The sequence below is a fragment of the Kitasatospora sp. NPDC086791 genome, assembly GCF_040685975.1.
Classification (GTDB): Bacteria; Actinomycetota; Actinomycetes; order Streptomycetales; family Streptomycetaceae; genus Kitasatospora.
In genome coordinates, this window is record NZ_JBFBOC010000024.1 from 1 (window position 1) to 57,065 (window position 57,065).

Annotated in this window: 45 protein-coding genes, 4 pseudogenes and 1 riboswitch (1 of these 50 running past the window's edge); of the genes and pseudogenes, 23 read left to right on the top strand and 26 right to left on the bottom strand. The window is 74.5% G+C overall.

Translation table 11 applies throughout. From position 1 onward, the window contains the following. Window positions 1-145: AMP-binding protein (locus tag AB0Q99_RS25700; protein WP_363575686.1), on the top strand; the 145-nt coding region annotated here is incomplete at its 5' end. On the opposite strand, the gene AB0Q99_RS25705 is transcribed toward AB0Q99_RS25700, so the two are convergent. The 7 genes from AB0Q99_RS25705 to AB0Q99_RS25735 all read right to left on the bottom strand — a co-directional run bounded on the left by AB0Q99_RS25705 (window position 138) and on the right by AB0Q99_RS25735 (window position 8,052). After that, on the bottom strand, window positions 138-566 hold the full coding sequence (locus tag AB0Q99_RS25705) for a hypothetical protein (RefSeq protein WP_363575569.1): 429 nt from the start codon (window positions 564-566) through the stop codon (window positions 138-140). The two genes, AB0Q99_RS25700 and AB0Q99_RS25705, sit on opposite strands and share 8 nt — an antisense overlap. 153 nt (window positions 567-719) lie before the next feature. Beyond that, complete coding sequence (locus tag AB0Q99_RS25710) at window positions 720-2,006, bottom strand: MFS transporter (protein WP_363575571.1); 1,287 nt, start codon at window positions 2,004-2,006, stop codon at window positions 720-722. Beyond that, complete coding sequence (locus AB0Q99_RS25715) at window positions 1,999-3,198, bottom strand: cytochrome P450 (protein WP_363575572.1); 1,200 nt, start codon at window positions 3,196-3,198, stop codon at window positions 1,999-2,001. The genes AB0Q99_RS25710 and AB0Q99_RS25715 overlap by 8 nt, the downstream gene beginning before the upstream one ends. A 63-nt stretch (window positions 3,199-3,261) precedes the next feature. Continuing rightward, complete coding sequence (locus tag AB0Q99_RS25720) at window positions 3,262-3,936, bottom strand: DUF5825 family protein (protein ID WP_363575574.1); 675 nt, start codon at window positions 3,934-3,936, stop codon at window positions 3,262-3,264. Continuing rightward, on the bottom strand, window positions 3,917-5,890 hold the full coding sequence (locus tag AB0Q99_RS25725) for a RiPP maturation radical SAM C-methyltransferase (RefSeq protein ID WP_363575576.1): 1,974 nt from the start codon (window positions 5,888-5,890) through the stop codon (window positions 3,917-3,919). Before AB0Q99_RS25725 ends, AB0Q99_RS25720 begins: the two co-directional genes overlap by 20 nt. Window positions 5,891-5,983: 93 nt before the next feature. Beyond that, window positions 5,984-6,145, bottom strand: a complete 162-nt coding sequence (locus AB0Q99_RS25730; protein WP_360267534.1) for a hypothetical protein — start codon at window positions 6,143-6,145, stop codon at window positions 5,984-5,986. Continuing rightward, the gene (locus AB0Q99_RS25735) at window positions 6,142-8,052 is read right to left on the bottom strand and encodes a prolyl oligopeptidase family serine peptidase (RefSeq protein ID WP_363575578.1); all 1,911 of its coding nucleotides are present in this window, start codon (window positions 8,050-8,052) and stop codon (window positions 6,142-6,144) included. The genes AB0Q99_RS25730 and AB0Q99_RS25735 overlap by 4 nt, the downstream gene beginning before the upstream one ends. 479 nt (window positions 8,053-8,531) lie before the next feature. Here AB0Q99_RS25735 and AB0Q99_RS25740 point away from each other — a divergent pair, with 479 nt between their 5' ends. After that, window positions 8,532-9,878 (top strand): DUF2254 domain-containing protein, encoded by a 1,347-nt coding sequence (locus tag AB0Q99_RS25740; protein WP_363575580.1) that lies wholly within the window; start codon window positions 8,532-8,534, stop codon window positions 9,876-9,878. 246 nt (window positions 9,879-10,124) lie between these two features. Further along, complete coding sequence (locus tag AB0Q99_RS25745; RefSeq protein ID WP_363575582.1) at window positions 10,125-10,814, top strand: GPP34 family phosphoprotein; 690 nt, start codon at window positions 10,125-10,127, stop codon at window positions 10,812-10,814. Window positions 10,815-10,961: 147 nt separating this feature from the next. Here the strand turns inward: AB0Q99_RS25745 and AB0Q99_RS25750 are convergent, their stop codons facing one another. After that, window positions 10,962-12,929, bottom strand: coding sequence for a lamin tail domain-containing protein (locus AB0Q99_RS25750; protein ID WP_363575584.1), 1,968 nt, complete (start codon window positions 12,927-12,929; stop codon window positions 10,962-10,964). Between the two features lie 328 nt (window positions 12,930-13,257). Here AB0Q99_RS25750 and AB0Q99_RS25755 point away from each other — a divergent pair. The 4 genes and pseudogenes from AB0Q99_RS25755 to AB0Q99_RS25770 form a co-directional block, all read left to right on the top strand. Beyond that, a pseudogene (locus AB0Q99_RS25755) lies at window positions 13,258-13,869 on the top strand (carbohydrate binding domain-containing protein); the annotation flags it as partial. A gap of 207 nt (window positions 13,870-14,076) precedes the next feature. Next, window positions 14,077-15,033: pseudogene (locus tag AB0Q99_RS25760) on the top strand (chitinase); the annotation flags it as partial. 224 nt (window positions 15,034-15,257) lie between these two features. Next, complete coding sequence (locus AB0Q99_RS25765) at window positions 15,258-16,583, top strand: peptide ligase PGM1-related protein (RefSeq protein ID WP_363575586.1); 1,326 nt, start codon at window positions 15,258-15,260, stop codon at window positions 16,581-16,583. A 23-nt stretch (window positions 16,584-16,606) separates the two neighbouring features. After that, complete coding sequence (locus tag AB0Q99_RS25770; RefSeq protein ID WP_363575688.1) at window positions 16,607-17,557, top strand: zinc-binding dehydrogenase; 951 nt, start codon at window positions 16,607-16,609, stop codon at window positions 17,555-17,557. Between the two features lie 89 nt (window positions 17,558-17,646). Here the strand turns inward: AB0Q99_RS25770 and AB0Q99_RS25775 are convergent, their stop codons facing one another. The 3 genes from AB0Q99_RS25775 to AB0Q99_RS25785 form a co-directional block, all read right to left on the bottom strand. Next, window positions 17,647-18,177, bottom strand: a complete 531-nt coding sequence (locus tag AB0Q99_RS25775) for a MaoC family dehydratase (protein WP_363575588.1) — start codon at window positions 18,175-18,177, stop codon at window positions 17,647-17,649. Window positions 18,178-18,258: 81 nt separating this feature from the next. Further along, entirely contained in the window at window positions 18,259-19,515 is a 1,257-nt protein-coding gene (locus AB0Q99_RS25780; RefSeq protein WP_363575590.1) for an aminotransferase class I/II-fold pyridoxal phosphate-dependent enzyme, read from the bottom strand. A gap of 2 nt (window positions 19,516-19,517) precedes the next feature. Then, window positions 19,518-20,483, bottom strand: a complete 966-nt coding sequence (locus tag AB0Q99_RS25785) for a CoA ester lyase (RefSeq protein WP_363575592.1) — start codon at window positions 20,481-20,483, stop codon at window positions 19,518-19,520. A gap of 268 nt (window positions 20,484-20,751) precedes the next feature. Here AB0Q99_RS25785 and AB0Q99_RS25790 point away from each other — a divergent pair, with 268 nt between their 5' ends. From AB0Q99_RS25790 to AB0Q99_RS25800, 3 genes are all read left to right on the top strand, one after another. Beyond that, entirely contained in the window at window positions 20,752-22,575 is a 1,824-nt protein-coding gene (locus tag AB0Q99_RS25790; protein WP_363575594.1) for a hypothetical protein, read from the top strand. Window positions 22,576-23,046: 471 nt separating this feature from the next. Continuing rightward, window positions 23,047-24,171 (top strand): inosamine-phosphate amidinotransferase 1, encoded by a 1,125-nt coding sequence (locus tag AB0Q99_RS25795; RefSeq protein WP_363575596.1) that lies wholly within the window; start codon window positions 23,047-23,049, stop codon window positions 24,169-24,171. A 99-nt stretch (window positions 24,172-24,270) separates the two neighbouring features. Next, window positions 24,271-25,221 carry a hypothetical protein gene (locus AB0Q99_RS25800; RefSeq protein ID WP_363575597.1) on the top strand — a complete coding sequence of 317 codons (951 nt, stop codon included), beginning with the start codon at window positions 24,271-24,273 and terminating at the stop codon, window positions 25,219-25,221. Between the two features lie 66 nt (window positions 25,222-25,287). On the opposite strand, the gene AB0Q99_RS25805 is transcribed toward AB0Q99_RS25800, so the two are convergent. The 5 genes and pseudogenes from AB0Q99_RS25805 to AB0Q99_RS25825 all read right to left on the bottom strand — a co-directional run bounded on the left by AB0Q99_RS25805 (window position 25,288) and on the right by AB0Q99_RS25825 (window position 30,634). After that, the gene (locus AB0Q99_RS25805) at window positions 25,288-28,071 is read right to left on the bottom strand and encodes a LuxR C-terminal-related transcriptional regulator (protein ID WP_363575598.1); all 2,784 of its coding nucleotides are present in this window, start codon (window positions 28,069-28,071) and stop codon (window positions 25,288-25,290) included. A gap of 174 nt (window positions 28,072-28,245) precedes the next feature. Further along, complete coding sequence (locus tag AB0Q99_RS25810; RefSeq protein ID WP_363575600.1) at window positions 28,246-29,136, bottom strand: YhjD/YihY/BrkB family envelope integrity protein; 891 nt, start codon at window positions 29,134-29,136, stop codon at window positions 28,246-28,248. A 46-nt stretch (window positions 29,137-29,182) separates the two neighbouring features. Further along, a pseudogene (locus AB0Q99_RS25815) lies at window positions 29,183-29,380 on the bottom strand (hypothetical protein); the annotation flags it as partial. Between the two features lie 150 nt (window positions 29,381-29,530). Beyond that, window positions 29,531-30,185, bottom strand: a pseudogene (locus tag AB0Q99_RS25820) (DUF2252 family protein). Between the two features lie 113 nt (window positions 30,186-30,298). Then, window positions 30,299-30,634: a hypothetical protein gene (locus tag AB0Q99_RS25825; protein WP_363575602.1), complete on the bottom strand. Its 336-nt coding sequence runs from the start codon at window positions 30,632-30,634 to the stop codon at window positions 30,299-30,301. Window positions 30,635-30,878: 244 nt separating this feature from the next. Between AB0Q99_RS25825 and AB0Q99_RS25830 the strand changes: the two genes are divergently transcribed. After that, the gene (locus AB0Q99_RS25830; RefSeq protein WP_363575604.1) at window positions 30,879-31,400 is read left to right on the top strand and encodes a hypothetical protein; all 522 of its coding nucleotides are present in this window, start codon (window positions 30,879-30,881) and stop codon (window positions 31,398-31,400) included. A gap of 221 nt (window positions 31,401-31,621) precedes the next feature. Here AB0Q99_RS25830 and AB0Q99_RS25835 read toward each other — a convergent pair whose 3' ends face one another. Next, entirely contained in the window at window positions 31,622-31,906 is a 285-nt protein-coding gene (locus AB0Q99_RS25835; protein ID WP_363575606.1) for an SHOCT domain-containing protein, read from the bottom strand. Window positions 31,907-31,930: 24 nt separating this feature from the next. After that, window positions 31,931-32,425 carry a DUF6325 family protein gene (locus AB0Q99_RS25840; protein ID WP_363575608.1) on the bottom strand — a complete coding sequence of 165 codons (495 nt, stop codon included), beginning with the start codon at window positions 32,423-32,425 and terminating at the stop codon, window positions 31,931-31,933. A gap of 396 nt (window positions 32,426-32,821) precedes the next feature. On the opposite strand from AB0Q99_RS25840, the gene AB0Q99_RS25845 reads away from it, so the two are divergent. The 4 genes from AB0Q99_RS25845 (at window position 32,822) to AB0Q99_RS25860 (ending at window position 36,319) form a co-directional block, all read left to right on the top strand. Further along, window positions 32,822-34,153, top strand: a complete 1,332-nt coding sequence (locus AB0Q99_RS25845) for a hypothetical protein (RefSeq protein ID WP_363575609.1) — start codon at window positions 32,822-32,824, stop codon at window positions 34,151-34,153. Between the two features lie 197 nt (window positions 34,154-34,350). Beyond that, window positions 34,351-34,722 (top strand): STAS domain-containing protein, encoded by a 372-nt coding sequence (locus AB0Q99_RS25850; protein WP_363575611.1) that lies wholly within the window; start codon window positions 34,351-34,353, stop codon window positions 34,720-34,722. 61 nt (window positions 34,723-34,783) lie between these two features. Then, entirely contained in the window at window positions 34,784-35,212 is a 429-nt protein-coding gene (locus AB0Q99_RS25855) for a hypothetical protein (RefSeq protein ID WP_363575613.1), read from the top strand. Between the two features lie 126 nt (window positions 35,213-35,338). Then, window positions 35,339-36,319 carry a nitroreductase family protein gene (locus AB0Q99_RS25860; RefSeq protein ID WP_363575614.1) on the top strand — a complete coding sequence of 327 codons (981 nt, stop codon included), beginning with the start codon at window positions 35,339-35,341 and terminating at the stop codon, window positions 36,317-36,319. 60 nt (window positions 36,320-36,379) lie between these two features. Here AB0Q99_RS25860 and AB0Q99_RS25865 read toward each other — a convergent pair whose 3' ends face one another. Beyond that, window positions 36,380-38,068, bottom strand: a complete 1,689-nt coding sequence (locus tag AB0Q99_RS25865) for a GAF domain-containing protein (protein ID WP_363575616.1) — start codon at window positions 38,066-38,068, stop codon at window positions 36,380-36,382. A gap of 225 nt (window positions 38,069-38,293) precedes the next feature. Between AB0Q99_RS25865 and AB0Q99_RS25870 the strand changes: the two genes are divergently transcribed. The 4 genes from AB0Q99_RS25870 (at window position 38,294) to AB0Q99_RS25885 (ending at window position 43,769) form a co-directional block, all read left to right on the top strand. Then, complete coding sequence (locus tag AB0Q99_RS25870; protein ID WP_363575618.1) at window positions 38,294-39,337, top strand: zinc-dependent alcohol dehydrogenase family protein; 1,044 nt, start codon at window positions 38,294-38,296, stop codon at window positions 39,335-39,337. A 57-nt stretch (window positions 39,338-39,394) separates the two neighbouring features. Then, window positions 39,395-40,153, top strand: a complete 759-nt coding sequence (locus AB0Q99_RS25875) for a DeoR/GlpR family DNA-binding transcription regulator (protein ID WP_363575620.1) — start codon at window positions 39,395-39,397, stop codon at window positions 40,151-40,153. A 329-nt stretch (window positions 40,154-40,482) separates the two neighbouring features. Then, on the top strand, window positions 40,483-43,107 hold the full coding sequence (locus tag AB0Q99_RS25880) for a TIM-barrel domain-containing protein (protein ID WP_363575622.1): 2,625 nt from the start codon (window positions 40,483-40,485) through the stop codon (window positions 43,105-43,107). A gap of 212 nt (window positions 43,108-43,319) precedes the next feature. After that, a complete protein-coding gene (locus tag AB0Q99_RS25885) occupies window positions 43,320-43,769 on the top strand; it encodes a hypothetical protein (protein ID WP_363575624.1) in 450 nt (149 codons plus the stop codon). A gap of 111 nt (window positions 43,770-43,880) precedes the next feature. On the opposite strand, the gene AB0Q99_RS25890 is transcribed toward AB0Q99_RS25885, so the two are convergent. From AB0Q99_RS25890 to AB0Q99_RS25910, 5 genes are all read right to left on the bottom strand, one after another. Then, entirely contained in the window at window positions 43,881-44,474 is a 594-nt protein-coding gene (locus tag AB0Q99_RS25890; RefSeq protein WP_363575625.1) for a hypothetical protein, read from the bottom strand. Window positions 44,475-44,983: 509 nt separating this feature from the next. Further along, entirely contained in the window at window positions 44,984-46,327 is a 1,344-nt protein-coding gene (locus AB0Q99_RS25895) for a divalent metal cation transporter (protein WP_363575627.1), read from the bottom strand. Then, window positions 46,324-47,691 (bottom strand): CBS domain-containing protein, encoded by a 1,368-nt coding sequence (locus tag AB0Q99_RS25900; RefSeq protein WP_363575629.1) that lies wholly within the window; start codon window positions 47,689-47,691, stop codon window positions 46,324-46,326. Before AB0Q99_RS25900 ends, AB0Q99_RS25895 begins: the two co-directional genes overlap by 4 nt. Window positions 47,692-48,003: 312 nt before the next feature. After that, a riboswitch (M-box (ykoK) riboswitch) is annotated at window positions 48,004-48,199 on the bottom strand. 232 nt (window positions 48,200-48,431) lie between these two features. Next, window positions 48,432-49,121, bottom strand: a complete 690-nt coding sequence (locus AB0Q99_RS25905; protein WP_363575631.1) for a phosphonatase-like hydrolase — start codon at window positions 49,119-49,121, stop codon at window positions 48,432-48,434. A gap of 4 nt (window positions 49,122-49,125) precedes the next feature. Beyond that, on the bottom strand, window positions 49,126-49,887 hold the full coding sequence (locus AB0Q99_RS25910) for a GntR family transcriptional regulator (RefSeq protein ID WP_363575633.1): 762 nt from the start codon (window positions 49,885-49,887) through the stop codon (window positions 49,126-49,128). A gap of 162 nt (window positions 49,888-50,049) precedes the next feature. Between AB0Q99_RS25910 and AB0Q99_RS25915 the strand changes: the two genes are divergently transcribed. From AB0Q99_RS25915 to AB0Q99_RS25930, 4 genes are all read left to right on the top strand, one after another. Next, a complete protein-coding gene (locus AB0Q99_RS25915; protein ID WP_363575635.1) occupies window positions 50,050-51,258 on the top strand; it encodes a TIGR03364 family FAD-dependent oxidoreductase in 1,209 nt (402 codons plus the stop codon). Between the two features lie 107 nt (window positions 51,259-51,365). After that, on the top strand, window positions 51,366-52,064 hold the full coding sequence (locus AB0Q99_RS25920; RefSeq protein WP_363575637.1) for a hypothetical protein: 699 nt from the start codon (window positions 51,366-51,368) through the stop codon (window positions 52,062-52,064). A 164-nt stretch (window positions 52,065-52,228) separates the two neighbouring features. Next, window positions 52,229-52,918, top strand: a complete 690-nt coding sequence (locus tag AB0Q99_RS25925; protein ID WP_363575639.1) for an SDR family oxidoreductase — start codon at window positions 52,229-52,231, stop codon at window positions 52,916-52,918. A 163-nt stretch (window positions 52,919-53,081) separates the two neighbouring features. Beyond that, complete coding sequence (locus AB0Q99_RS25930; protein ID WP_363575690.1) at window positions 53,082-53,729, top strand: hypothetical protein; 648 nt, start codon at window positions 53,082-53,084, stop codon at window positions 53,727-53,729. Window positions 53,730-53,910: 181 nt separating this feature from the next. Here the strand turns inward: AB0Q99_RS25930 and AB0Q99_RS25935 are convergent, their stop codons facing one another. Together AB0Q99_RS25935 and AB0Q99_RS25940 are read right to left on the bottom strand one after the other, a co-directional pair. After that, window positions 53,911-55,773 (bottom strand): ATP-binding cassette domain-containing protein, encoded by a 1,863-nt coding sequence (locus AB0Q99_RS25935; protein ID WP_363575640.1) that lies wholly within the window; start codon window positions 55,771-55,773, stop codon window positions 53,911-53,913. Between the two features lie 182 nt (window positions 55,774-55,955). Next, window positions 55,956-57,065: the 3' portion of an ABC transporter ATP-binding protein gene (locus AB0Q99_RS25940; RefSeq protein ID WP_363575641.1), read on the bottom strand. The gene runs 555 nt beyond the window's last position; 1,110 of the gene's 1,665 nt are visible here — the last part of the coding sequence; the start codon falls outside the window, past its right edge; the stop codon is at window positions 55,956-55,958.

The following is a 57,065-nucleotide window of genomic DNA, read 5'->3' on the forward strand; positions in this document are numbered from 1 at the left end:
GGACGAGGTCTCCCAGGCCGCCAACGCCCTGCTCGAACTCGGCGTCCGCAAGGGCGACCGCGTCGCCGTCTACCTCCCGATGATCGCCGAAGCCGCCCGGGTCCTGTCAGGGGCGTGGGGGAAGTGGGGCGGGGGGCTCAGGTGAGTTCCTTGGTGGTGCCCGCGCAGAGGGCCCAGATGACGAAGGCGTCGATCACGATCAGGACGGTCGCCCAGAACGGGTAGTGGGGCAGCCAGACGAAGTTGGCGATCATGCCGAGGCCGGCGACGATGACGCCGACGACCCTCGCCCAGACGGCGCCGCTGAAGAGGGCGGTGCCGGCCAGGACGAGGACCACGCCGAGGATCAGGTGGATCCAACCCCAGCCCGTGGTGCTCCACGAGAAGGTGTAGCTCCGGGTGACCACCACCAGGTCGTCGTTGAGGATGGCGGCGATTCCCTCCAGGACCGCCAGGATGCCGCCGATGAGGAGCATGATCGCGGCGAAGGTGGTCCATCCGCCGGCGAAGGCCCGCTCCACGGTCTGGGGCCGGCTGCGGCCGGGCCCGGTGACACCGTCTGCCATGGTGAGGACTCCTTCCGGAGCGACCGCGTCACCCGTGGGGTGACCTGCTCGGAGGCTCCGCTTCCAGGCTGCCACGCACCCGTCGCATCCCGCGAGGGCAGAACTCGGGGGAGCGGGGGAGGGGAACGGGGGCGGGGAGGGCCCTCGTCCGGTTCAGAGCTCGCGGATCTCGCGTCTGGTCAGCGCGTACCCGAAGGCGGCCAGTAGGCAGAGCCCGGTCGTCGCGAAGACCGCCCGGCTGCCGAAGGCGTCCACCGCCGCGCCGGCCGCGATCACGGAGAGCGGGAAGACGCCCAGGCCGCAGAAGGTGATGGCCGCCATGACCCGGGCCAGGAGCGCGGGCGGGGTGCTCTTCTGCACGCCGGTGACGACCAGGACGTTGGTCACCGTGCTGGCGCCGCCGGCCAGCCAGAGCAGCAGGACGGCGCCGATCAGGCCGGTGAACGGCACCAGGCCGATCGCCGCGCCCATCACCAGGCCGGCGAGCATCGCCGTGCGGCCCCGGGAGCGCAGCTCGGTGAGCCCGGCGGCGAACAGGCCACCGACCAGGGCGCCGCCGGTGAAGGCGGCCAGCAGCAGACCGAGTCCGACGGCGCCGGCGGCGAAGCCGTGGGTGGCCAGGGCCGGCAGGGCGACCCGGGTGGCGCCGCCCACCGTCAGGTTCGCGATCACCGTCACGGTCAGCACCGCGCGCAGCAGCGGTGATTCCCGCAGCAGGACGCGGAAGTTCCTCGGGACGGAGGCGCGTTCGGAGATCGGGCCCGGTGGTGTGACCGGGCTGCCGCGGCCGATCAGCAGCAGCGTGGCCGCCGACACCGCGAAGGTCGCCGCGTCCGTGCCCAGAGCGGCGGCCGGGCTCAGCCAGGCGACCAGCGGGCCGGCCACCGCCGGGCCGAGCAGGCCGGCGCCGAAGGTGACCGTGCTGTTCAGCGCGTTGCCCGCGTGCAGCTCCTCGGCGGGCAGCAGGGTCGGGGTGATCGCCCAGGCGGCCGGCAGGAACACCCCTGCTCCGAGGCCGACCAGCAGGGCCAGCCCGCCGATCAGCCGGAAGTCCGCCACCCCGGCGGCGGCGACCGCGCACAGCCCGGCGGTGGCGAGCAGCCGGCCGAGGTCGGCGGTCAGCATCACCCGTCGGGCGCCGTACCGGTCGGCGAGCATCCCGCCGAGCGGGGTGGCGGCCAGCCGTCCCGCGCCGTAGGCGGCGACCACCAGGCTCAACTGGCGGGCGCCGCCGGCCAGGGAGTAGACCAGCAGCGGCAGGGCGACCACCTGGAACGCGTTGCCGAACTCCGAGGTGCCCTGGCCGATCACCAGCAGTCGGAAGCCGCGTGTGCGCAGGGGGGCGACGCCGATCCGGGGGCGGAAGCGCAGGAGGCCTGTCGCGGCGCCCGTTCTCGTGCTGTCCGTTCCCGCGGCGCCTACTCCGGCGTCGCTAGCCATGGAGCGAGACCGGCAGCGATTCCAGGCCGCGCAGCATGATCGTGTTGCGCCACGGCAGGGTCTCCTCGGCGGCGGCCAGCTCGATCCGGGCGAAGCGCTCCAGCAGGCCGGTCAGTGCGACCTCGCTCTCCAGCTTGCCGAGGAAGGAGCCGAGGCAGCGGTGCAGGCCCTGCCCGAAGGCCAGGTGGCCGGGATCGCCCCGGTCCAGGATCAGCCGGTCGGGTTCGGGGAAGCGGGCCGGGTCCCGGTTGGCCGCGCCGAGCGAGAGCAGCACCAGCTCGTCCGCCGGGATCTCGACGTCGTCGACCATCACGTCGGCGTTGGTGAACCGCAGGGTGGCCATGCTGACCGGGGACTCGTAGCGCAGGAACTCGTCGACCGCGACCGGCATCGCCGCCGGGTTGGCGCGCAGCCGGGCGAGCTGGTCGGGGTGGTGGAGCAGCGCCAGGGTGGCGGTGCCGAGCAGGTTGACGGTGGTCTCGTGGCCGCCGATCAGCAGCAGGAAGACCATCGAGAACACCTCCTGCTCGGTGAGTTCACCGGCGTCACGGGCCCGCACCAGGTCGGTGAGGATGTCGGCGCTCGGCGACGCGCGCCGGGCCGTCATCAACTCCCTCAGGTAGTCGTTCAGTTCGGCCGTCGCCTGATCGAACGTCAGGTCGCCGCCCTGGGTCAGGATCGCGGTCGACCAGGTGCGGAAGGCCTGCATGTCCTCCGGCGGGAAGCCCAGCAGCTCGCAGATGATCATGATCGGCAGCGGGAAGGCGAAGTCCGTCACCAGGTCGGCGGTCTCCCGCTCGCGCAGCCCGTCCAGCAGGTCGCCGGCGATCCGTTCGACCAGCGGCCGCATCAGGTCGACCCGCCGGCGGGTGAAGACGCCCTGGATCAGCCTGCGCAGCCGGGTGTGGTCCGGCGGGTCGCTGTTGAGCATGTGGACCACCTCCGAGCCGAGCGTCAGGCCGGAGCCCCGCCCGCTCGCGATGGCCTGGCTGCGGCGGACGTCCTGCCCGAAGCGCGGGTCCATCAGCGCGGCCCGGACGTCCTGGTAGCGGGTCACCAGGTAGACCGGCAGGCCCTCGCCGAACTCCACGACGGAGACCGCGCCGGCCTCGCGGATCCGGGCGAGCGTGGGGTAGGGGTCGCGGATGAAGGCGGACATCCGCGCGGCGGCGTCGTCGACCGCGGTGGTCATGGCTCTCTCCTCGGGATCGAAACTCTCGCGGCTGGGCAATTGCGCAGTCACACAGCTGCGCGGCTACACCGTCAGCGACGGGAAGGGCCAGCGGCGCACCCGCGCGGGCAGGAACCAGGCGCGGCCGGCCTGTTCGGCGATCAGACCGGCTGCGGCGAGGTCCCGGTGGACGGCGTCCGGCAGCCGGTCGAGCTCGACGCCCTCGGCCAGCGCGTCCAGCTGTGCCAGGTGGCCCGGATCGTCGATGGTGAACAGCTCCAGCGTCCCGAACCGGCGGTCGCGCACCTCGACGAAGCCGGGGCCGCGCCGGACGACGCACTTGCACGGGAAGTACGTGGCGCGCCAGTCGGCGAGGACCTCCGGTGGGGCGCCCGTCAACTGCTCGGGCGGGTACAGGTGGTGGAACCGGCGCCGGGCCGCGCAGCCGTCCGGGCAGACCGCCCGCCAGAGTACGGCCAGCCCCTGTCCGGTCGCCTCGCGCAGCAGCATCAGCGCCCGCGCGGAGGCCGCCGGCGCGTCCGCGCAGAGTCGCACCGGCTCGGTCAGCCGCAGGCAGCGGACCCCGGCACGGTGCAGCTCGGTGACCTCCGCGTGCGCCGGGCCGGTCAGGACCCGGCGGCCGAGCGCGAAGCCCGGCAACTCCCGTGCGGCGGGCTCGTAGTCGAGCCAGAGCTCGACCTCCGGGCCGGCCGCGGGCCAGGCGTCGGCAGCGGTTCGTTCAGCCGATCGGGACGGCATCGGGCACCTCCCCGGTGCGGGGGCGGACGGCGGCGGGCACGTCTTCGACGCGAGGAAGAGCAGTGGCGGCGGGGCCGTGCCGGTGCTGCATCCGCATCAGCACCTGGTTGTCGGACTCGACGGCGACCTGCAGGAAGCTCTCCCCGTCGTGGAACAGCAGGCCCAGCGCGGTGAAACGCGCCAGCACCGGCTCGACCGCCGCCGCGCCGCCGGGTGCCTTGGCGGCCAGCGCGGCGGTCGAGCGGGGCTGGGCCAGCAGCCGGAAGACGGCGAGTTCCACCGGGTCGGTCAGCTCGACCACCCGCCAGTCGTACCCAGGGCGGGTGTTGACCAGCACGATCCGTCCGCCCGCGTCCCGGTAGCTGAGCCGGCTGTCGGGGAACCGCGCGAGCCAGGTGTCCACCGCCGCGCTCAGCCGCTCCGCGAGGTCACCGCCGATGCCGAGCGGCGGCGCGGTGAACACGTAGGCCAGTTCGGCCAGTTCGCCCTCCGGGAGGCGGTAGGTCGCGTGGTACTGGAAGGCCGGCCGGGTGATCGCGAACCCCAGCTCGGGGCGGTCGAAGTACGGGCTGAACCGCTCGATCGCGATCCGCCCCGCGCCGGTCGGCGGGTCCAGGTGGTGCAGCACGGGCAGTTGGCGGATCACCGACTCGTAGTCGGCCGGCTGCTCGCCCGGGAAGCCGTAGAGGTAGTTCCAGGTCACCGACACCCCGGCGCTCTGCGCGTCCCGCAGCGCGCGGACGTTCTGGCAGCCGGTCACCCCCTTGTCCATGATCCGCAGGACCCGGGTGCTCAGGCTCTCGATGCCGGGCTGCACCTGGGCCGCGCCCGAGTCGCCGAGGAGCTGGAACTGGTGGCGGCGCAGGTTGGCCTTGATCTCGAAGTGCAGCCGCAGATCGACCGGGAGTTCGGCCAGTGACTTCAGGACGGTGTCGAAGTAGCCCATGTCCAGGATGTTGTCGACCACGTAGACGTCCAGCAGCTGGTGGCGCTCGGCGAGGGCGAGCACCTCGGCGAGGAAGTCGGCCGGCGGCTTGGAGCGGAACTCCATCGAGGAGCCGTTGAGCCCGCAGAAGGTGCAGTGGTGCTTCTCGCCCCACCAGCAGCCCCGGGAGCCTTCGACGACCAGCTTGGGGTCGACCCAGCCGGCGGCGACGGAGGCGTCGAGCCGCTCGAAGAAGCCGTCGTAGCGGGGCGCCAGGATCGCCGCGGGCGGCAGCGGGCGCGTGGTCATCGCGTTGGCGATCGAGGTCCCGGAGGCGTCGCGCCAGCACAGCCCGGGGACGGCGGAGAGGTCGCCGCCCGCCAGGAGCGCCGGGAAGACGGCCTCGCCCTCGCCGCGCACCACGTAGTCCAGGAAGGGGAAGTTGCGGTGCAGCGCGGCGCCCTGCGGGCCGTCGCAGTTCGCGCCGCCGAACACCGTGCGGACCTGCGGGCAGCGTTGCTTGAGCAGCCTCGCGGCGGCGAGGCTCGCGGTGTTCTGCTGGAAGGTGGTGGTGAAGCCCACCAAGTCCGGTGGGTCGGCGGCGAGTTCTTCGACCAGCCGGGCGATGAACGCGGGGGCGATCGCACGGGTGGCCCGGGTCAGCGCGATCTCCTGCTCGCTCGCGCCGTTGGCGGCCAGGTACGCGAAGTAGTCGGCGAACTCGTCGGCGGTGGCGGTGCTGGTGCCGGCGTTGGTGTCGGTCTCGGGGGCGGCCGGGGCGTCGTCACCGTAGAGCGCGCCGGCGAACGCCCAGTCGCCCGCGCCCTGGAAGTAGGACTTCTCGGAGAAGTACTGGTAGTCGTCCACGCCGAAACCCGCGTGCTCGGCCGCCCAGTCCACGAAATCCAGGTTGGCGTAGCGCACGCCGACCCGGTGGCCGGCGCGGGCGGCGGCGGTGTGCAGGATCCCGAGCGCCAGCGACGGCACGTCGATCGCGCCCCAGGGCATGTGCAGCAGGACGATACGCATGGTGGCCACTTCTGTCGGTCGCCGGCGGTCGGTCGCCGGCGGTCGGTGAGGTGTCGCCCCGGGGCACCGTGGGAGCCCCGGAGCGACGGTGGGTCACTTGCCCTTGGCTTCCGGCTTCGGCTTCGGCTGCCCCTTGAGGGCAGGCGCGACCGGTGCGGCCTTGGTGATGTCGAGCGCGAAGTTCTGGACCACGACGGCGCCCCGGTCACGCTCCGGGGTGCTGATCGGGTCGTTCTGAATGCTGCGTCGCTTCATGGCTGTTCACCTCCTTCCGTCGGTTCGGCGGGTGCCTCGGGGCGGCCGCCCCGAGGTGACCGGGGGAGCGGTGCCGGCCAGGCGTGTTCGGCGAACCGGACCATCGCGGCCAGCACCGATCGGTGGTCGGCGGTCCGGCGGCTGTAGTGGCCGCCGTCCACCCAGAGCAGTTCGTGCGGCACCGCCAGCCGGCGCAGGTCCGCGGCGTAGCGGGCGACCTGGTCGGGCGGGCACCGCTCGTCGGTCCGCGAGGCGACCAGCAGGACGGGCGAGCGGACCTGGTGCACGTACGATCGCGGATCGGCCGCGCGGTAGCGCTCGGGCACCTCGTCCGGGCTCCCGCCGAAGAGCTGCCGGTCGAGCTCGCGCAGGGCGGGGGTGGTGGCGCGGTAGGCGGCGGGGTAGTCCGCGATCGGCTGGGCGGCCAGGCCGAGCGACCACAGCTCCGGCTGCGCGCCCAGCGCCAGCAGGGTCAGGTAGCCGCCCCACGAGAAGCCGCACAGGCCGGTGCGCTCGGCGAGCGCCGTACCGTCGGCGACCAGCTCCGCGCGGACGGCGGCCAGGTCCTCGATCTGCGCCAGCCCGACCCGGTGGCCGTACTCGTGCTGCCAGCGGGCGCCGTAGCCGGTGGAGCCGCGGTAGTTGGTGCGGACCACCGCGTAGCCGCGGTCCACCAGGGCGTTCACCCGCGGGTCGTAGGAGTCCCGGTCGTGGGTGGCCGGGCCGCCGTGGACCAGGAAGAGCGTCGGCCACGGGCCCCGGCCGGCCGGCGTGCTGACGAAGCTGTGGATCCGCCCGTACGGCCGGGAGGTCCAGCGCCGGCTGCGCGAGGTGTCGCCCGGGGCCCGATCGAGCCGGTGCGCGGTCTCCGCGCCGGGGCGCAGGACCAGCGGGCGGGGCGGTGTCGACTCCCGGCTCCAGACGCAGTGCAGGGCGCCGTCCGGGGCGCAGGACAGGTCGTGGATCGTGCCGCCGGGTGTGCGGATCTCCCGGACGGACGGCGCCTGTGCTGCCGGTGCGCGGCCCACCGGCCCTCGGCTCACGGGTCCGTGCTGCGTCGTGCTCCGTCCCTTCGCCGGGTCGAGGTCGGCGAGGAGCAGCCGGCTCCGCCCGGCCCGCTCGTGCTGGATCAGTACCCCGTGCGGCCCCTGGTGCTGGTACCAGCCGGCCGATATCTGGGAGTCGAACGACAGCCCGGGGTACCTGCGCAGCCCCGCGCCCGCCCGCCAGGTCGCGACGGTGTACCGCTCGTCCTTCTCGACCACCAGCAGCAGCTCCGGTTCGGGCACCGCGAGCGGGTTGAACTCGATCGGCCAGAGCCGCAGCCGGCGGCCCCCGGCGAGCTGCAGCGGGCCGGCTGTCCGGCCGTCCGTCCGGCGGTCCGTCGGCCACAGGAGTACGGCGTCGTCCCCGTCGGGCCGCCCGCCGAGGGCGAGCAGTCGACCGTCCGGCGACAGGTCGGCCAGGCTCAGGTACCCCGGCGCCGAACCGATCAGCCGCGCCGCGCCCGCGGGCGGTCCGACGTAGCAGTGCGAGGCGCCGTCGACGCCGACGGCCAGCGCCGCGAGGGCGCCCGTCCGGTCGAAGGCGATGCCGTACGCCCGCCCGCGCGGGACGCCGTGCAGCGCCTCGCCGCCCTCGCCGCCCGCTCCGCCCGCTCCGCCGGTGAACGGCGAGCGCCGCCACCGCCCTTCCCCCGCGCTGTCGGCGTCGAACCACCAGATGGCCTCGCCGTCCGGCTCGATCTCGCTCAGGTGGACGCCCCCCGGCCGGTCGGTGACCACCCGGCGCCGATCCGTCCTCAGATCCCAGGCGACCGCCTGCCAACGCTCCTCGACGAGCCGCGTCTCGACCGCGCGGTCGGCTGCCAGGGCGGCGAAGCCGGGGGACTGGAACGCCTGCGTCACGGACCCGGCCCTTCCGGCTCGATGGTGGGAACAGGCTGCGCTGAACGTCCCGAGGCCAGTGCATCGGTGTGAAGGTCCAGTGAACTGACGTGAAGAAAGGGTCACTTGTGGAGGATCGCGGCCACTCTAGGGGGCGGCCGCGAGGGCGAACAGACCTTTCGCGCAGTTGGCCGAAAGATGGCCGACCGGGTGACGGATGGCTCGCGCTCCGGTGGACCGGAGGGCGTCGGAGAACCCCCGGAGAACGGCCGCACCGGGCGCGACACCACCTCCATGACCTGGAACCGGCTCCACCCGGCCCGCATACTCAAGGACGCCGGCGGTGGCTTCGACGTGGTGAACCGAGAACCCCGAACCCTGAACACCGCTGATACCGGTGATCCCGGTCCCGGCTTCCGTACAGGAGGTTCCTCGTTGTCACCTCGTCGGCCGTCCACCGGGCCCACTGATCGACGCCGGCCGGCGGAAGGCACGCCGACGTGATCCGCGGGGTCCATCTGGAGGCGCAGTGGCGCCGCGAGGCGCTGCGGACGAACCTGTGGGTCGTGCCGATCCTGGAGGTCGTGGTCGCCGTGCTGCTGTTCGCGGTGACCTGGTCCCTCGACCGGGCCGCCTACCGGGGGGACCTCACCCTGCCGTCCTGGGTGATCAGCGGCACCGCCGACGCCGCCCGGCAGACGCTCGCCGCCATCGCGGCCGCCCTGATCACCGTCGTGGGCGTGGTGTTCTCGATCATGATCGTGACCCTGACGCTGGCCTCCACCCAGTTCGGCCCGCGCATGCTGCGCACCTTCATCCGGGACCGCACCACCCAGCTGACCCTGGGCACCTTCGTCGGCACGTTCGTGTACACGATGCTGTCGCTGGTCGTCATCGGACCGGCCTCGCACGGCGACCTGGTGCCGCACCTGTCCATCACCGTCTGCATGGTGCTGGTGATGGCCGACCTGGCCGTGCTGATCTACTTCATCCACCACATCGCCACCTCCATCCAGCTGCCCAGGGTCATCGCCAGCATCGCGGCGGAGCTCTCCGCGGCGATCGAGGCGGACGCCGGCGAGCCGGCACCGTCCGGAGGGCGCGCCACCGGGCCGTCCGCGGCCGAGCTGCACGCCCGGCTCGACACGGCGGGCGCGGCCGTTCCGGCGCCGTCCAGCGGGTACCTGCAGTTCGTCCGGCACCGTACGCTGGTCCGGATGGCGGCGGAGTTCGGCGCCGTCATCCGGCTGGACCACCGCCCCGGGCACTTCCTGGTGCAGGGGCACCAGCTCGCCACGGTCTGGCCCGCCGAGGCGGCGCCCCAGGTGGCCCGGAGCTTCGCCCGCGCCCACATCACCGGCTCGACCCGGACGCTGGCCCAGGACATCGCCTTCGCCGTCGACCAGCTGGTGGAGATCGCCATCCGGGCGCTGTCCAGCGCCGTCAACGACACCTTCACCGCCCTGACCTGCATCGACTGGCTCGGCGAGGGGCTGTGCCGGGTCGCCGCGCACTGGCACCCGAACCCGGTCCACCGGGACGAGACCGGACACATCCGGGTGATGACCGCCCCCGTGAGCTACGAACGACTGGTCCAGCGCGCCTTCGAGAAGATCCGCCAGGCCGCCCCCGGCCTGCCGGCCGTCCTGATCCGCCAGCTCGACGCCCTCACGGAGATCATGTCCGAGACGACCACGGAGCAGCAGAGCCGGGTGCTCCTCGCCCAGGCGGAGATGATCGAACGCCTCAGCCGCGAGTCGGTGACCGAGGCGGCCGACCGCGCCGACGTCCACCGCCGCTACCTGAACTTCCTCGCCGTCCACGCCGCCCTCGCCGGGCGGCGCTGACGGTGCTCGAGCCGACCTGACGGCCGCACAGCCTGACGCGCTGAGACCCTGACGCCCCGACGGACGGGAAGACGGCGCGGCGCCGCCGTCCCGGCGGGCGGGGGCGGGCGGGGGCGGACGGGGGCGGACGGAGGCAGCCGGGGAACCGGGCCGCGCGGGCGGGCGTTGCTGGCTGAGGACACCCGGGTGCGGCGGCCGGCAGGCGCGTCGCGGGGTGACCGATCCGTACAGGGAAAGGAAAGGCACATGCACGTCACCCTCGCCGAGGAGCTGATGCTGCTCTCGCTGGACGACGAGTCCGGCGTGGCGAAGGACAGTTCGAGCGCCGGATGGGCGGTGGCGGGAGGCCTCCTCGCGGACCTCGCGCTGGCCGGCCGCATCGCGCTCGACGAAGGCCGGCTCAGCGTCACCGACCCCACCCCGACCGGCGACCCGCTGCTCGACGGGCGCCTGGAGCGGCTCGCCGAGTGGGTCGGGCGCAAGGGCCCCGGCAAGGCGAAGGCGGCGGACTGGCTGACCAAGGATCACCCCACGGCGGTCCGCGCCACCGTGCGGCGGCTGTGCGAGCGCGGCCTGGTGGTCGAGGAGCGCCACCGGGTCCTCGGCCTCTTCCCGGTCCGCCGCTATCCGGAGGCGGACGGCTCCGTCGAGCGTGAACTCCGCGGGCGGCTGACCGCCGTGATCCGCCATCACGAGGCGCCCGACGTCCGCACCGCGACCCTGATAGCCCTGTTGCACGCCGCCCGGCTGCACGGCCTGGCCTTCTCCGACCTTCCCCGGGCGCGGGTCGAGCTGCGCTTCGCGGAGATCGCCGCGGGCGACTGGGCGGGCGAGTCCGTCGGCCAGGCGATCCGGAACATGCACGTCGCCGTCGCGGCCATCGCGGCCGTCACCGTCGCCACGGCCGCCACCGCGGCCACGGCGGCCGTCAGCTGACGGACCACAGCCCCGGGAGGACGCCCGCACCCCACCCGCCCACGCGGCGGTGGGGGCGGGTGGGGTGCGGGCCGGTCCCTCAGGTCGGAGGAATCGGAGGAATCGGAGGGACCGGAGCGGTCAGGGGCGTCCGCGGGATCAGCGGGATCAGCAGGGGAAGGTGCCGCTGTAGAGGGCGTGGCCGTAGGAGGAGCTGCCGGAGCCGAAGCCGTAGATGCCGTCGTCGCTCCAGACCGCCTCGCGGAAGCCGTTGACGCAGGTCGAGGTCGGCGCGAGCGCGAAGCCCTCCAGGTTGTCGACCGGCATGACGGCCGGGTTGGTGTAGGTCACGTCCGGCACGATCGCGCCGGCGGCGTTGACCTTCAGGAACGTGTGCGTCTCGCCGCAGGTGTTGTCGCAGGTCGCGACGATGCGCTGGGTCCCGGCGTCGAAGGTCACGTCCATCACGGAGACCTTGCCGGTCGGGATCGTGCCGAACGTGGTGAACGTGCCGTCGGAGTTGAGGCCGTAGACGTGCAGCGTGCCGTCCCACTCGAGGCCGGCGAAGAACAGGCCCGCCCCGTGCAGCGGGTAGTTCGCCGGGTTGTAGGCGGCGCCGGTGAGCGGGTCGATCCAGCCGTTCGCGGTCAGCCAGCCGTCCGGCACGTAGCCGACGCCCTCGAAGCCCAGGTTGGCGTCGTCCTTGCTGCCGGTGTCGAGCTGCGGGAACTGCGCGGTCATGTCCCACTGGCGGATCGGCGTGAGGGTCGATCCGGTCGCGGCCGGGTCGAACTCCATGATCGTGTCCTTGGGGACCGTGTTGTCGGAGTTGTCGCGCTCGGAGGTCACGTAGACGTGGCCGTTGCCGCCGACCGTCAGGCCCTCGGAGTCCGGCTGGCCGGTGCCGCCCGCGAAGCGGATCTGCTTGCCGGTCACGCTCCAGGACGGGTCCGGGATCCACGTGCCGTTGCTCTTGACCAGCTTGTACAGCCAGTTCTTGTTCTTGGCCGCCCAGAGCACCGACGGGTTCGCCGGGTCGAAGGCCAGGCCGCTCAGGTCACGGCCCTCCGGGCCGGTGGACGTGGTGAACGCGCAGACGTTGTCCGCGATGGTGACGTCCAGCCCGCCCGGCCAGGCCAGGGTGCCCGCCGGGGCGGAACCCGTGCCGGAGGGCGCCTCGGGGGTGCAGCCGCCGGTGAGCGCGCCGCCGCCGCCCAGCAGCCGGCCGGTCTGGCCGCCACCGCCGCTGCCCGAGCAGGAGTTCGCGCCGCCGGGCGTCGCGGTGGTGGCGGTCCGGAACCAGCCGGTGCCGTTGGCGCAGCGCTCGTCGGACGGCTTGGCGCCGCCGGTCGCCCAGGTCACCGAGTCGACGGTGGTGCCGTTGCCGTCGACCAGGAAGACCGAGTCGTTGTCCCCCAGGCCGAGGACGGAGTCGAAGGTGACGTAGCCGCCCGCGGGGATGGTGGTCGCGCTCGGCGAGGAGGACGAGATCGAGACCGGGACGTGGGTGGTGTCGTTGTCGACGTACTTCCACGAGCCGATACTGACCGCGCTGGTGCCGCCGTTGTACAGCTCCACGGTGTCCGCGCCGTCCGAGGTGACCTCGTTGATCCGCACCCGGCTCGCCGCGGGGACGGAGGACGGGCAGCCCGCGGCGTTCGCGGCGCCGAAGGTGGTCGCGGCGGTCGTGGTGACCCACGCCCCGGTGCCGTCGCCGCCGCAGCGCGCCATCGCCGGCTTGGCCGCGCCGCCGGCCCACTCGACGCGGTCGACCACCGTGCCGTCGGCGGTGTAGATCACCAGCTTGTCCGCATCACCCAGCCCCTTGGGCGAGTTGAAGGTGACGAAGCCGCCGGCCGGGATCGTGCTCGCGGACGGGTTGAAGGACTGCGGGGAGAAGCCGTCGTCCGACATCTTCCAGCCGCTGATGCTCACCGCGGCGGAGCCGGTGTTGTACAGCTCCACCGTGTCGTTGTTCGCCGAGGTGACCTCGTTGATCCGAACGTTCTGGTAGCCGGCCGGGTTCGCGGCAGCCGCGGGCTGCGCGCCGAGCAGCCCGGTGACGACCAGTCCCGAGAACGTCAAAGCCGCGGCGCAGACGGAGGCGACGCCGGTACGAGAGAGTGAGGTAGGCACGAGGCCGAACTCTGGTGAGACAAGCTTGAAACGGCGTGTACGCCGGCTGAATGCCGCGTGCTGGCCGCCGGAACGCCAGGCATGCGCCGGTCCCACGCGCCGCGGCCGGCACCACGCGCTGCGCCCGCACCACGCGTCGCGTCGCGTCGGCGGTGCACCGCGCGCGCCGACGCCCCGGAATTGGTCCAGACCTATTGACGGGCCTTGCCGCCCCTCCTACGATCCGGACCGGCACAGCCCCACATGTCCCCCCACCTCACCCAGAGCCGGGCGTCACGCCCCCACGCGTCGGTCATGTCCATGACGCTCGGCGGGAAGGGAGCGCAGCATGTTCCGTCGAAGGTCACGCACGCCACGCCCGTCGGACGGGTTCCGCCCGGACCCGGGCCGCTCCGAAGGCGACCGGACCGGGAGCGCGCCGCTCCGGGCCCCGCGCCCGCGGCGGGCGGTGGTGGAACGCGCGCAGGCCGGCCGGTCCGGCCGCACCGAGCAGGGACGACCGGTCGTCCTCCGGCGCCTCCTCGCCGGGGTGAGCGCCGCCGCCGTCATCGGTGCCGGCATCGCCGTGACCGGCACCGTCACGGCCGGGGCCGCCACCACCAACCTGGTGGCCAACCCCGGGTTCGAGAACGGACTCTCCGGCTGGACCTGTTCCGGCGGCTCCGGGGCCGTCGTCGGCAGTCCGGTCCACTCCGGCACCGCCGCGCTCCAGGCCACGCCGGCCGGCTCGGACAACGCCCAGTGCACCCAGACCGTCAGCGTGCAGCCCAACTCCCAGTACACGCTGAGCGCCTACGTCCAGGGCAGCTACGTCTACCTGGGCGCCACCGGCACCGGCCTCGGCGGCGCCCAGTCCACCTGGACGCCGAACAGCCCGTCGTACGGTCAGCTCAGCGTCGACTTCTCCACCGGCCCGGGCACCACCTCGGTGACCGTCTACCTGCACGGCTGGTACGGGCAGCCCGCGTTCTACGCCGACGACGTGTCGCTCACCGGCCCCGGCGGCAGCAGCCCCACGCCGACCGCCACGACGCCGACCACCGCCCCGCCGACGACCACGCCCCCGCCCACCACCACCCCGCCGACGACCCCGCCGCCCACCAGCACGCCCCCGACCAGCACGCCGCCGACCACCCCGCCGCCCGGGGACACCTGCCCCACGAAGCCCAAGCCCTCGGGCAAGGTCCTGCAGGGGTACTGGGAGAACTGGGACGGCGCCGCGAACGGCGTCCACCCCGGCATGGGCTGGGTCCCCATCACCGACAGCCGGATCGCCGCGCACGGCTACAACGTCATCAACGCCGCCTTCCCGGTGATCCTCTCGGACGGCACCGTCCAGTGGCAGGACGGCATGGACGCCAACGTCAAGGTCTCGACCCCCGCCGAGATGTGCCAGGCCAAGGCGGCCGGCGCGACCATCCTGATGTCGATCGGCGGCGCGGCCGCGGGCATCGACCTGAGCTCCAGCACCGTCGCCGACCGCTTCGTGGCGACCGTCGTCCCGATCCTCAAGAAGTACAACTTCGACGGCATCGACATCGACATCGAGACCGGCCTGTCCGGCAGCGGCAGCATCTCCACGCTGTCCGCCTCCCAGGCCAACCTGATCCGGATCATCGACGGCGTGCTGGCCCAGATGCCCGCGGGCTTCGGCCTGACGATGGCGCCCGAGACCGCGTACGTCACCGGCGGAAGCGTCACCTACGGCTCGATCTGGGGCGCCTACCTGCCCGTCATCAAGAAGTACGCCGACAACGGGCAGCTGTGGTGGCTGAACATGCAGTACTACAACGGCAGCATGTACGGCTGCTCCGGCGACTCCTACCAGGCCGGCACCGTGCAGGGCTTCACCCAGCAGACCACCTGCCTGAACAACGGCCTGACCATCCAGGGCACCACCGTCAAGGTGCCCTACGACAAGCAGGTGCCCGGACTGCCGGCCCAGCCCGGCGCGGGCGGCGGCTACCTGGACCCGGGCCTGGTCGGCCAGGCGTGGAACGCCTTCGGCGGTTCGCTGAAGGGGCTGATGACCTGGTCGGTCAACTGGGACGGTTCGAGGGGCTGGACCTTCGGCGACAACGTCAAGTCCCTGCAACGCCGTTGACCGCCCGCTGACGTCCCGCGCCCGGGCTCACCGCTCCGAGAGCCCGGGCGCGGGCCGTCCCCCGCCCCGCTCCGCGCCCTGCCCCCGGTTGTTCGGCGTTTTGTTCAATGACCGAGGACCGAACCAGAACAACCCCGGTGCGCTACACCGGTAGCGCACGTCACAGCCGTGTCGTGCGCGGGACCAGGGCCGCAACAGCGCCGAACGCCGGGAGAGTCCACCAGATGACGACGCTCTGCATCGCGAACAACCGCACCGAGGAGATGGTCGGGGACCTCACCGGGATGACGCCGCTGGAGCAGCGGTTCGCCGGATGCGGGGCGCAGCGGATGCTCTGGTGGGCCGAGGACGGCGACGTCCTGGTGCTGCCCTGGGGCCCGGACCCGGCGTACCTGGCGTACGTCACCGGGCTCACCGGCGTGCGGGCCGACAGCCTGACCTTCGTGGTGCCGCCGCCGGACGCCCAGGGCGACCAGGTGCTCACCACCGGCCGGCTGGCCGACCCGGGGTTCCGCGCGGAGCTGCGCCGCGTGCTGGCCGGGCGCACCGTCGAGGAGGTGCTGGCCATCTCGCCGAACGGCGCGGTGGCCGAGCTGGCGGACGCGCTCGGCCTGGCGCACGCCATGCCCGGCCAGGCCTTCGCCGCGCAGGGCGGCAACGCCCTGGTCAACAGCAAGGCGGGGTTCCGGGCGCTGGCCGCCGGTGCCGGGGTGCCGATCCCGCCCGGGCGGGTGGCCGGTTCGCCGGCGGAGGTCGAGGCCGCGATCGAGCACCTGCTGGCGCAGGGGCACAGCGTGATGGTGAAGGTCGAGTACCAGGCGGGCGGCTTCGGCAACGAGATCCTCGCCCGCGACGAGCAGGTGGACGCGGCCGGCGCCGAACGGGTGGTGCCGCTGCCGGACCGGGCGGCGGTGGCCGGGTACGTGGCCGAGCGGTGGGCCTGGCTGACCGGCGGGCGCGGCCAACGGGTGGTGGTGGAGCGGTACTTCGCCGACTCCGCGGCGCTCTACGCGCAGTTCCTGATCGACGACGCGGCCGTGGTGCTCGCCGGCTGCGGCGAGATGCTGATGCAGCCGGTGGTGGTCGGGGAGATCACTCCGCCGGTCACCCCGGACCCCGAGGCCGTCGCCGAACTCGTCCGCCAGGGAGCGGAGTTGTCGGAGTCGCTGCGGGTGATCGGCTACCGGGGCACGGTCAGCGCGGACGCCGTGCTGACCCCGAAGGGCGAGATCTACTTCCACGAGACCAACGGCCGGCTCACCGGCTCCAGCCACCTGCACGACGCCTACTTCGGCCGCCTGCTGCGCGAGGAGCACCGCGACTCGCGCTACATCCTGGAGCTGGCCGGCCTCAAGGTGCCGTCCTTCGCACGGGCGGTGGCGGCGATCGACGCGGCCGGGCTGGCCTTCGACCCGGAGACCGGCACCGGCGTGCTGTACAGCTGCGACTTCGCGCCCGCCGACGGCTCGGTGATGTACTGCGTCGTCGCCGAGAGCCCGGAGGCCGCCCGCCTCCAGCAGGCCGCGCTGCTCGCGCTGTTCGCCGGATGACGCCGGGGGCGGCCGCGCCTGGGATGCGCGCGGTGGTGATCCACCGCTACGGCGGGCCGGAGGAGTTCCGCACCGAGACGGTGCCCGAGCCGGTGGCCGGCCCGGGCGAGGTGCTGATCGACGTGACCCTGGCCGGGCTCAACTACGCGGACCTGCACTGCCGCACCGGCGAGTACGCGCGCTACCCGCTGCCGGCGGTGCTCGGCGCGGACGTGGTCGGGCGGCGGCGCGGGGACGGCCGGAGGGTCGCCGCGCTGCTGCGGGCCGGCGGCGGGTACGCCCGGGTGGCCCGCGCCGAGGCGGCGCACACCGTCGAGGTGCCGGACGGCGTGGGGGACGAGCAGGCGCTCGCGCTGCTGGAGCAGGGGGCGACGGCCTACGGTGCGCTGACCCTGGCGGGGCGGCTGCGGCCGGGCGAGACCGTCGCGGTGACCTCCGCTGCCGGCGGGGTCGGCCACCTGGTGGTGCAGCTGGCCCGGGAGCTGGGCGCGGGCCGGGTGCTCGCGCTGGCCTCCACCCCGGCGAAGCGGGAGTTCGCGTGCTCGCTGGGGGCGGACCTGGCCCTCGACCCGGAGGACCCCGGCTTGGCCGAGCGGCTCGCGGAGTCGGGCGGGGTGGACCTGTTCGTGGACCTGGTCGGCGGCCGGGTGCTGCGCGCCGGGCTGGCCGGACTGGCGCCGTTCGGACGGCTGTTGTCGGTCGGGGCCCGGGGCGGACCGGAGGAGAGCTTCTCGGTGGACGAGCTGGCCGACCGCTCGGCGGGGTTGCTGGGCTTCTGGCTCCAGCACGTCCTGGCGGACCGGGCGCTGTTCGCGGCCACCGCCGGGCGGTTGTTCGAACTCGCCGCCGGGCGGCGGTTGGTGGCGCGGATCGACCGGACCGTACCGATGTCCGGGGTGGCCGGGGCACACCGGGCGCTGGCCGCGCGGGAGACCATGGGCAAGGTGCTGGTGGACGTCCGCCGCGAGGACTGAGCCGCGGCGCACCGCGCACCCGCGTGCCCGCGAACTGCCCACCCGCGTGCGCCGGGCCCGACCGCGGACGGTCGGGCCCGGCGCGCCGGTCAGTACCCGGCGACCTCGTCCAGGCCGTGGCCGCGCAGCGGGACGAGGAAGCTGCGCTCGAACACCACCACGACCTCGCCGGTGGACTTCGTCCCGGTGGTGCGGCAGCTGACGATGCCCTGGCCGTCGCGGCTCTTGGACAGCCGCTTGGCGAGCGTCTCGGTCTCCGCGTACAGGGTGTCGCCGGGGAACACCGGGTGGGTCATCTTGATGTTCTCCCAGCCGAGGTTGGCGATGGTGCGCCCGCTGGTGGAGCGGGCGGTCATCCCGCCGACGATGCTGAGCGTCACCAGACTGGAGACGATCGGCCGCCCCCAGGGGGTGTGCTCGCTGTAGGCGGCGTCGATGTGCAGCGGGGCGTCGTTCATGCTCAGCATGCTCATCAGCACGTTGTCGAGCTCGGTGACGGTCCGCCCGGGGCGGTGTTCGACCACCTCGCCGACCTCGAACTCCTCGTAGTAGCGCCCGACCACCTCGCGGTAGCGGCGCTCGCCGATCCGCCGGTAGCCGGCGGGTTCGGTTCCTTCCATGGCGGCTCCTCCCGAGTCCTGGCGTCCGGTGGTCGCGTTCTGGCGTCCGGTGGTGGTGTTCCGGCGACCGGTGGTCACGGCCTAGCGTCCGGCGGTCGGGCCGGGGAGTCCGGCGGTGAGTTCCTTGACGTGGCCGGCGAACTCGCGGATCAGCCGCTCGTCCATGTCGGCGCGCATCATCAGCCGGAGCCCGGCCTCGCCCTTGGGGACGATCGGGAAGAACACCGCCGAGCTGTAGAAGCCGCGCTCGAAGAGCTGGGCGGACAATTTGACCGCCTGCTCGGCGTCCCCGACGTCGACCCGGCGCACCGGCAGGCCGTTGCCCGCGAAGGCGGTCGGCAGCAGCTCGTCGAAGAGGTCGATGTTGCGGTTCAACCTGGCCTGCAGGTCGGCCAGTTCGGGGGAGCGGTGGATGGCGGCGCTGCCCAGCGAAGCGCCGACCAGCGGCAGGGCGACGTTCTGCGACCAGCCGACCGGGCCGGCGTGCCGGTGCAGGAACTCGAACTGCTCGCGGTTGCCGAGCATCGCGATGCCGCCGCCGGTGCCGAAGCCCTTGCCGAGGCTCGCGACGATGACCGTCAGCGGGTTCATCTCCAGCCGGGAGCGGACGAAGCCCTCGCCGCGCTCGCCCATGATGGACAGCGAGTGGGAGTCGTCGATGTAGAGGAACAGCCCGTAGCGGTCCTGGAGTTCGAGCAGCCCGTCGAGGGCCGCCGCGCCGCCCATCGAGTACGCGCCGTCGGCCACGTAGGCGACCCGCGGGTACTTGCGGCAGATGTCCTCCAGGTAGTTCAGGTCGTTGTGCGGGCAGGACAGCACCATCGACTCGTCGGCGCAGATCGGCTTCACGTACGCCATGCAGAAGTGGCAGAAGCGGTCGAAGACCATCACCCGTGGGCCGCCGCCGCGCTGACAGGTGCCGTCCAGGTGGCCGGAGGCGATCAGCGGCAGGATGCCGGCGGTGAGCGAGGTGCAGGACGCCCCCGGGAGGATGTGCGCACCGAACAGCTCGCCCAGCTCCTCCTCCAGGCGCACCAGCAGGTTGTGCCGGATCCGGGTGGTGGAGGTGACCAGCCAGGTGCTGCGGGACTCGGTCAGCGCGTCCACCGCGCCGGCCGCGACCGAGGGGTGGTTGTTCAGGCCCAGGTACGCGCAGGAGACCATGTTGGCGAACTCGTGGCCGGTCTCGCGGACGATCAGCCGGTTGTTGGACTCCGAGTCCACGGTGATGCCGATCAGGCCGTTGGCGGCGGCGGCCTGCCAGACCGGGTCCGCGGTGGACAGCATGGCCTCGGCGTTGCGGTACCGGCGCGGGCCCAGGATGGATTCTTCGGTCATCGTCACTTCTCCGTCGCGTGGTTCGGGGTGTCGGTGGGCGTGCGGCCCTGCGGATGGAGCCGGCCGTCCGGCCCGGTCGGGAGGTGGGGCCCGGTCGGGCCGTCGGGTCCGCGCGGATCGTCGGGTCGGAGCGGGTCGAACTGCTCGATCAGGCGCTGGGAGGCCTCGAAGAACGGCATGCCGACCATCACCCCGTCCACCACGGTGACCGAGCGGCCGTTCTCCAGCCCCGCCGCGACCACCCGGCGGGCGCGCGCCAGCAGCTCCTCGTCCGGGCTGAAGGTCTCGTTGATCAGCGCGAGCTGGCGCGGGTGGACGGCGATCTTGCCGCTGAACCCGAAGTCCCGGGCGAGCCCGGCCTCCCGGCGCAGCCCGGTCAGGTCGGCGACCTCGAAGAACGGCGCGTCCATCGCCTCCACCCCCGCGGCCCGGGCGCTGTTGACCACCCGGGCGCGGGCGTGCGCCAGGGCGTCCCAGCAGAGCCGGGCGCCGACCGCGAAGGCGTAGTCGGCCGAGCCGAAGACCAGCCCGCGCAGCCGGTGCCCGGCGGCCGCGATGGCGGGTGCCTGCTCGATGCCCAGCGGGGTCTCCACGACGGCCAGGAACTCCGTCTGCGGGCAGTCCGGACCGAGCGCGCCGGCGGCGATCTCGATGTCCCGGGGGGACTCCGCCATCGGGACCAGCACGAGGTCCGGCTTGACGCGGTACCGGGTGATGGCGATCAGGTCGCGCAGACCGTCCGGCCCGGACAGGGTGTTGATGCGCACGGCGCTGCGCGCGAGCTTGGCGGACGGGAGCGTGAAGAACTCCTCGGCGAGCCGGCGGGCCTCCTCCTTCCGGGCCGGTGGGACCGAATCCTCCAGATCGACCATGGCGATGTCGGCCCCGGACTGGTGGCTCTTGGTGTACCGCTCCACCGCCATCGCGGGTGTGGACAGGAGGGAACGGCAGTACCGCGTGAACCTCATGGATGTCTCCGAAGTCAGCGAGGGCTGCGGGCCCCGGTTCTATCCCACCGGCATTGTTCGGCGCCGTGCGGCTGGACATTGAACATCAACTCGGAACAACCGACCCGTACGCACCATTGTTTGACGCCAACTGTGCTGTGCATGATGAATCACCGGGGGATGAGGACGAGCCACGCGCGCCTGCTGCGCGTGGCTCGTGGGCACTCGTGGGTGTCAGGACACCACTTCAACGAAGAAGGGGGCCGTCGTGCCGCGTCGGGAAAGTCCGTTGGACCCTGGGGACGGGTCGCTGCTGCGGTTCGCGGGAGATCTTCGGGCCCTGCGGGAGCGCGCCGGGAGTCCGCCGTACCGTCAACTCGCCCTGCGGGCGCACTGTTCGGCGGCCAGCCTGTCGGTGGCCGCCGGGGGCCGGCGGCTGCCCAGCCTCGCCGTCACCGTCGCCTACGTGCAGGCCTGCGGCGGGGACGTGCGGGAGTGGCGGCACCGCTGGCAGCTGCTGGCCGCCGAACTGGCCGCCGACACCGCCGCCCGGCGGCGCGCCCAGGACGTCGGACGGGCCCCCTACCCCGGCGCGGCGGCGTTCGAGGCGGTGGACGCCGAGCGGTTCTTCGGCCGGGAGGCGCTGTTGGACCGGCTGGTCGCCCTGCTGGCCGAACGCCGGCTGGTGGTGGTCTCCGGGCCGTCCGGGGCGGGGAAGTCCTCGCTGGTCAGAGCCGGTCTGCTGGCCCGGCTCGGGGCGGCTGCGGTGGTCGGTGCGGCTCCGGCGGCCGGTGCGGCCGCCGGGCGGGGCGGGGCCGCGGGCGGAGCGGGGCGGACGGCCCAGGCCGCCGGCGCCGTCCCGGTGGCGCTGCTGACGCCGGGCGAACGACCGATGGAGGCGTACGCGCTCGCGCTCGCCCGGCTCGGGCAGCGAGCCGGGGAGGCGGCGCGCGGCGTGGCCGGACCGACCGCCGGTGACCCGGTGCTGGTGGTGGACCAGGGCGAGCAACTGCGCACCCGCTGCCGGGACGCCGCCGAGCGGGCGCGCTTCCTGGACGCGCTGGTGGCGACGGCCGCGGGCGACGCGGGCGGGGCCCCGGCCGGGCTGCCGGTGGCGGCGCCGCCCCGGTGCCGGGTGGTGCTGGTGGTCCGCTCGGACCAGAGCGGGCCGCTGTTCGCCGAGCACCCGGGGCTGGCCGAGGCCGGTCGCCACGGCGTGCTGTCGGTGGGGCGTCCGGCGCCGGACGAGCTGCGCCGGGCGATCACCGAACCGGCGTTACGGGCCGGCTGTACCGTCGAGGGCGCCCTGCTGGCCGTGCTCATCTCGACCGCCGCGCAACAGCCGGGCGCGCTCCCGCTGGTGTCCGCGGCACTGCTGGAGACCTGGCGGCGGCGCAGCGGGAACGCGCTGACCCTGGCCGGGTTCCAGGCCACGGGCGGGTTCGAGGGGGCGATGGCCCGGACGGCGGAGACGCTGTACAACGGGCTGGAGACGGCCGACCGGGCGCGGGCGCGAGCGGTGTTCCTGCGGCTCGGCGGGGAGTTGCTCGGGGCCGGCGAGGACACCGGTGACGGCGCGCCGGCGCTGGGGGACGGGTCGGCGTCCGGCGGCGAGCCGGTGCCGGGCGGCGACGAGGGCACCCGCAAGCCGGTCCGCCGTGCCGAGTTCGACGATCCCGGCGTGCCGGAGGTGCTGGAACGGCTGGTCCGGGCCCGGCTCGTGGTGGTGGACCGGGACACCGTCGAGCTGTCCCACCACGCGCTCCCGCAGGCCTGGCCCAGACTGCGGGCCTGGCTGGCCGAGGGCCGCGGGGCGCTGCGGGAGCAGCGCCGGCTCACCGTGGCCGCGCGGAGGTGGGCGGCCGCCGACCGGGATCCGGAACTGCTGTACCGGGGCGTGCGGTTGGGGGAGCTCAGGCGGCGGGTGGCGGCCGGGGAGCTGGCCGTCGCCGCCGTCGAGCGGGCGTTCCTGGCGGCCTCGGCGCGGGCGGCGGTGGCCGACCGGCGCCGGGCGCAGCGGCAGAACCTGGCGGTGGCCGGGGTCGCGGCGGCGGGCGGGGCGCTGCTGGCGCTGGCGGGCGGGAGCAGGATCCGCCGGGCCTGGCGGTGGTGAGCGCCGGGCCGCGCGCGGGACGGCGGTGGGGCGTGCCCCTGGGCGCCCCGGCCGGTCCCGCGTGCGGCCCGGCCCGGGTGTGGCCGGGGTATTGATCAGCGCCGGAACCGGGGAGTCGAACAACCGGCGGATCAATCGGCGGTCCGTCGCGGCGGCGTTTCCGGTGCCGATCACGGTCCTTGCGCCGTCGTCTGCCGGGCGGGTAGCTTGACGATCGATCCCCGGCCCACCGAACGGCGAACTCGGCTGCCCGGCCGGTGATTTCCCGTACGCCGTGGTCGGCCGGAGGCGGGCCGGCGATCGATCCGTACCGATGTCCACCGCGGGTTCCGCAGGTCCGGGGACCTCGCTCCGCAGGCGGCTCGCGGCCGTCCGGCGCTCACCCGATTTCCGCCGTCGTGCCGGGCAGGTCGAAGCCGTCGCGTTCGTCGCCGTGTCCGCGTGTCCCTAAACCCGTGTCAAGGGGGAGTCATGTCCCGTTCGGTCACTCCGGTCACTCCGGTCAGCGAGGCGGGCCCGGCCGGCCCGGTCAGCCCGGTCCACAGCTGGGACGAGTTCACCACCCTGCGGGAGGTCGTGGTCGGCACGGCGGTCGGCGCCCGGCTGCCCGAGCAGACCGAGCCGTCCTCCTGGCTGTCCTGCTTCCCGAAGACCAGCGCCGCCGACCTCGCCTCGATCCGGGTCGGCCCCTACTCGCAGCAGGTCGTGGAGGAGACCGAGGAGGACCTGGACGCCCTGACGGCCACCCTGCGCGGCCTCGGCGTCACCGTCCACCAGCCCGAACCGATCGACCACGCGGCCGAGTTCGCCTCCCCGCTGTGGAAGGCCGACGGCGGCTTCCACTCCTACTGCCCGCGCGACCTGACCCTGGTGGTCGGCGAGACGGTGATCGAGGTCGCGAGCCCGATGCGGCAGCGTTACTTCGAGGTCTTCGGGCTGCGCGGACTCTTCCAGGACTACCTGCGCCGCGGCGCGCGCTGGCTGGCCGCTCCCCGGCCCCAACTCGCGGACGAGCTCTTCGAGTTCGACGGGGACGGGCTCCCGCTGCTGGGCGAGGCCGAACCGGTCTTCGACGCCGCGAACGTGCTGCGGCTCGGCCGGGACGTGTTCTACCAGGTCTCCCGCAGCGGCAACGAACTCGGCCTGCGGTGGCTCGAATCCACCCTCGGCCTGCTCGGCGACGGCGGTCTGCGGCTGCACCCGCTGCGCGAGATCTACGGCTACACCCACATCGACAGCACCATCGCGCTGCTGCGGCCGGGGCTGGTGCTGCTCAACCCGGAGCGGATCACCCCGGAGACCGTCCCGGAGCCGCTGCGGGGCTGGGACATCCTGTGGTGCCCGCCGGCCGAGCCCTCCGGCGACACGCCCGAGCACGCGCTCAGCGAGAGCTGGATCAGCATGAACCTGCTGATGGTCTCCCCGGACACGGCGATCGTCGAGTCGGGCCAGGAGAGTCTGATCAAGCAGCTGGAGCACACCGGGATCACCGTCCTGCCGCACCGGCTGCGGCACTCCCGGGTGCTCGGCGGCGGTTTCCACTGCGTCACCCTGGACATCCGGCGCGACGGCGGGCTGGAGGACTACCTGGCCTGACCGGCCGGTCGGCGCCGCTCCCGGGACCGTCCGGGCCCACCCGGACCGGGTGGGCCCGCCCCGGGACGGGCCCCGATCGGCGGGGTTATTCTGCGGCTGATGGGCGGAACGGAGAGCGCGCGCGCACGGCAACCCGGGCTGGTGGACCTGTTGCGGACGGTTCGGGCGGACCCGGCGCGCATGCCCGAGCGGCTGGCGGTCTTCGCGGTGGAGTACCTGGGCCCGCTCGCCGCCGACTCGGTGGCGGAGGCCCGTGAAGCCGAGCGGGCCGGGGCCACCCGGGCCGAGGTCACCGAGCAGGCCATCGCCCGGGGCGTGCGCCGCTCGGTGGTGGACGGCTCCTTCCTCGGCGGCCCCTTCATCGTGCTGCTGCCGATCGCGTTCGTCGCCGCGCTGCTCGCCCAGCTGCGGATGGTGCTGGAGCTGGCCGCAATGGCCGGCCACGACCCCTGCGGCGGCGACGCGGCGGTGGAGATCCTGCTGGTGCAGGGGGTCCATCCGACGCCCGAGGCGGCGGCGGAGGCGCTGCGGAAGGCGTCTCGGGCCGGAACCGGGGGCGGGAGCAAGGGCTCCTGGTGGTCCGTCGTGCGCCGACAGGCGTACCTGATCGGCCTGGTGACCCCCGAGCAGCCGGCTCGGAGCCGGATCCGCAAGTGGCTCGGCCGGGCCGGCATCGGGGTGCTGCTGCTGTTCGGGACGGTGGTGCCGTTCGTCTGGGTGCCGGCCTGCGCCGAGATGTACCGCCGGGCCACCAACGAGCTCGCGGACCGCGCCCTCGTCCGGTACGGCTCGGCGGGCGCCGGGGCGCCGGCCCGCACCTGGAACCGGTCCGTGCTGCGCCCCGGCCTGCTCCTGGTGGTGCTGCGGACGGTGGCGGCGTTCCTGGCGACGGCGGGCGCGGTGCTGTTCGTGCTGCTCACCGGGGCGCGGGTGGCCGACTACGAACTGCTCGCGATGGTCCTCGTGCTGCTCGGGATGAGCGCGGTGGTCGTCGTCTGGCACTACCTCCGCTCCCGCCGGGCCCGGTCCCGGCGCGATGGGGAGCACTGAGCACGTCCGGCGCGCAGCCTCTCCGTAGCCTCCTCCGCAGCGGCTCGGCGGCCGGCTCGGCTCGGGTCAGATCAGGTGCAGTTCGCGCGCCCGGCGAACGGCCCGGCTGCGCCCGGAGACGGCGAGCTTGCGGTTGATGCTCTTGAGGTGCGTCTTGACCGTGTTCACCGAGAGGAACAGTTCGGCGGCGATCTCGTCGGTGGACAGCAGCTGGGCCGCCCGTTCCAGCACGTCGAGTTCGCGGTCGCTCAGCGGCTCGACCGGCGGCTCGACCGGCGGGTCCGTGGCGGCGGCGGTCCCGTCCGCCGTCCCGTGCGCCGGGCCGGAGAGCCCGGGCAGGAGGTCGGCGGGGAGCCAGCCGTGCGAGGTCACCAGCGCCGGCCGGGCGCGCACCAGACGCCGCAGCCACGGCCCGGCGTCCCGGAACGGCCTGCGCAGCTGCTCGGGCCGGGCGACCGTCAGGGCACGGGCGAGCAGCCGCTGGGCGCCGGCGTCGTCGCCGAGGGCGGCGGCGGCCTGCGAGCGGGCCAGCAGCACCCGCACGGTGACCGCGGGTCCGCGGCCGTCGTGGTCGGGGATCGCGTCCAGGGCCCGGAGCGCGCTCGGGCCGTCCCCGTCGGCGAGGTGCGCCTGCGCGGCGGCCACGGCTCGGTCCGGGCCGGCGGCGCCGCCGGCCCCGGCGCGGTCCAGCGCGGCCAGCGCCGCGGCCGGATCGCCGTCGGCGAGGTGCGCCTGCGCGGCGGCCACGGCCACGGCCTCCCGCACCCAGGGCGGCGGTGGCCCGGCCGGGGTGGGACCACCGTCCGCGGACCGGGGGAGCGCGTCGGGAGCCGGCCGGGGGAGCGCGTCGAGGGCCGCCCGGGTGTGGCCGTCGGCGAGCAGCACCCGCGCCCGGACGATGGCGAGTCCGGCGGCGGCGGCCGGGTCGTGGCGGGCCACGGCCGACCCGGCCGCCCGGTCGAGCGCCGCGCGGGCCGCGGGCAGGTCGTCGCGGTCGACGGCGAGGGCGGCCAGCACGAGCTGACCGACCCCGGTGCGCGAGGCCGGCGGCAGGCCGGCGCGTTCGGCCTCGGCCGCCGCCTTCCGCAGCCGGGCCTCGGACCGCCCCAGTCGGCCGCCGAGCAGGTCGATCAGGGCGAGCCGGGCGAGCGCTTCGTGGCGCGGACCGGCCGTGGTGGGCCCCTCGGCCGTCCGCACCGCGGCCGCCAGGGCCGCCCCGGCGGCCTCCAGGTCACCCTCCCAGAGCAGCACCGAGCCGAGGTCGTTCAGCCGCAGCGCCCGCAGTTCGGGGTGGTCCGCCGACAGCCCCGGCGGCACGCGCTGCTCCAGCCGCTCGGCCTGCTCGGCGGCGGCCCGGGCCGGCTCGGCCGAACCGAGCAGCCGGCCCGCCGACACCCGCAGCTGGGCCAGGGTGAGCAGGGCCGCCGCGTCGTCCTCGCCACCGCGTTCCGCGAGCAGCGCCTCGGCGCGCCGGAGGTGGTCGAGCGCGCTGTCCGCGCGGTGGCGGGTGAGCTCGCGGGCCGCCCGGACCAGCTCCGCGGCCTGGCCCCGGGCGTCCGGGGCCAGGCCGGCGAACAGGGCGTCGAGCCGCTCCGCGTCGCGGCCGGTGAACAGCCGGCCGATCGCCAGCCGGTCGACCAGCTGCGCCGCGGCGAACTCCCAGTCCCCGGCCGCGGCGGCGTGCGACAGCGCGTCCATCGGACGCCCCGCCCCGGCCAGCCACCGGGCGGCCCGGCGGTGGAGCTCCTGGGCCAGCCCCGGGCACCGGGCCGACAGGTGGACCCGCAGGATCTCGGCGAACAGCGGGTGGCACCGGTACCAGGAGTGCCCGACCGGTTCGACGAAGGCGTTGGCGCGGGAGAGGTCCGCGAGGATCCGCGCGCCGTCCGGCCGACCGGTCAGGGCGTCGGCGAGGTCCGGGTGGATCTGGTCCAGGACGCTCGTCCGCAGCAGCAGGTCCTGGGTCTCGGCGGGCTGGGTGTCGAGGACCTCGGCGAGCAGGAAGTCCGCGACCGTGCTCCGGCTGGACTCGAACTCCGCCAGGTAGGCCGCGGGATCCGCGGCGCCCTGGGCGGCCAGGGCCGACAGCCGCAGGCCGGCGGCCCAGCCGCCGGTCCGCTCGGTCAGCGCCCGGCTGCTCTCGGCGGAGAGTCCCAGCCCGTGCCGGCGCAGCAGCACGGCGGCCTCGTCCGGCCGGAAGGCCAGGTCGGCGGCCCGGATCTCGGTGACACTGCCGGCGGCCCGGTAGCGGTGGATCGGCAGGAGCGGCTCCGTGCGGCTGATCAGGACCAGGCGCAGGCCCGGGCCCGCGTGGCCGAGCAGGAAGTGCAGCCCGGAGGCCACCTCGGGGGAGGACACGTGCTCGAACTCGTCGAGCACGAGCACCACGGGTTCCTCCCGGAGGCTCAGGTGGGCGGCCAGCCGGGCCAGCAGCGAGTGGTCGACCTCGTGCGCGCGGGCCGGACTGCCGATGTCGTCGGGCAGGGCGACGCCGTGGTGCCGGGCTGCCTCCAGGAGGTAGGCCCAGAACACCCCCGGCGCGTTGTCCTCGCGCTCCACCGTGAGCCAGACCGCGGTGCCGGGCAGCCGGGTCGTGGCGAGCCAGTCCGCGACCAGCAGGGTCTTGCCGGCGCCCGCCGGGCCGCTCACCAGCAGCAGGGAGGTCCGCAGGCCCGCGCCGAGCCGTTCGACCAGACGCGGTCGGCCGACGAAGGTCTCCGGGGTCGCGGGCACCGCGAAGCGCGCCGCGAGTACCGGGTCGCCGCCGGGTATCCGGTTCGTCAGGGCGGTGCCGCGTCGGGGCACGTCCACCGGACGGGCCGGGGTCCCGACGGCTGGGCTGAGGGCCATGGTGCTCACCTCAGGGTGGGCGGCGCACGGGAAGCGCGGATCACTGACGGTTCCCATCCTTTCCGACCCGGCCCGGCTCGGCAAAGGGGGCGGGCGGCCCCGCCGGCCGGGGCCGCCCGCCCCCTGGGGTCCGCGCGGGTGAACGCCGCCGAGGGAGACCGCGCTCCGGCGGCCTCACCCCTGCTCCGTCGCGGGCGGCTCCGGAGTCCCCAGCAGCCGGGCCAGTCGGCCCTGGCTCGCCAGCACGTAGCCGATCCCGATCCCGAGCGTGACGGCTGTGAACACCACGATGAGCCAGCTGAGCAGGGTGAAGACCAGGCCGAGCGGACCGAACTGGGTCACGCTGCGGTTCAGTGAACGGGGCACGTAGATCCGCGACCCCCAGGCGAGCGTGGTCAGCGCGGCACCGGTCAGCCCGGCCCCGGGGAGCAGCGCGAGCCAGGGCACCCGGCCGCCCAGCAGCAGGTGCTGGGTCCACCACCAGAGCAGCGTGGCCGTGATCAGGTAGAGGAAGACCCCGAGGACGTCGCCCGCCCCGAACCCGGACCGCACCTGCCCCTGGACGATCAGGGCGGCGAGCCACACCAGCAGCCAGGTGAGCCACCGCCAGGCCGCCAGGCGTCCCGACAGGTGGGGCAGGTGCCAGCTCCGCTCGCACAGCCGCTGCAGGATGCGGCTGCAGCTCGTGGCCGAGAGCAGGGTCACCAGGATCCCGATGCCGCCGAAGGCGTCGGTGGTGACGGTCTCGCCGACGGGGTGGAGGGCCCCTTTGACCTCGTCGAGCGACGAGCCCTGGAACCCCAGGGCGGTCCGCACGGAGTCGGTGACGGTGCTGCGCACCTCCTGCGGCATGAAGGCGGCCAGCACGAACAGCACCGGGATGGCGGTCAGGAAGACCTGCGCGGCGAGGCGGGTGGCGGTGTCCAGGACGTGGATGTGGACCAGCTGCGCCGCGAGCCGGCGCAGGAAGGGGGCGTCGCGCAGGGTGGCCGTCCGTCCGCGCAGCCAAGCGGATCTGGCGCGGAACCAGTCAGCGCGGCCGGGCCGGCCAGGCCGTTCCGCCACTCCGCGCTCCCTCGGTCGGTGTCCGCGGCCGTTCGGTCGCCTCCTGGTCGGGCAGTTGGCGGAGCTCCATGACGTGCAGCCCGAGCGCCTGGAACCGGCTCAGCAGGCCGTAGAGGTGGGCCTCGTCCGTGACGGGGCCGAACAGGAGGGTCTGGTTCGGCACGAAGACGCTCTCCAGCTCCGGAAAGGCCTCGCGGACGGTCAGGTCCGGCATCGCCCCGGCGATTCGGAACTCGTAGCGCATCAGCGTCCTTCCTCCGTCCTTCCTCGACCTGCCCCGCCTCGACGTGCCCCGCTCCGGATGGTCCGCGTGCGACCAGGCTGCGCGCCGGGGTGCCGCGGGGGATCACCCAGCCGGGGTGATCCCCCGCGGCGGGAGGGCTCCGGGCCCGGCTCACACGTCCGGGCGCGCGGTGATCCGGCCGGCGTCGATCGCGGCGGTGAGCGCGGCGTGGTCGGCGGTGGTCTGCGCGGCGTACGCGAGGGCGAAGTCGGCGACGGCACGGTCGAAGACGTCACCGGAGCCGAGGTACGCCGCGATGGCGACCCGGTCCCCGGTACGGGCGTGCCCGCGTGCCAGGGTGCGGCCGCACAGGTCGGCGTACCGGTCGAGCAGCGGCTGGGGCATCCCGGTTCTGCCGGGCGGCCACGGCGATGCCGGCGACCAGGCGTTTGAGGTCCCATTCGAAGGGGCCGGGAAGGGTCTCGTCGACGTCGTTGAGATCGAAGAGCAGGGCGCGCTCCGGCGAGGCGAAGCGCCCGAAGTCGCACAGGTGCGCGTCCCCGCAGAGCTGGACCGTGAGGCCGGTGTCCGGGGACGCGGCGAGGTCGGCGGCCATGATCGCGGGCGCGCCGCGCAGGAACGCGAAGCGGGAGGCCGCCATCCGGCCGTCCCGGATCGGGACCAGCTCCGGGACGCGGGAGGCGGCCTGCCCTTCGAGGACGTCCACGGGGTCGGGGCGGCCCTGGGCGGGGGCCCAGGGCCCGTGGGCCGACCGCGGCAGCTCTCTGCGGGCCTGCCGTCCCGCGGCGACCGAGTCCGAGGTCAGGGGTTCCACCGGCCTGGTGTCGTCGTGGCGCGATCGGGTCGGCCGTCGCGGGCGGACCCGGCCGCTCCGACCGGGCGCGCCGGGCGGTGCGGGTGTCATGCCCGGGCCTGTCGCTACGTCGGGTGGATGGCCGCCCTGACGGCCTTGGTGATGCGCGCGACCCCGTGGGCCATCGCGCCGCTCAGGATGAAGAGGGCGCTGATCAGGATCCAGCCGTCCTTCTCGTTGATGCTGAGACGGGCGGGGGGCGCGGGGTGGGCCGGCGCGGACGGGACCCGCGAGGCGGGGCGCAGGAGCTCCTTGACGATCGTGAGGACGCCGCTCAGCGCGTGGACGATCGCGGCGATGACGAGCGCCGAGGCACCGAGCACGAGCCAGCCGACGCGGCCGAGCTCATCGGGTGCGGGCGCGACGGTGCGACGCGACACCTGGTGGTGGATGCCGGGCATGGGTCTCGTCTCCTTCGCTTGATGTGACAGGACAACCCCTCCCTGATGCCCTCCCTGACGACGTTCGCGCCGATGAGCGCGACACGGGTGAACCGGCGGGTGAACCGCCCTCACGGTCACGGTACGAACGCGGGCCGGGCGGCGGGATCACCCGGCGTGGGTGAGGCCGCGCCCCGGACAAGCGGCGAGGATGGCCCCAGCGGGCTCATCGGTCGTCCCCGGCGCGGGGACGGGAGGAGGCACCGTGACAACGTCCCGCAGTCGTCCCCCCGCTCTGCCCGGACCGGCGCCGGACGGGGTCGCGAACCGGACGGACTACGCCGGCGCGGTCTACGGCTCGATGCTGGCCGCCTCCGTCATCGCGGCCTCCAGCCTCAACGAACCGCATCCGCGGCTGTCGCTCATCCTGCTGCTGGTGGTCACCGGGCTGGTCTTCTGGGTCGCCCACGTCTACGCCCACGTGGCCGGGCAGCGCGAGGTCGGCCGCCCGGTCGACTGGCGCCAGGTGCGCGAGGTCGGCCGGCACGAGTGGCCGCTGGTCGAGGCGTCGGCGCTGCCCGCCCTGGCGGTGCTGGTCAGTCCCTGGATCGGGGTGGGTGAGAACGCCTGGCTCGCGCTCGGGGTCGCGGTGGCCCAGCAGGTGACCTGGGCGACGGTCGGCGCCCGCCGGGCGGGCGCGTCCGCGCGCCAGGCGGCCGCCGAGGGCGCGGTCAACCTGGTCCTGGGCCTGGTCATCGTGGCGGCCAAGGTGGCCGTCGGGCACTGAATCACCCGGTCCGGGTGGTGTGGCGTGAGCCAGTCGGTCCGATGAGCGCACCGGTCCGGTGCCGGGACGTCCCGGCACCGGACCTTGCGGTGGGCGGCGGCGGTGGTTCGCGGTCGGCGCGGGGGTGCCCGCGCGGAGGTGCCCCGTCCCAGGCCGGACCGGGACGGGGCACCACCGCGTCGACGGCGTCCCAGCCGCCGACGCGGTGGTGCCCGGGGCGGTCAGCCGGCCAGGAGCTGCTGCTTCTGCGCCGCGAACTCCTCGTCGGTGAGCACCCCCTGGTCCCGCAGCTGGGCCAGCTGCTGCAACTGGGCGATCTTGTCGTCCATGCTCGCGGGCGCCGCCGCGGGCGCGGCCGGAGCCGGTGCGGGCGGCGGTGCGGGTTCGGCCGCCGCCTCCTGCTGGGCCCAGCGACCCGCCTGGCGGCGGGAGACCCGGTTGGACACGGCGGTCGCCGTACCGGCGACGACGGCGGTGCGTGCCACACCGCGCAGTAGTCCGGGCATGACTCGTTTCTCCTCTCGGCGGGGTCACCCGGTGGCGGACGTCCCGGGGGCGGAGCCCTCCGACCCGTCCGTCCCGGCTTCGCGCTCCAGCTCGTCCAGGGAACTCAGCAGGTCCGCCACGGGCACCCGGCCACTGGCGATGACCCGGGCGCCGCCCCGGCGCAGGGCCGTGGCGAACGGCGCGGCCCACGTGTTCTCGTAGATCAGCACCCCGGCGGAGTTCCCGGGTTCGAGGACCGCGGCGGCCTGGTCCAGGTCGTCGGCGCCGATCAGGCCCGAGCCGACACCCTCGAAGACGGCCAGGTCCAGCCGACCGTCCCCGTCGAAGTCGGCCAGTTCCATCCCGACGACGGTGCCGTCGGTGTCCTTGCGCACGAACGCGAAGTCCAGGATGCGGATCACACCCCGGTCCACCAGGTCGATCAGCAGCGGCAGCCCCTCCCCGGTCATGCGGTTGCCGGGGAACTCGACCACCAGGTAGTCGACCGGCCCGGTCTCGACGAGGTCGTCCTCGGCCATGGCGGTGCTCCTTCCACGTGGAGTCCGTCGCCCGGCCGACCGGTCCGGGCGCTGCTTCGACGCTAGGCGCCGCGGCCCGCCGGGGGATCACCTGCCCGGGGTGAGGGAGCGGCCCGGGCCGACGGCGCCGACGGCCCGCCGCCGGTCCGCCCTTCGGCCCGCGCCGGCCCGTCTCCCGTCCGGCGCCGGTCCTCCGGGCGGCCCAATCCGGCGTGCCGGGTGACGGCCCGTGCGGCGTGAATGAGGAACAGCGGCGGAAGGGCCGCGTGCCGACCGCCGGGAGAATCGTTGAACGGGCCACTGGAACCCCCTTCGTCCGAACCCCCCACGGGCCGGCCGGTGAACGGGGGCGCACCCGCGGAGCCCCGGCACCGCTCCCGGGCGCGCGGGATCGTCATGAGCACCGCCTCGGCCGTGCTGATCACCCTGACCTGCATCCTGGTGCCGGTCTCGCTGCTCACCGTCTGGGTGCACGACATCGCGCTGGACACCAACCGGTACGTCTCCACTGTCGCCCCGCTGGCCACCAACCCCGCGATCCAGGACGCCGCGGTCGCCCGGATCACCAAGGCGGTGGACGTCAAGGTGGACGGCCCGGCGGTGGCCTCCGACGTGGCCGCCTGGCTGCAGGCACAGGGTCTGCCGCCCAAGGCCGCCTCGGCGGTCAAGGCGCTCGGGCCCAAGCTCGACGACGCGGTCGACCAGGTGGTCACCAAGGCCGCGACCAAGGTCGTGCACAGCGACACCTTCGACACCGTGTGGGTCCAGGCCAACCGCGCCGCCCACGCGGCCGTGGTCCACGCCCTCACCGGCCAGGGCCGCGGCGCGGTCGGGGTCAGCGGCGACTCCGTCACCCTCGACGTCGGGAAGGTCGTCGACACCCTGAAGGGCGACCTGGTGGCCGCCGGCCTGACCCCGGCCGAGAAGATCCCGGACGTGAACAAGCAGCTGGTGCTGTTCCAGTCCGACAAGCTGGCCAAGATCCGCGGCGCCGCGCACGCCCTCGACGTGATCGGCAACTGGCTGCCGATCCTCACCGTGCTGCTCGGCGCGGCCGGCGTCCTGCTGGCGCGGCGCCGCCGCCGGGCCCTGGTGACCACCGCCCTCGGCGCGGCCGGCGGCTGCCTGCTGGTGGCGATCGCCCTGGTGATCGCCCGGCACTACTACCTCGACCACCTGCCGTCCGCCGTGCAGTCCCCGGCCGCGGCGGCCGCGGTCTTCGACACGCTGCTGCGCTTCCTGCGGGTCAGCCTGCGCACCGCGATCGTCCTGGGCGTGGTGGTGGCGCTCGGCGCCTACCTCTCCGGCGGGGGACGGCTGCCGCGCGGCGTGCGCGGCCGGGCCGACCACGTCGCGGACTCGGTGGCCGACTGGAGCGGCGCGCACGGCGTGCACACCGGCCGGGTCGGCACCTGGACCGACGCCCACCGCCGCTGGCTCGTCCTCGGGTCACTGCTGATCGTGGCCCTGGTGTTCGCCCTCTGGAACCACCCGACCGTCCTGACCGTGCTGCTGCTCGTCCTGGTGCTGCTCGCGCTGCTCGCCGTCCTGGCGCTGCTCGCCGCCTCCGGACGGGTCGACACGCCCGGGGCTCCCGGGGCTCCCGGTGCAGGCGGTGCCCCGCCCGGAGGGGCGGGCGGAGAGTCCGGCGCCGGCGCCCCCGGAGCGCCCGGCGGAGGCGGCGAGGTTTCCGGCGGGGCCGACACCGAGCACCGGACCGACGAGTGACACCCCCCGTGCGGTCCCGGCGGGCACCGCCCGCGGCCGGTGCCCGCGGTGGAGCCCTCCGGCGGGCCCGAGGGGGGTCCTACGGCCCGTGACCGAGGTCCTTCCCGCCCACGACAGGACGCGGGTCCGGTCCTACCGTGAACATAGGGCCTCTGTTCCGGGCTCCCTCCGTCAGCCGAGTTCTCCGGGCGGTCGTGATGCGAGACGACGACCTACTCCGCACCAGTACCGGGCTGTTCCGGGGCACCGCGATGGTGTCGCTGGAAGGCGAACTCGACATCGCCACCGCGCCGCTGGTGGCCGACGCCGTGGTCCGGGCCCTCGCGGCGCGGCCGCGGCACCTGGACCTCGACGTCACGGCCCTCACCTTCTGTGATGTCGCCGGGCTGCGCGCACTCGGGCAGGCCCGGCGGATCGCGAACGACCACCACGCCGAGTTCCACCTCGTCGGCGTCCGTCCGCGGCTCCGCCGGATCCTCGCCCTGCTCCGCGCCACCGACCTCCTCCCCTCCCCGTCCGTACCGGCGGAGGGCCGGGTGGGCGCCGTCACCCCGGAGCCCCTCGGCTGAACGCCCTCCCCTCCCGCCTCCTGAACCCCGCGAGGCGGTTGCCACCGAAGGAGTCAATGCCATGACCAGCAGCGTTGCAGGCGCAGGCCGGACCGGCTCGGCCCCCGAACACCACCCCTTCGCGACCGGGTGGACCGTCTTCGCCGGAGTCATGCTGATCGCCGGCGGCATCATGGCGATCTTCCAGGGGATCGCCGCCATCACCAAGGACAACCTGATCGTCATCACCCGCCACTACGTCTACTCGATGAACACCTCGGGGTGGGGATGGATCCACCTCATCCTCGGCATCGTCGTCGTCCTGGCCGGTGTGGCGCTCTTCACCGGCGCCGTCTGGGCCCGGGCCGTCGGTATCGTCGTCGCCGGGCTGGGAATGATCGCCAACTTCCTGTGGCTGCCCTACTACCCGTTCTGGGCCATCGTCCTGATCGCGATCGACGCCTTCGTGATCTGGGCGCTGTGCATCGGCGCGATGAAGAAAACGGCCTGAGGAGCCGCGCATCCACCCGGCCCGGGCCCCGGCAACGGGCCCGGGCCGGCCCCGAGCCCCCGTCCGGACACCCCGCGCGGCGGTGACCCGCCGGTCTCCGGCCGACGACGCACCCTGGAGGCGGTCATGCCCACCCTCGCCCTCGACGGCCCCGCGCTGGAGCGGCTGGTCTCCGCCGCGATCGCGGCGCCCTCGATCCACAACAGCCAGCCCTGGCGGTTCCGGCTGCAGCCGGACACCTCGACCCTGGAGGTCCGGGCCGACCGCACCCGGGCCGTCCCGGCCGCCGACCCGCAGGGCAGCGCACTGCACATCTCCGTCGGCGCGGCCGTCCTCAACCTGCGGATCGCCGCCCGCCACCTCGGCTGGGCGCCCGAGGTGCGCCTGCTGCCCGACCCGGCCGAACCCGACCTCCTCGCCGCCGTCCGGCTCGACACCCCGGCCGTCGCGCCGCTCCCGGGCACCGAGAAGCTCTACGAGGCGATCCGGCACCGGCACACCATCCGCACCCCGTTCGCCGACCGGCCCGTCCCGCCGGCCGTCCTGGAGGAACTGGCCACCGTCGCCCGCTCCGAGGACGCCCTGCTCCACCTGCCCGACCGGGCGGAGACCGCCCGGCTGCTGCACCTCACCGCCGAGGCCGAGCGCCGCAACACCACCGACGACGCCCAGCGCGAGGAGAGCCGCAGCTGGATCCGCGCCGGCGACGCACCGCCGTACGGGATCCCGGTCGGAGCGCTCGGCCCCCAGGACCGATCCGGCCACCTGCCGATGCGGGACTTCACCGCCCTGCACGCCGCCGAGCACCAGGCGCCCGCCGCCTTCGAGCACGAGCCGCGGATCGCCGTCCTGGCCACCGAGCACGACACCCCCGAGGACTGGCTGCGGGCCGGCCTCGCCCTGGAACACGTCCTGCTCGCCGCCACCGTCCACGGCGTCCGGGCCTCCCTGCTGCACCAGGCCATGGAGTGGCCCTACCTGCGCTGGGAGGCCCGCGACCCGCACCAGGGCCCGGGCTACGTCCAGATCCTGATCCGCCTCGGCTACGGCCCCGAAGGCGCCCCGACCCCCCGCCTGGCCCCCGCCGAGGTCCTGGACCTGCCCTGACCCGGGGGGTGGCCGGCACGGAGGACCCGGCCGGCACGGAGGACCGGGTCGGTCCTCGGGTCAGTCCTCGGGCAGGGGCACCCGCCAGAGCAGCTCGGTGCCGCCCTCGGGGCCGGTGCGGGCGGTGAAGGCACCGCCCAGGGTGGTGGCCCGGTCGGCGAGGTTGGCGAGGCCGCTGCGCCGACCGCCCTCGGGGAGGCCGACCCCGTCGTCGGTGACCGTCACGGTCAGCTCCTCGCCGGTGGCGCCTACGGTGACCGTCACGACCCCGGCCCCGGCGTGGCGCGCGGCGTTGGACAGGGCCTCCTCCAGGACGGCGACCGCCGCGTCCGCGACCTCGGCGGGCACGGTGGCGTCGAGCAGGCCGGTCATCCGCAGCGCCGGGGCGAAGCCGAGCGAGCGGGCGGCCCGGTTCACGACCTCGACGACCCGGGCGCGCAGGCCGGTCGCCGCCGGACCCTTCTCCCGCAGCCGCAGGCCGAAGATGGTGGTGCGGATGGTCCGCGCGGTCTCGTCCAGGTCGTCGATCGCCCGCAGGACGCGGTCGGTCGCCTCGGGGTGATCGATGAAGCGGGTCGCGCCCTGCAGCGTCATGCCGGTGGCGAAGAGCCGCTGGATGGCCAGGTCGTGCAGGTCGCGGGCGATCCGGTCGCGTTCCCGCAGCAGCGCGATCTGCTCGGAGTCGCGCCGCCGCTCGGCGAGTTCCATCGCCACCGCCGCCTGACCGGCGAAACCGACCAGCGGCGCGGACTCGCTCTCGTCGAACAGCGGCGCGCCGGCCGCCCGGGCCAGCAGCAGGACACCCCGGATCCCGCGCTCGGCGGTGCCGACGGGCACCGCGGCCGCCGGGCCGAGACCCCGCCAGCGCGGCGGCCCGGCCGTGATCCTCGGGTCCCGCTGCACGTCGGGGCTCACCACGAGCCCGCCGGTGCGGAAGGCAGCGCCCATGAACGAACCCTCGACGGGCAGCAGCAGATCGCGGTGCTTGTCCGCGCCCAGCCCGACGGCGATCCGCACCTCCAGCTCACCGGTCTCCGGCAGCGGCAGGGCGACCACGGCGAGGTCCGCGCCGGCGATCTCGCCGGCCCGGGCGAGCAGCAGGTCCAGCACCTCCTGCTCCGTGCTGCCCGACAGCAGGCTGCTGGTCACCTCGGAGCTCGCCTCCAGCCAGCGCTGCCGCTGCCGGGCCCGGGCGTACAGCCGGGCGTTGTCGATGGCGACCCCGGCGGCGACGGCGAGGGTGGCGAGGACCGACTCGTCCTCCGCGTCGAAGTCGCCGCCGCCCCGCTTCTCGGTCAGGTAGAGGTTGCCGAACACCTTGTCCCGGATCCGGATCGGCACCCCCAGGAAGCTGCGCATCGGCGGATGGCCGGCCGGGAACCCGTAGGAGGCCGGGTGATCGGAGAGCTGGCTCAGCCGCAGCGGCTCGGGGTGGCGGATCAACTCGCCGAGGATGCCGTGCCCGGACGGCAGGTCGCCGATCACCTTGACCTGCTCGTCGGTCACCCCGACCGGGATGAACTGCGACAGCCGCTGGTCCTCGCCGATCACGCCGAGCGCGCCGTACTCGGCGTCCACCAGGGTGACCGCCGCCTCCACGATGTGCTGCAGGACCTGGGTCAGCTCCAGGTCGCGCCCGACCGCCAGCACCGCCTCCAGCAGGCTGTGCACCCGGTCGCGGGTGCCGCGGGCGGCGTCCAGCCGGGCCTGGAGCTCGTCCAGCAGCTCGTCCAACCGCAGCTTCGGCACGGGGGCGGAACTCTCCGACGCACTGCCCAATGGATCCTCCGCGGCTCGCCCCCCGATGCCCACTGACCAGCGTAGGCACGCCCGCCGCCGGGCGTCGGCCGGAAGGGGTCCAACGGCCCAGCGGGAGCACCCCACCGGGCCCCTGCCGGCAGGGGCGGGCACGCGGAACGCTGGAGGGCGAGCGGAACCGCCCCGGCTCCGCCAGCCCGGAGGAGTGGTCGCGGCATGAAGGCGCTCACCTACCACGGACCCGGCCGCCGCACCTGGGGCGAGGCGCCCGACCCGGCCCTGCGCGACCCCGAGGACGCCATCGTCAGGGTGGACGCGGTCACCATCTGCGGCACCGACCTGCACATCCTCAAGGGCGACGTCCCGGAGGTCACCGAGGGCCGCGTCCTCGGCCACGAGGCCGTCGGCACCGTCACCGCGACCGGACCGGGCGTGCGCACCGTCGCGGCGGGCGACCGCGTCCTGGTCTCCTGCATCTCCGCCTGCGGGCGCTGCGCCTACTGCCGGGCCGCGAGCTACGGCCAGTGCACCGGCGGTGGCGGCTGGATCCTCGGCCACCTGGTCGACGGCTGCCAGGCCGAGTACGTCCGCACCCCCTTCGCGGACACCTCCCTGCACAAGCTGCCCGAGGGCGTCCGGGACGAGGACGCCCTGCTGCTCGCCGACATCCTGCCCACCTCCTACGAGGTCGGCGTCCGCAACGGCCGGGTCGGGCCGGGCGACACCGTCGCGATCGTCGGCGCCGGGCCGATCGGGCTCGCCGCGATCCGCACCGCCCGGCTGTACAGCCCGTCCCGGGTCATCGCGGTCGACCTCGCGCGGCGCCGCCTGGACGCCGCCGGGCGCTTCGGCGCCGACGTGACGCTCACCGTGGCCGAGGCCACCCCGGAGGCCGTCCGGGAGCTGAGCCGGGACGGCCTGGGCGTGGACGTGGCGATCGAGGCGGTCGGCGTCCCCGAGTCCTTCGAGCTCTGCACCCGGCTGGTGCGCCCCGGCGGCCGGGTGGCCAACGTGGGCGTGCACGGCCGGCCGGCCGTCCTCCATCTGGAGGAGCTCTGGATCCGGGACGTCACCATCACCACCGGCCTGGTCGACACCGACAGCACGCCGCTGCTGCTCGACATGCTCGCGGTCGGTCGGCTGGACGTCGCCGGACTGGTCACGCACCGCTTCGGGCTCGGCGAGATGCAGGAGGCCTACGACGTCTTCGCCGACGCGGCCGACACCGGGGCCCTCAAGGTCGCGCTCTTCCGGACCTGACGTCTGAGCGCTCCTGCGCGCAACCGGCGCTCCCGGGGACGGGACTAGACTTCGGTCATGCTCAAAGCTGACCGTACCGGCCTGATCCTCGCCCACATCGCCGAGGCGGGCAGCGCCGACGTGCACGAGCTGGCCGGGCTGCTCGACGTGTCCCCGGCCACCGTCCGGCGCGATCTGCAGGAACTGCACGACCAGGGGCTGCTGCACCGCACCCGCGGCGGGGCCGTGACCGGCGCCGTCAACCTCGAACTGCCGCTGCGGCACAAGCACGGGAAGCGGCAGGCGGAGAAGCGGCGGATCGCGCTGGCGGCCGACCGCCTGGTGCCGGACGGCGCGGTGGTGGGCCTGACCGGCGGCACCACCACCAGCGAACTGGCCCGGGTGCTGGCCGAGCGCGGCGGGATCACCATCGTCACCAACGCGGTCAACATCGCGGCCGACCTGATCGTCCGGCCGGACATCCGGCTGGTGGTGGTCGGCGGCATCGCCCGGACCACGAGCTACGAGCTGGTGGGGCCGGCCGCCGACCGGATGCTCGCCCAGTACCACCTGGACCTCGCCTTCATCGGGGTGGACGGCCTGACCGCCCAGGAGGGCTGCACCACGCACGACGAGATGGAGGCCCAGACGGACCTCGCGTTCCTGCGCAGCAGCGCGCGGGCGGTCGTGCTGGCGGACAGCACCAAGATCGGCCGGGTCACCTTCGCGAGGATCTGCCCGCTCTCCGAGGTCCACGACCTCGTCACCGACGACGAGGTCACCGCGGCGCAGGAGGAGGCGATCGCCGCCTGCGGAGTGCGGGTCCTGCGGGCCTGAACCCCCCTCGATCCCGGCCGGACGGCCGCCGGATCCAGCGCAGCCATCACGCCCGGCCGGGCCTCCCCGGCCGGGCTTTTCGATGCCCGGCCCGTTGACATGAACTGTCCGAGACAGGAATATCGTTCGTAACTGCTCATAATTAGCTCTCTTCAAGCAACTTGAATCAGCCGATCGAGCTTGTGTGGCCGCTGAAGCTCCTCGCCACCCGAAACGGAGACACCGCCGTGCGCTTACGCCGCCTCCCGCTCCGCCGACCCGGGCCCCGGCCCGGACCCGGCCTCCGACCCGGGCCCCGGCGCCCCCGGCCCCGCCGGGCCGCCCTCGCCGTGGTCCTGAGCAGCATCACCGCGCTGGCCGGCCCCGCGCTCCCCGCCCGGGCCGCCACCCCCGCCTCCGCCGTCCTCGACCAGGGCCACCAGAGCGTCACCTGGCAGAGCCCGCAGTACGCCAAGGGCACCCTCGGCGACCCCGCCGCCTGCCCGCCCGCCGCGCAGGACCCGGGCGGCGCGGTCTGCGACCACTTCGACCTGACCGTCGACGTGCCGGCCGGCTACTGGAACGACAACCCGGAGGGCGGTGTCCCGGTCTCCGTCCGCTGGCAGAACCCGACCGACGACTTCGACCTCTACGTCTACGACGCCGCCGGCAAGCAGGTCGCGAGCAGCGCGGGCACCGCCGACCCGGAGGCCGCGGTGATCCCGAAGGCCTCGGGCACCTACCGCGTCCTGGTCGTCCCCTACGACGTCCACGGCGGCTCCTACACCGGCACGGCCTACCTCCCGCAGACCACCGACGCGGGCGACCTGACCTCCTTCGGCGGCTCCCGCGGCAGCTACGACATCGCCGCCGGCACCCTCAAGGCCAGGGTCGACTTCCTCGCCGACGACCAACTGCGGCTGCGCGCCGCCCCGGACGGCGTCCTCACCGACCCGGCGGGCAGCACGATCGTCCGCACGCAGCCCGAACCGCAGCGCGACACCAGCACCTTCGACGCCGGCGCGTACTACGGCATCCGCTCGAAGGGCCTGGTGCTGCGGGTCTACAAGCACCCCCTGCGGTTCGGCCTATACCGGGCCGACGACCGCACCGCCCTGTGGCAGGAGGACGCCCCGCTGCGCTGGAGCACCGGCGGGCTGCGGCAGAGCCTGGTGCGCGGCGCGGACGAGCAGTTCTTCGGCGGCGGCGAGCAGAACGGCTCCTTCTCGCACCGCGACCGGACCGTCCACGTCGCCAACAGCACCGACTGGAACGAGGGCGGATGGAACAACTCCCAGCCGTTCTACGTCTCCACCGCCGGCTACGGCGTCTTCCGCAACACCTTCGCGCCCGGGCTCTACGACTTCGGCTCGCCCGTCCGCACCGGACAGCAGGAACGCCGCCTGGACGCCTACTACTTCACCGGTGACGTCAAGTCGGTGATCGGCCGGTACACCGCGCTGGTCGGCAAGCCCTTCATGCCGCCGGTCTACGGACTGGAACCCGGCGACTCGGACTGCTACCTGCACAACGCCAACCGCGGCGAGCGCCACACCGCGGACGCGCTGAAGGTCGCCGACGGCTACGTCCGGAACGGGATGCCGCTGGGCTGGATGCTGGTCAACGACGGCTACGGCTGCGGCTACGAGAACCTGGCGCAGACCGGCGAGGGCCTGCGCAAGGACCACGCCCAGCTCGGCCTCTGGACCCAGAACGGCCTGCCCGACCAGGCCGCCGAGGTGAAGGCCGGCGTCCGGGTGCGCAAGCTCGACGTGGCCTGGGTCGGCAACGGCTACGACTTCGCGCTGAACGCCTGCGACCAGGCCAAGGCCGGGATCGAGGACGGCAGCGACGCCCGCGGCTTCGTCTGGCTGCCGGTCTCCTGGGCCGGCGCGCAGCGCTGCGGCGTGCTGTGGAGCGGCGACCAGAGCCTGTCCTGGGACTACATCCGCTGGCAGATCCCGACCTACGCCGGCGCCACCATGTCGGGCATCGCCTACAACACCGGCGACGTCGGCTCGATCTTCCGCCGCGACCCGAAGATGTACACCCGCGACCTGCAGTGGAAGGCCTTCCTCCCGGCGATCATGACGATGGACGGCTGGGCGAAGGACATGACCGGCAAGCAGCAGCGCGACCAGCAGCCCTGGTTGGACGGCGAGCCGTACACCTCGATCAACCGCGCCTACCTGCAGCTCAAGGAGCGGCTGCTGCCGTACATGTACACCCTCTCCGAGGAGGCCACCCGCACCGGGATCGGCGCCGTCCGCCCGCTCGCCCTGGAGTACCCGCACGACCCGAACGCCCTGGGGCCGAACGCCACGTACGAGTTCCTGGCCGGGCCCGACTTCCTGGTCGCGCCGGTCTACTCGGACACCAGCGTGCGCGACGGCATCTACCTGCCCGAGGGCACCTGGACCGACTACTGGACCGGCCGCACCTACCAGGGCCCGACCACGCTCGACGGCTACTCCGCCCCGCTCGACACCCTGCCGCTGTTCGTCCGCGGCGGCGCGATCGTGCCGATGTGGCCCAAGGGCACGCTGTCCTGGGAGAACCGGGACCGCTCCGAACTCGACTACGACCTCTACCCGCAGGCCAAGGGCGACTCCTCCTACACCCTGTACGAGGACGACGGCGTCACCCGGCGGTTCGCGGCCGGCTCCTCGGCCACCCAGCAGGTGGAGGTGCACACCAACCGCGCCGTCACCACCGTCGACGTCGGTGCCAGCGAAGGCAGTTACGCGGGCAAGCCGACCGAGCGGGGGTACCGCTTCACCGTGCATGGCCGGCCCGCCCCGCGCCTGGTGGTCACCGACGACGGGCCGCTGCCCCGGCTCGACTCGGCGGCCGCGCTCGACTCGGCCGGCTCGGGCTGGTACTACGACGCCGCGACCGGGGTGACGCAGGTCCGGACGCCGTCCGTGTCCACCGACGACGGCTTCACGCTCCGCCTGATCCACGGCGGTGCCTGACCGCCCCCAACCGCGCGCGCAGGGCACCCGTCACGGCGGGTGCCCTGCGCGCCGCTCACGCTGCGCGTCGGGGCGGGGCCGTGGTCCGTCCAGCCCACGACAGGACGGGAGTCCGGTCCTACCGTGAACGTAGGGCTTCTGTTCCGGGCCCCTTCCGCCGGCCGGGCGCGTCCACTGTCCGCGAGGCGGTCGCGATCGAAGGAGTCCATGCCATGAGCAGCAGTGTTACCGGCGCCGGCCGGACCGCCCAGGCCCCTCGACAGCACCCCTACGCGAGCGGGTGGACGATCTTCGCCGGGGTCATGCTGATCACCGCCGGCCTCATGGCGATCTTCCAGGGGAGTGCCGCCATCGCCAAGGACAGCCTGCTGATCGTCACCCGCAGCTACGTGTACGCGATGAACACCGAGGGGTGGGGGTGGATCCACCTCATCCTCGGGGTGATCGTCGTGGTGGCGGGCGTGGCGGTCTTCAGCGGCGCCGTCTGGGCCCGGGTGGTCGGTGTCGTCGTCGCCGGACTGGGAATGATCGCCAACTTCGTCTGGCTGCCCTACTACCCGCTCTGGGCCGTCGTCCTGATCGCGATCGACGCGCTCGTCATCTGGGCGCTGTGCGTCGGCAAGATGAAGGAGGAGCCCCTGACCACCGCCGGAAGCGCCTGACCGGGGGCCCGGACGGCGACCGGCCGGCTGCGGGGCGACGGGCCCCGCAGCCGGCGGGTGGTGCGGTCAGCGTTTTTTGACGCGGTCGGCGTTCGGTGCGGGCGGGGACGCTCAGCCGAGCAGCAGGAACTTGGTGGACGGGACGCCCCGGTAGAGGCTGCAGTCGGTGTTCTGGGTGGTGGTGCTGTACGTGAAGCCCTTGGGGACGTCACAGGCCCAGAGGCCGTTCACCGGCTTGCGCAGGTGGAAGGCGTTGGACTGCACGCCGGGCTGGAGGCTGCAGGCGGTGCCCCAGGTGATCCAGTCGTAGGTGAAGGCCGGGGTGCCCACGCAGGCGGTGAGGCCGTCGACCGGCGTGCGCAGGTGGTACTGGTTGGACTGGACGCCGCTCTGCTGGCTGCAGGAGAGGCCCCAGGTGATCTGGTCGTAGACGAAGCCCGGCGCGCTGACGCAGGCCGTCAGGCCGTCGACCGGGGTGCGCAGGTGGAACTGCGGCGAGTTCCAGCTCCCGCCGCCGCTGCAGCTGCGGTTCATCGACACCTGGTCGTAGACGTACCCGGACGGTACGGAGCAGGCCCAACTGCCGTCGAGTCCGGTGGTGGTGGCACTCGCGGAGGTCGCGGTGGCCGCGCCGGAGAGCAGCAGGGCGAAGACGGCCAGGGCGGCGAGTATCAGGCGGACGGGGCGGGTGCGTGCGGTGGGCATGGCTCTCCCTGGGTGGTGACCGGAAAGGGCGTGGTGCGGGAACGCGTAACGCGTCATACCGGGCGGGCAACCGGAGGTTGCGGCCCGGAAAAGGTTCTAGCACGCAGGAGTCGTGGCCGTCTCGTGAATCGGACGGGTGGGTCCCATGGAGGCGCTGCCGGTCGCGGGGGCGCCGGGGGCCTGCCCGCCGGGCCGCGCTTCGATCGAAACAGGCCGTCGCCCGTCGCACGGTAGCGTTGAGTGGATATGACATGTACGCTGCGTGTCGCTGGTTGAACACCATGCGGGCCTGGCTGCCACTCCGTGGGGGGAGTCACATCCAGGCCCGGCGCCGGCCAGGGGCCCGGCTGTGCTCGTGGGGGAGCATCGGCCGGGCCCGTCGGTGGGCTGACATCGTTATGCCCAGCCGAGTGGTGTTCCAGTCATGACAATCCATCAGGGTCCCTGTGACGGCTGTCTCCCCGTCGAGGTGCAGGCGGAGTGGCCTCGGCCGGGGCAGGCCGGTCGGCTCAGCCGATCCCGAACCAGCCGAGGACGGTCTGGACGAGCAGGATCGTCGACATGGCCGCCACGCCGACGACCACCACGGTGGCCGCGAGCCGGTAGCGCGGGCTGTTGGCGGCCTCGCCGAGGACGGCGCGGCGGTTGGTCAGCACCAGGAGGTAGATCAGCACGATCGGGCTGATCAGGCCCTGCAGGACCTGGGTCCCGATCAGCAGCTGGATGACGTCCACCGGGGTCAGCGCGACGACGGCGCCGAGCGCGATCTGGGCGGTGAACACCCCGAGGAACAGCGGGGCGTCGCGGAAGCTGCGGGAGACGGAGCGCTCGACGCCGGCGGCCTCGCCGATGGCGTAACTCGCCGAGAGCGGCACCACGGCGCCGGCCAGCGCGGAGGCGCCGATCAGGCCGAAGGCGAACAGCAGCTCGGCGCCGTGCCCGGCGACCGGCGTGAGCGCCTCGGCGGCCTGCGCGGCCGACTCCAGCGGGCCGGTGCCGCCGATCGCGGCGGCGGTGGCGATGATGATGGTCAGGCTGATCACGCAGGCGAACACGGCGCCGAGCACGGCGTCGGCGCGGATCAGCTTGTAGTCGGCGGGCTTGGCGCCGCGGTCGACGACCCCGGCGGCGGCGTAGAACTGCATGTACGGGCTGACGGTGGTGCCGATGAGCGCGACGGCCAGCAGGATGAAGTCCTTGCTGGGCTCCAGGTGCGGGATGACCAGGTGCTCGCCGACCCGGCCCCAGTCGGGGTGGCCGAGGACCATCGCGACCGGGTAGGCGAAGAAGGCCAGCGACATGATCAGGAAGATGCGCTCGGCCCACTTGTAGGAGCCGAACAGCACCAGCGACCAGAGCAGCACGGCGGCCGGCGGGATGACGGCCCACTTGGGCACCCCGAGCAGCTCGAACGCGGCGCCGATCCCGGCGAACTCGCTGACCACCAGGCCGGTGTTGGCGAGCAGCAGGCAGAACACCGCGAGGGCGGTCAGCCGCAGGCTGAACTGTTCGCGGATCAGCGCGCCCAGGCCCTTGCCGGTGTGGGCGCCGAGCCGGACCGCCATCTCCTGCACCATGACCAGGGCGACGGTGACCAGCACCATGAAGAACAGCGTGCCGTAGGTGAACTGGGAGCCGGCGCTGGCGTAGGTCGCGATGCCGGCGGCGTCGTTGCCGGCGTTGGCGGCGACCAGGCCGGGGCCGGCGATCATCGCGACGGCGGCGAGCCGGCGGAAGCCCCGGCGGCGGCCGGCGGGGGCGGGGGTCGGGCGGGCGGCCGCGGGGAGGGTGTCGGGGACGGCGTCGGGCCGGTCGCGGGTGCCGAGGTCGCGGGTGTCGAGGTCGCGGGTCACTTGAGGAGCCTCCGGAAGTGCAGGCGCCCGCGCTCGGGCAGCAGCGTGTCGAGGATGTCGTCGGCCAGGACCCGGCCGAGCGGGCGGCCGGTGTCGTCGACCACGAGGAGGGAGGTCGCCCGGGCCGCGATCAGGTGGTCGGCGGCCTCGGCGAGGCGGGTGTCGGGCGGGACGGTCACCGGCGGGCCGAACTGGGCCAGCCAGCCGAGCAGATCGGCGATCACCGTGGTGTCCTCGGCCACGGCGAGGTCGAACAGCGGGAGGTCGCCGAGCAGCCGGCCGTCCTCGTCCAGTACGGCGACCGCGTCGATGTCGGTGCGGTGGTCGGCCTGCGCGGCGAGCTCCGCCCGGACCCGGGCGACGGTGTGCGCGGGGCCGGCGGTGACCAGCAGGGTGGTCATCGCTCCGCCCGCGGTGCCCTCGCGGTGGGTGAGCAGGGCGCGCAGCTCGGCCGCCCCGGGCGCGGGCATCCGGGCGAGCAGGGTCTCGCGCTCGCCGGGGTCGAGGTCGCGCAGGGCGTCGGCGGCCTCGTCGGGCTCCATCTCGTCGACCAGCCGGGCGGCGTGCTCGGGCGGGGCCTCGCGGAGCAGGTTCTCCAGCTCGGCGGGCTCCATTTCCTCCAGCGCGTCCGCGGCGTGTTCGGGCTCCAGCCAGCCGAGCAGCTGCTGGCGTTCGTGGCGGCCGAGGTCCTCCAGGATGTCGGCGAGGTCGGCCGGGCGCAGCCGGTGCAGCGCGGAGCGGGAGGCGCGCAGCCGGACCTCGGCGGGCCCGTGGGTCGCCTGCTCGCCGAACGGCGCGACGGACTGCCAGTCCAGGACGCGGTCCGGGGTCGGGCGGGCCTGCCAGCGGCGGGGGCCGAGGCGGCGCAGCAGCGTGGGCAGGGAGACGTCGACGCCGACCAGGACGGTGCGGGCGGCCAGCGGGGCCAGGTAGAGGTCGGCGGCGCGGGTGACCTGGACGCCGTCGACGTCGACGAGCTGGTGGTCCAGGACGTCGCGGGCGAGCAGCACCTCGCCGGGCCGACGGTTGAACTCCCGCAGGTCGACGCGGGCGGTGCGCAGCCGGATCCGGTCGGTCCGGATCCGGTCGACGGCGTCGGCGGCGATGAAGGCGCGGCGGCGGCCTATCCGGATGATCAGACCGGTGACCGGCGGGTAGGGCTCCGGCCCGTAGAGCCGGGCGACCACGTCGACGACCCGGCCCATCTCCTCCCCGGCCTGGTTGGCGACCGGGCTGCCGATCAGCCCGGCGAGCGAGACCAGCGAGGAGCGGACGGCCCGGGAGGCCGTGGCGCGGCGCTCGGCGTCGACCGTGCGGTCGCGCAGCCGGGCCGTGGCGGACGAGAAGATGGTGGTGGCAGCCACGAGGAAGACCCCCTCACCCCGGACGGACCGGGGCATGCGGGCCGTCCGACGCGCGCCACCGCACCCCGACCGCGCGGGCGGACCCGGACGCACGCCGACGCGTCCCGTGGTGATCGGGACGAGCGGGCGGAGCGGACCGGACCGGAGCGGGTCAGGGCAGGGGGAGGCGCCTCGGACGGCGGAAGGACGGCGAGGACGATGCGGGAATGGGCCGACTATGGCCAGGACTTCCGTCCATCACGCCTCCCTCCCGGTCTTTGCCGCGTATCGGGGCCGCCGCGGCACGGCAGGGGGAGACCGACATCGCCGCCCGGTGCACCCCCACTCGTCAGAGCTTTGGCACTCCACGGCGTATCCCTGGCGCCCGGCGAACCTGGTTCGCGAGCGGCGGGAAGCCACTTGGGGTCACCCCTTCAGCCGGGGAGACCTGTCCTGATCCGGAGCGTCTCTCGACGGGTGGGATCAGTGGCCTGTGTCCGTGAAGACGCCTCACCGAACGAGGTGTCCGTTCAAATCTGCCCCAGGATAGGCCCCCGCCGCCCTTCCGGCCTAACCCTTGACCGGAGCTTGACCCCTCGCTGACCAGCGGGGGAGCCGCCGGGCGCACGTCGGAGCCCGGTCGGTGCGATGCGCCGGGTCCCGATCCCCTTGGCCGGGACCGGACCTGACGGGACGTCGGTCGGGCCGTGGTGTCCTCGGGGCATGGGCCCGCTGGGTCGTGGGCCGGCCGGGTCGTGGGGTCAGGCCGTCGGCCGGGTCTCGGGGAGGGACGGGATGTCGGCGACGCCGTCGAGCACGTGGGTGTGCGGGTGGCCCTCGAAGGCGGCGCGGGTGAGCTCCCCGGTCAGCACGCCGACGACCACGCCGGCCCCGGCGTTGGCGCCCGCCTCGACGTCCACGACGGTGTCGCCGGCGACCAGCACGCGGCGGGTGTCGATGACCCCGGTCTTCTCCATCGCCCGGTGGATCATGTGCGGGGCCGGGCGCCCGCGCGGGACCTCGTCCGAGGTGACGATCGCGTCGAGGTTGCCGCCCTCGCCGGTGGACCAGCCGAGCGAGGCGAGCAGCGGGTACGCGACGTCGTCGCTGAAGCCGGTGGTGAGGGCGACCTTGATGCCGCGTCGGCGCAGCTCGGCCAGGGCGGCCTCGACGCCGTGGATGGCCTGCGGGGGAGTGGCCAGGTAGGCCGCGCGCAGGAACTCCGCGAAGGCCGCGTAGCCGTCCTCCACCAGCTCCGGGGTCGGGGTGCCGCCTCCTCTGCGGACCAGGGCGGCGATGGCCTCGCGCTTGTCGGTGCCCATCCAGGTCTGGAGGTCGGCCTCGGCGACGGTCACTCCGGTGCGCTCGACGGCGGTGCGCAGCGCCCGGTAGACGGCGCCGGCCTCGTCGATGGTGGTACCGGCCATGTCCAGGGCGGCGAGCTCGATCACGGTGTCAGTCCTCTTCGGTGCGGTAGCGGCCGATGACGGTACGGCCTTCGATGGTGTTCTCGATGGTGAAGGTGGCCATGGCGGGCAGGTAGCGGTCGTCGGCGTCCTCCAGCGGCACGCCCCGGCCGGACGTGGTGAGCCGCCGGACGCGCAGCAGCGGGTCGCCGACGGGCACCCGGAGGAGTTCGGCGTCCTGCGGTTCGGCGGCCACGGCGTCGATGGTGTGCCGGGCGCGGTGCAGATCGACCCCGCGGCGCAGCAGTTCCTGGTAGACGGACCCGGTGTCCGGGTCGAAGTCGAACAGGATGCGGCCGACCTCGTGGACGAAGGTGGAACGCTCCAGCATGGCGGGCACGTCGTCCAGCAGCCGCAGCCGGACGAGTTCGACCACCGGGGCGCCTTCGGCGAGGCCGAGTCGGGCCGCCGCCTCCGGGGACGCCCGGCGGCGGGCCACCTCGACGGTCGTCTGTCCGGGCTCGCGGCCGATGGTGCGGGCCCACTGGGTGAAGGACAGGAAGGTGCCGAACGGCTGGGAGGGCGCCGTGCGGCGGGCGACCGGCGGCTTCCCGCGGCCGCCGGTCAGGCTGCCCTCGTGGCGCAGCATGGCCAGGGCCTGGCGGACCGGCCCGCGGGAGGTGCCGAACTCGGCGCAGAGCTGCGACTCGCTGGGCACCGGCAGGCCCTCGGGCCACTCGCCGGACTCGATGCGGCGCTGGAACTCGGCGCCGAGCCGTTGGTGGAGCGGGAGGTCCTCACTTGTCTTCACAAGTCGACTATGGCACCCCGGGGTGGGACTTCTCAAGGCGGTCCAGCTGCGGGTTTCCCTGGCGCACATGCTTCTTACCGGCGGTCGTCGGGCGGATGAACGAACGGTAACTTGTATAGACACCTCTTGACGTTGAGGTCGCCGAGCCTGGAACCTGGAGCCATGAGCAGCAGCACCGCACCCGCAAACGCCTCCGCCCGCACCCGCACGACCGACCAGACCGGTACGGCCGGCGCACCCGGCCGCAGTGACGTGGTGATCGTCGGCGCCGGCATCATCGGCCTGGCCCACGCCTTCGAGGCGCTGAGCAGGGGGCTGTCCGTCACCGTCGTCGAGCGCGACCGGCAGCCCGTCGGCGCCTCGGTCCGCAACTTCGGCCACTGCTGCATCAGCGCCCAGGACGGCGAACTGCTCGCCCTCGCCCAGCGGTCCCGGCCCGGCTGGCTGCGCGCCGCCGCGGCCGCCGGCATCTGGGCCGAGGAGGCCGGCACCCTGGTGGTGGCCCGCTCGGCCACCGAGGCGGCCGTCCTGGAGGAACTGCGCGCCGAACGCGGCGGCGACGCCGTGGAGCTGCGCACCGCCGCGCAGACGGCGGCGCTGCTCGGCCGCGCGGACGACGGCGTCGGCGACCTGGTGGGCGGCGCGCTGCTGCCCGCCGACCTGCGGGTGAACCCGCGCGAGGCGGCGCCCGGCCTGGCCCGCTGGGTCGCCGACCAGCCGGGGGGACGGGTCCGGTGGGGCACCGCCGTCACCGGCGTCGAGCCCGGGACGGTCCACACCACCCGCGGCCCGGTCCACGGCGACCGGATCCTGATCTGCGTCGGCCACGACCTGGACTACCTGTTCCCCGACGTCGCCGAGGACCACGAGGTCCAGCGCTGCCGCCTCACCATGGCGCGGGCCGAGGCCCCGGCCGGCTTCCACACCGACTCCGCGGTGCTGACGGCCACCTCGATGCTGCGCTACGACGCCTTCACCACCCGCCCGTCGGCCGCCCGGCTGCGGGAGGAGGTGCTGGGGCACAGCCCCGAACTGCTCGACATCGGCGCCAACGTGATGTTCACCCGGCTCCCGGACGGCACGGTGCTGGTCGGCGACTCGCACCACTACGACGCCACCACCCCGCCGTTCGTCGACGAGCGCACCCACGAGCTGCTGACCGGCGCGGTCGCCCGGGTCCTGGGCGTGGAGCGCCTGCGGATCCTCGAACGCTGGCAGGGCGTCTACGCCAGCAGCCCCCGCGGCCCCCTGCTGGTGCGCGACCTCGCGCCGGGGGTCCGCGCCCTCACGGTCACCTCGGGCATCGGCATGACCCTGTCCTTCGGCCTCGCGGCGGCCACCTTCGACGGGGCCCTCGCCCCGACCGGCTGATCCGCCCGGGCCGCGCCGCCCGGTGGCACCGGCCACCGGGCGTCTCCGGCGGCGGGGACCAGGGGCGCGTTTGGCGACTGTCAGTGCGGCGTGACACCGTGCGGCGAATGAACTTCGCCACCACACTGCACAGTTGGGACGAGTCCGTGGCCCTCTTCGAGCGCCGCGGCCTGCCCGTCTCCTCGTACGAGAACCTCTACCAGGAGGAGTACGACGTCCACACCGGCGCGCTGTCGATCGACGGCCACTTCGACCTCGACGCCGCCGAGCCGGACGGCACCGGTTTCGTGATCGACGGCGACCTCGACGTGAGCGGCGCCGTGCTCAACACCGACGACGGCTGCCCGGCGCTGATCGTCCTCGGCGACCTCAGGGCGGCCGCCGTCTACCTGGAGGGTGACGCCAAGCTCCTCGTGCGCGGCAGCGTCCACGTCGAGGCCTTCGTCGGCGCCATGACCGACAAGCTGGTGATGCTCCACGGCGACCTGGTCGCCGGGGTCACGGTGCTGTCCGCCGAGTTCGAGCCCGACCTCGTCGAGGGCACCCTGCACGGCCCGGTCCTCGCACCGGCCTACCTCGCCGCCTCCTACGCCGAGGCGACCGCCGCCCCCGAGGCGGTGCTCGTCCCCGACGTCCTGCGCACCGGCGCGGACGAGGACCCCGACGACCTGCGGTGCTTCGACGCCCCCGGCGTCCACGGCGGCCGGCTGCTGCGCCGCATCGAAGCCGGCCTTCCGGTCACCCTGGCCGGTGCCGGCACCGGCCAGGCCGGGGGTGCGGCCGCCGGACGGCCCGCGGAGGGCTGACCCGCTCTGGCGGGCCGGCCCGCCAGAGCGCGGAGCGAGGCCGGGGCGCGTGGCGCCGGGCGGCCGCCGGACGCGCGCGCCCCGCGTGCGGTCCGGTCCCTCCGGGCTCCGGGACGGCGTGAACTCGCTGTTCCGGAGCGGTGGTCGGGGGTAGGGAGGACGGCATGGGCGTTCATCTCATCACTGGTGCGGGCTCCGGGATCGGCGCTGCGGTCGCCGGGCGACTCGCGGAGCGGGGCGAGGACCTCTGGCTGCTGGCCAGGGACGAGGCACGGGCGGAGGCGTTGCGGTCACGGTTCCCGGGGTGCCGCACGCTCGCGGCGGACCTCGCGGAACCGACGGCCCTGGCGGCCGCGTTGGGGAAACAGGAGCTGCCGGAACGGCTGGACTCGCTGATGCACGTCGCCGGGACGCTGGAGCCCGGCACGGTGGCGGACCTCGACCCGGCGGTGTGGCAGGGGATGCTGGCGGTCAACTGCGTGGCTCCGGCCGAGCTGACCCGCCTGCTGCTGCCCGCGCTGCGGGCGGCCCCGGGGCGGGTGGTGTTCGTGAACTCGGGCGCCGGGCTGCACGCGCCGCCCGGTCTGGGGGGTTACGCGGCCTCGAAGTTCGCGCTGCGGGCGCTGGCCGAGTCACTGCGGGCGGAGGAGTACCGCAGCGGCGTGCGGGTCACCACGGTCTTCCCGGGCGAGGTCGACACCCCCATGCAGGCCAGGCTCCACGGCGCGCTCGGCCTGCCGTACGACCCGGGAATCTGCCTGGCCGCGGAGTCGGTGGCCGCAGCCGTGGTGGGGGTGCTGGACTTCCCCGCGGACGGCACCCTGAGCGAGCTGACGATCCGCCCGGGCTGCTGACCGGCTGGGGATACCGCCTGTCGCGGAAGCCGCTTCCTCGGCTAGCTTTGCCGTGTCCGCCGCCACCCGGCGGAGGGCGCGACGGCTGGAGAAACCTGTGCGGGACGGCTTTTCCGAAGGATTCTTCACCCGGCTGGCGCATGACACGCACCCGGTGGACCTGATGTGCCTCTACCTGCTGCACGGCTCGGTGGAGCGGATCCCCGGCCTGCTGGCCGATCCGGAGGTGCTGTCGTTCGAGCACCTCAGCCGACATGTCCCTGTCGGGCGTCGCGCCGGCTATGAACCGGACGACGCCCACAGGTTCTCACTCGACATCAAGAGGAAGGTGCACGGACGGCTGTACGGCCTGGAGTTCAGGATCTACTTCGCCGCCGGCGAGGCCTACGCCGACGCGGTCGTTCCGTTCGGCGCGCCCGTCGCCCTGCCCCGGCTCGTGCGCCATTTCCGTGGGCACTACGCCTCGGGTGGAGGCCCGGGCGACTGGGACTTCGACGTGTACGCCGACCGCGGTGACCTCCGCCAGGGTGTGGTGTCGTTCGGCAACCGCCGCGAGATCTGGTTCGACGTCAACCGGCGTCGGCTCGACACCGGCCGGCTTGAGGGCAACCGGTTCGGGGCGAGGGGCGCCGTGCCGAACGCGGGAGGAGTCATGTTCCCCGACCGCCATGAGGTCATCGAGGGCACCTCGGCCGAGGCGCGGGCGTACCGGCGGCAGGTGGCCAGGCTGTACGGTCCGCTTCCCCTCCGGGCGGGACGGCCGGTCCGCCCCGAGGCCGGCACCAGGGCTCGGCCGCGCTCCGTGAGCTGACCGGTGCAACGCGGCGCAGATCCGTCCTGCCGGGCAGTCGCCCAACGAACTCCGGCCCGGCGCAGCACCGTTGGCGTGCGATCACGGCACCACGTCAAGGGACGCGACCGTCGAGGGAGCGGTCGACACGGGCCCGGCGTCGGTCGACGAGCGTCCGACCTCCCCGGAAACCGTCGATGCGTCAGTTCTGGTCCCCGGCAGGTGTCGTGGCGGCGCCGTGCGCTGGCTCGCCGGTCAGCCGGCGGTAGGCCGGCACCTCGGCCAGCAGGCTGCGGTGCGTGCCCAGCAGGGGCTGTGACCCGTCCAGGAACAGCACCCGGTCCGCGCGGCGGGCCGGGCCGATCCGGTGCGTGACGGTGACGACCGTGCCGGGCCTGGCGCGGAAGGCCCGGTCCACCCGCAGCTCCGCCGCCGCGTCGAGGTGGCGGGTCGCCTCGTCCAGGATGACGAGCCGCGCGTCGCACAGGTGGGCGCGGGCCAGGGCGATCAGCTGGCGTTCGCCGGTGGAGAGGGCGCCCGGGGTGACCTGCCCGTCCGGTCCGCCCAGTCGCTCCACCAGGGGCCGCGCGCCGACGGCGTCCGCGGCCGTCAGGACGGCGGCCGTCGAGGCGTGCGGGGCCAGCCAGCGGAGGTTCTCCGCGACCGTCCCGGTGAAGACGTACGGGTCCTGCGGGAGGAGGACCCGGGCCCGGGCGAGGTCAGGGCCGGTCAGCCGGGCGGGCGCGACCCCGCCGAGCAGCACCCGGCCGCGGTCCGGGGCCACCACGCCGGCCAGGATGTCGGCGAGCGTGGACTTGCCGATGCCCGACGGGCCGACGACGGCCAGGTGTTCACCGTCGCGCACCGCGAGGTCGAAGCCGTCGAGGACCGGGTCCGCGGCGGCGCCGTAGGCGAAGGAGATGCCGGCCAGCTCGATGGAGCCGTCCGCGGGGCGGGGCCGGGCGGCGGGGCGGGGAGCAGGGCGGGGAGCGGGAGGGGAACCGGCGTCGTCCGGGTGGCCGGCGGGCGTCGCCGGTCCGTCCCCGGCGGGCTCCTGGCGGTCGGTGGCGGTGAGGCCGCCGGTGCCGGCGAGGCGGTCGGCGGCCACCGCGAGCCGGAGCCAGGAGGCACCCGCGCCCTGTACCAGCAGGCGCAGGGCGGGTTCCAGGGTGCCCGTCAGGTACGCCAGCACGCCGACCACGGCACCCGGCGTCAGCCCCCGCCCGACCAGGGCCGGGGCCGCCAGCACGACCAGCAGCAGCGGAAGGTGCGCGCCCAGGGAGACGATCAGGCGCCGTGCCCCGGCGAGCCGGGCGAGGGCCCGGCCGGCCGCCTCGTTCGCCGCGACGGTGGCCAGCACCTCCCGCTCGGCCTCGTCCCGGGCGCCGCACGCGACCAGGTCGCGCAGGGACTGCAGGACGTCGGCGCACGAGCGCGCCAGTTCCTCCTCGGCCGCGAAGGCCTCCCGCTGGCGGCGTACGGTGGCCGGGGCGAGGGCCGCGAACGCGAGGAGTGACAGCAGCAGCGGGCCCGCGATCAGTGCGGCGGCGGCCGGGGCGAGGGCGGCGCTGCCGGCCACCACGGCGACCGCGGTCAACGCGAAGTGGGACACCACGAGCAGCTGTCCCGCGACGGTGTCCCGGACCGCCTCGACCTGGCGGGTGAGCCGGGCGACCGCGACCGCCCCCGAACCGTCCGTCCGGCCGGGGGTGGCGGCGGCGCCGTGCAGCATGCCGGTCACCACCCGGCCGAGCAGCCGGTCGCGCATCGGCTCGACGACCTCGGCCAGCCACGGGTACGTCTGCCGGGACGCCCACGCGCCCACCACCGAGACCACGGCGAACAGCGCGAGCCAGCCCGCCGCCTGGACCGGCCGCCCGGCGAGGAACCCGCGGTCGACGGCCAGTGCCAGCGCCTTGCCCGAGACCAGGGCGGGCGCCGCCGAGAGCAGCGACCAGGCGAGCAGCCGCAGCACCGCCGGCCGGCTCCGGCCGAGTGCGGAGCGCAGCAGTCGCAGGGCCGCCCGTCCGGGCCGGGCCGAGTGGTCCGTGCTGGAGGAAGGCATCGCGGCCGCCTTTCAGGGGGGTCGGGTGACGGGCCGGGTGCGTCGGCGCGCCCGGGTGGACCGGGCTCGGTCGGGCGGGGCCTGTCCGGTGGGCCGCTGCCGGTCGTCCGGCCTCGGTGTCGGTGGGAGGCGTCGCGGCCGTCGCTCAGGGGTGACGGGCCGGGTGTGTCGGCGCGTGCGGGTCAGTTCTGCGGGCCGCCGTCGAACAGGGCCCGGTAGGCGGGCAGGGCGCAGAGTTCGTCGTGGGTGGCCAGTGCGCGGATGCGACCCTCGCAGAGCCAGGCCACCGTGTCGGCGTGGGCGGCCACCGTTGCCCGTCGGGTGACCACCAGGCGGGTGCGGTCGCCGGTCTCCTCGCGCAGGGCGCGCAGCACGTGGTTCTCGGTGGCCGCGTCCAGGGAGGAGGTCGCGTCGTCCAGAACGAGCAGTCGGGCCTCGCGGGCCAGGGCCCGGGCGATGCCGAGCCGTTGGCGCTCCCCGCCGGAGAACGGGGCCCGGCTCATCGGGGTGCGGTAGCCGTCAGGGAGGCGGCGAACGAACGTGTCGGCCCGGGCCGACCGGGCGGCTCGGCGGATGCGTTCGGCCGGGGCGTGGGCCAGGCCCAGGCCGATGGCGTCCAGGACCGTCCGGCCGGGGAGGGCCGGATCGGCGAAGGCGCAGGCGACGGCGGTGCGCAGCTCGTCCGGGCGGACGGCGTCGAGCGGGACGCCGTCGAGCAGCACGGTTCCCTCGTCCGGGTCGAGGAGGCCGGCGGCGACGGTGGCGAGTGCCGAGGTGGCGGCGTCGTCGGCGCCGACCACGGCGGTGCACGTCCCGCCGGGGACGGTCAGGTCGAGCCGGTCCAGCACGGGGCCGCCGGGCCCGCCGACGACCACCCCGCGCAGGTCCAGGCGCCCGGCACCGGGAGGGACGGGCGGAAGCGGGCGGGTGCCCGGGGGTCGGTCCGGTGCGTCCAGCAGGTCGGTGAGCCGGGCGGTTCCGGCGCGGGCCCGGGAGACGTCGAGCAGGCTCTGAGCGGCGCCGAACCCGCCGAGGCCGATGGCGGTGTAGCCGAGCACGGCCAGCAGCCCGCCGACGGAGAGCGTGTGGTCGGCCACCGCCGCTCCGGCGGCCGCCAGGACGGCGAGCTGGGTCGCCGGGGCGAGCAGGGCGGAGCACCAGGCGATCCGGCGCTGGCTGTCCCAGAGCTCCCGCCCGTGCCGGGACAGTGCGGGGACGGGACGCAGGACGCGCGCGACCTCCCGGTCCACGGCGCGGGCGGCGGCGATGCTGCGGCTGCCGGCCACGGCGTC

Coding starts and splice junctions, on each gene's coding strand:
- AB0Q99_RS25825 (WP_363575602.1), bottom strand. CDS start 30,634: ATGCCCGGCATCCACCACCAGGTGTCGCGTCGCACCGTCGCGCCCGCA.
- AB0Q99_RS25835 (WP_363575606.1), bottom strand. CDS start 31,906: ATGCCCGGACTACTGCGCGGTGTGGCACGCACCGCCGTCGTCGCCGGT.
- AB0Q99_RS25775 (WP_363575588.1), bottom strand. CDS start 18,177: ATGGAAGGAACCGAACCCGCCGGCTACCGGCGGATCGGCGAGCGCCGC.
- AB0Q99_RS25725 (WP_363575576.1), bottom strand. CDS start 5,890: ATGCGTATCGTCCTGCTGCACATGCCCTGGGGCGCGATCGACGTGCCG.
- AB0Q99_RS25870 (WP_363575618.1), top strand. CDS start 38,294: ATGAAGGCGCTCACCTACCACGGACCCGGCCGCCGCACCTGGGGCGAG.
- AB0Q99_RS25710 (WP_363575571.1), bottom strand. CDS start 2,006: ATGGCTAGCGACGCCGGAGTAGGCGCCGCGGGAACGGACAGCACGAGA.
- AB0Q99_RS25765 (WP_363575586.1), top strand. CDS start 15,258: ATGACGACGCTCTGCATCGCGAACAACCGCACCGAGGAGATGGTCGGG.
- AB0Q99_RS25885 (WP_363575624.1), top strand. CDS start 43,320: ATGAGCAGCAGTGTTACCGGCGCCGGCCGGACCGCCCAGGCCCCTCGA.
- AB0Q99_RS25840 (WP_363575608.1), bottom strand. CDS start 32,425: ATGGCCGAGGACGACCTCGTCGAGACCGGGCCGGTCGACTACCTGGTG.
- AB0Q99_RS25705 (WP_363575569.1), bottom strand. CDS start 566: ATGGCAGACGGTGTCACCGGGCCCGGCCGCAGCCGGCCCCAGACCGTG.
- AB0Q99_RS25925 (WP_363575639.1), top strand. CDS start 52,229: ATGGGCGTTCATCTCATCACTGGTGCGGGCTCCGGGATCGGCGCTGCG.
- AB0Q99_RS25785 (WP_363575592.1), bottom strand. CDS start 20,483: ATGAGGTTCACGCGGTACTGCCGTTCCCTCCTGTCCACACCCGCGATG.
- AB0Q99_RS25780 (WP_363575590.1), bottom strand. CDS start 19,515: ATGACCGAAGAATCCATCCTGGGCCCGCGCCGGTACCGCAACGCCGAG.
- AB0Q99_RS25855 (WP_363575613.1), top strand. CDS start 34,784: ATGACCAGCAGCGTTGCAGGCGCAGGCCGGACCGGCTCGGCCCCCGAA.
- AB0Q99_RS25875 (WP_363575620.1), top strand. CDS start 39,395: ATGCTCAAAGCTGACCGTACCGGCCTGATCCTCGCCCACATCGCCGAG.
- AB0Q99_RS25845 (WP_363575609.1), top strand. CDS start 32,822: ATGAGCACCGCCTCGGCCGTGCTGATCACCCTGACCTGCATCCTGGTG.
- AB0Q99_RS25805 (WP_363575598.1), bottom strand. CDS start 28,071: ATGGCCCTCAGCCCAGCCGTCGGGACCCCGGCCCGTCCGGTGGACGTG.
- AB0Q99_RS25745 (WP_363575582.1), top strand. CDS start 10,125: ATGCACGTCACCCTCGCCGAGGAGCTGATGCTGCTCTCGCTGGACGAC.
- AB0Q99_RS25800 (WP_363575597.1), top strand. CDS start 24,271: ATGGGCGGAACGGAGAGCGCGCGCGCACGGCAACCCGGGCTGGTGGAC.
- AB0Q99_RS25890 (WP_363575625.1), bottom strand. CDS start 44,474: ATGCCCACCGCACGCACCCGCCCCGTCCGCCTGATACTCGCCGCCCTG.
- AB0Q99_RS25915 (WP_363575635.1), top strand. CDS start 50,050: ATGAGCAGCAGCACCGCACCCGCAAACGCCTCCGCCCGCACCCGCACG.
- AB0Q99_RS25715 (WP_363575572.1), bottom strand. CDS start 3,198: ATGACCACCGCGGTCGACGACGCCGCCGCGCGGATGTCCGCCTTCATC.
- AB0Q99_RS25730 (WP_360267534.1), bottom strand. CDS start 6,145: ATGAAGCGACGCAGCATTCAGAACGACCCGATCAGCACCCCGGAGCGT.
- AB0Q99_RS25795 (WP_363575596.1), top strand. CDS start 23,047: ATGTCCCGTTCGGTCACTCCGGTCACTCCGGTCAGCGAGGCGGGCCCG.
- AB0Q99_RS25720 (WP_363575574.1), bottom strand. CDS start 3,936: ATGCCGTCCCGATCGGCTGAACGAACCGCTGCCGACGCCTGGCCCGCG.
- AB0Q99_RS25860 (WP_363575614.1), top strand. CDS start 35,339: ATGCCCACCCTCGCCCTCGACGGCCCCGCGCTGGAGCGGCTGGTCTCC.
- AB0Q99_RS25930 (WP_363575690.1), top strand. CDS start 53,082: ATGTGCCTCTACCTGCTGCACGGCTCGGTGGAGCGGATCCCCGGCCTG.
- AB0Q99_RS25920 (WP_363575637.1), top strand. CDS start 51,366: ATGAACTTCGCCACCACACTGCACAGTTGGGACGAGTCCGTGGCCCTC.
- AB0Q99_RS25770 (WP_363575688.1), top strand. CDS start 16,607: ATGCGCGCGGTGGTGATCCACCGCTACGGCGGGCCGGAGGAGTTCCGC.
- AB0Q99_RS25935 (WP_363575640.1), bottom strand. CDS start 55,773: ATGCCTTCCTCCAGCACGGACCACTCGGCCCGGCCCGGACGGGCGGCC.
- AB0Q99_RS25850 (WP_363575611.1), top strand. CDS start 34,351: ATGCGAGACGACGACCTACTCCGCACCAGTACCGGGCTGTTCCGGGGC.